Origin of the sequence: Limnohabitans rimovensis (SeqCode) (assembly GCF_965234775.1) — a bacterium.
Classification (GTDB): domain Bacteria; phylum Pseudomonadota; class Gammaproteobacteria; order Burkholderiales; family Burkholderiaceae_C; genus Limnohabitans; species Limnohabitans rimovensis.
This window is the reverse complement of record NZ_OZ248569.1, coordinates 1-56238: the sequence shown is the minus strand read 5'-3', so window position 1 is coordinate 56238 and position 56238 is coordinate 1. Positions and strand designations below refer to the sequence as shown.

General features: G+C 58.3%; 53 protein-coding genes (1 of these 53 only partly in view). 34 read left to right on the top strand and 19 right to left on the bottom strand.

Annotated elements, in window-relative coordinates; translation table 11 throughout:
• On the bottom strand, nucleotides 1-340 hold the beginning of the coding sequence (locus AC8GFZ_RS14270) for a mechanosensitive ion channel family protein (RefSeq protein ID WP_506645688.1). 902 nt of this gene lie to the left of the window's left edge; 340 of the gene's 1242 nt are visible here — the first part of the coding sequence; the start codon lies at nucleotides 338-340; its stop codon lies beyond the left edge, outside the window.
• A gap of 186 nt (nucleotides 341-526) precedes the next feature.
• Here AC8GFZ_RS14270 and mltB point away from each other — a divergent pair, with 186 nt between their 5' ends.
• Nucleotides 527-1693, top strand: a complete 1167-nt coding sequence (gene mltB, locus AC8GFZ_RS14265; protein ID WP_506645579.1) for a lytic murein transglycosylase B — start codon at nucleotides 527-529, stop codon at nucleotides 1691-1693.
• Between the two features lie 3 nt (nucleotides 1694-1696).
• Here mltB and murB read toward each other — a convergent pair whose 3' ends face one another.
• Nucleotides 1697-2761 (bottom strand): UDP-N-acetylmuramate dehydrogenase, encoded by a 1065-nt coding sequence (gene murB / locus AC8GFZ_RS14260; protein ID WP_506645578.1) that lies wholly within the window; start codon nucleotides 2759-2761, stop codon nucleotides 1697-1699.
• A gap of 44 nt (nucleotides 2762-2805) precedes the next feature.
• On the opposite strand from murB, the gene AC8GFZ_RS14255 reads away from it, so the two are divergent.
• Nucleotides 2806-3291, top strand: a complete 486-nt coding sequence (locus AC8GFZ_RS14255) for a YajQ family cyclic di-GMP-binding protein (protein ID WP_506645577.1) — start codon at nucleotides 2806-2808, stop codon at nucleotides 3289-3291.
• Between the two features lie 47 nt (nucleotides 3292-3338).
• Here AC8GFZ_RS14255 and plsY read toward each other — a convergent pair whose 3' ends face one another.
• The 3 genes from plsY to AC8GFZ_RS14240 all read right to left on the bottom strand — a co-directional run bounded on the left by plsY (nucleotide 3339) and on the right by AC8GFZ_RS14240 (nucleotide 6963).
• Complete coding sequence (gene plsY, locus AC8GFZ_RS14250; protein WP_506645687.1) at nucleotides 3339-3914, bottom strand: glycerol-3-phosphate 1-O-acyltransferase PlsY; 576 nt, start codon at nucleotides 3912-3914, stop codon at nucleotides 3339-3341.
• A gap of 130 nt (nucleotides 3915-4044) precedes the next feature.
• The gene (locus AC8GFZ_RS14245) at nucleotides 4045-5118 is read right to left on the bottom strand and encodes an aldo/keto reductase (RefSeq protein ID WP_506645576.1); all 1074 of its coding nucleotides are present in this window, start codon (nucleotides 5116-5118) and stop codon (nucleotides 4045-4047) included.
• Between the two features lie 48 nt (nucleotides 5119-5166).
• On the bottom strand, nucleotides 5167-6963 hold the full coding sequence (locus tag AC8GFZ_RS14240; RefSeq protein ID WP_506645575.1) for an acetate--CoA ligase: 1797 nt from the start codon (nucleotides 6961-6963) through the stop codon (nucleotides 5167-5169).
• A gap of 25 nt (nucleotides 6964-6988) precedes the next feature.
• Between AC8GFZ_RS14240 and AC8GFZ_RS14235 the strand changes: the two genes are divergently transcribed.
• The 4 genes from AC8GFZ_RS14235 (at nucleotide 6989) to AC8GFZ_RS14220 (ending at nucleotide 9997) form a co-directional block, all read left to right on the top strand.
• Nucleotides 6989-7897 carry an alpha/beta fold hydrolase gene (locus AC8GFZ_RS14235; RefSeq protein ID WP_506645686.1) on the top strand — a complete coding sequence of 303 codons (909 nt, stop codon included), beginning with the start codon at nucleotides 6989-6991 and terminating at the stop codon, nucleotides 7895-7897.
• Entirely contained in the window at nucleotides 7894-9135 is a 1242-nt protein-coding gene (locus AC8GFZ_RS14230) for a BaiN/RdsA family NAD(P)/FAD-dependent oxidoreductase (protein WP_506645574.1), read from the top strand. The genes AC8GFZ_RS14235 and AC8GFZ_RS14230 overlap by 4 nt, the downstream gene beginning before the upstream one ends.
• A 129-nt stretch (nucleotides 9136-9264) precedes the next feature.
• Nucleotides 9265-9477 (top strand): 30S ribosomal protein S21, encoded by a 213-nt coding sequence (gene rpsU, locus AC8GFZ_RS14225; RefSeq protein WP_506645573.1) that lies wholly within the window; start codon nucleotides 9265-9267, stop codon nucleotides 9475-9477.
• A gap of 73 nt (nucleotides 9478-9550) precedes the next feature.
• Nucleotides 9551-9997, top strand: coding sequence for a GatB/YqeY domain-containing protein (locus tag AC8GFZ_RS14220; RefSeq protein ID WP_506645572.1), 447 nt, complete (start codon nucleotides 9551-9553; stop codon nucleotides 9995-9997).
• A 149-nt stretch (nucleotides 9998-10146) separates the two neighbouring features.
• On the opposite strand, the gene AC8GFZ_RS14215 is transcribed toward AC8GFZ_RS14220, so the two are convergent.
• From AC8GFZ_RS14215 to AC8GFZ_RS14205, 3 genes are read right to left on the bottom strand one after another with little or no spacing between them, the layout of a single operon-like run.
• A complete protein-coding gene (locus tag AC8GFZ_RS14215; RefSeq protein ID WP_506645685.1) occupies nucleotides 10147-11922 on the bottom strand; it encodes a TRAP transporter large permease in 1776 nt (591 codons plus the stop codon).
• Entirely contained in the window at nucleotides 11922-12935 is a 1014-nt protein-coding gene (locus AC8GFZ_RS14210; RefSeq protein ID WP_506645571.1) for a TRAP transporter substrate-binding protein, read from the bottom strand. The genes AC8GFZ_RS14215 and AC8GFZ_RS14210 overlap by 1 nt, the downstream gene beginning before the upstream one ends.
• Before the next feature lie 9 nt (nucleotides 12936-12944).
• Entirely contained in the window at nucleotides 12945-13835 is an 891-nt protein-coding gene (locus AC8GFZ_RS14205; protein ID WP_506645570.1) for a TRAP transporter TatT component family protein, read from the bottom strand.
• 114 nt (nucleotides 13836-13949) lie between these two features.
• Here AC8GFZ_RS14205 and ppk2 point away from each other — a divergent pair, with 114 nt between their 5' ends.
• A complete protein-coding gene (gene ppk2 / locus AC8GFZ_RS14200) occupies nucleotides 13950-14861 on the top strand; it encodes a polyphosphate kinase 2 (protein ID WP_506645569.1) in 912 nt (303 codons plus the stop codon).
• On the opposite strand, the gene AC8GFZ_RS14195 is transcribed toward ppk2, so the two are convergent.
• Nucleotides 14810-15697 carry an NUDIX hydrolase gene (locus tag AC8GFZ_RS14195; protein WP_506645568.1) on the bottom strand — a complete coding sequence of 296 codons (888 nt, stop codon included), beginning with the start codon at nucleotides 15695-15697 and terminating at the stop codon, nucleotides 14810-14812. The two genes, ppk2 and AC8GFZ_RS14195, sit on opposite strands and share 52 nt — an antisense overlap.
• Nucleotides 15698-15968: 271 nt before the next feature.
• Here AC8GFZ_RS14195 and AC8GFZ_RS14190 point away from each other — a divergent pair, with 271 nt between their 5' ends.
• The gene (locus AC8GFZ_RS14190; protein WP_506645567.1) at nucleotides 15969-16712 is read left to right on the top strand and encodes a TerC family protein; all 744 of its coding nucleotides are present in this window, start codon (nucleotides 15969-15971) and stop codon (nucleotides 16710-16712) included.
• Nucleotides 16713-16740: 28 nt separating this feature from the next.
• Here the strand turns inward: AC8GFZ_RS14190 and AC8GFZ_RS14185 are convergent, their stop codons facing one another.
• Nucleotides 16741-17631 (bottom strand): DMT family transporter, encoded by an 891-nt coding sequence (locus AC8GFZ_RS14185; RefSeq protein ID WP_506645566.1) that lies wholly within the window; start codon nucleotides 17629-17631, stop codon nucleotides 16741-16743.
• Between the two features lie 5 nt (nucleotides 17632-17636).
• Nucleotides 17637-19043: a metalloprotease PmbA gene (gene pmbA, locus AC8GFZ_RS14180; RefSeq protein ID WP_506645565.1), complete on the bottom strand. Its 1407-nt coding sequence runs from the start codon at nucleotides 19041-19043 to the stop codon at nucleotides 17637-17639.
• A 65-nt stretch (nucleotides 19044-19108) separates the two neighbouring features.
• Here pmbA and yjgA point away from each other — a divergent pair, with 65 nt between their 5' ends.
• Nucleotides 19109-19741 carry a ribosome biogenesis factor YjgA gene (gene yjgA, locus AC8GFZ_RS14175; protein ID WP_506645564.1) on the top strand — a complete coding sequence of 211 codons (633 nt, stop codon included), beginning with the start codon at nucleotides 19109-19111 and terminating at the stop codon, nucleotides 19739-19741.
• Complete coding sequence (gene mog, locus AC8GFZ_RS14170; protein WP_506645563.1) at nucleotides 19734-20351, top strand: molybdopterin adenylyltransferase; 618 nt, start codon at nucleotides 19734-19736, stop codon at nucleotides 20349-20351. The genes yjgA and mog overlap by 8 nt, the downstream gene beginning before the upstream one ends.
• 68 nt (nucleotides 20352-20419) lie before the next feature.
• Here mog and AC8GFZ_RS14165 read toward each other — a convergent pair whose 3' ends face one another.
• From AC8GFZ_RS14165 to AC8GFZ_RS14155, 3 genes are read right to left on the bottom strand one after another with little or no spacing between them, the layout of a single operon-like run.
• The gene (locus tag AC8GFZ_RS14165) at nucleotides 20420-20758 is read right to left on the bottom strand and encodes a hypothetical protein (protein ID WP_506645562.1); all 339 of its coding nucleotides are present in this window, start codon (nucleotides 20756-20758) and stop codon (nucleotides 20420-20422) included.
• Complete coding sequence (gene cysE, locus AC8GFZ_RS14160) at nucleotides 20755-21528, bottom strand: serine O-acetyltransferase (RefSeq protein WP_506645561.1); 774 nt, start codon at nucleotides 21526-21528, stop codon at nucleotides 20755-20757. Before cysE ends, AC8GFZ_RS14165 begins: the two co-directional genes overlap by 4 nt.
• Nucleotides 21529-21540: 12 nt before the next feature.
• Nucleotides 21541-22293, bottom strand: a complete 753-nt coding sequence (locus tag AC8GFZ_RS14155) for an RNA methyltransferase (RefSeq protein ID WP_506645560.1) — start codon at nucleotides 22291-22293, stop codon at nucleotides 21541-21543.
• Between the two features lie 158 nt (nucleotides 22294-22451).
• Here AC8GFZ_RS14155 and AC8GFZ_RS14150 point away from each other — a divergent pair, with 158 nt between their 5' ends.
• The 3 genes from AC8GFZ_RS14150 to AC8GFZ_RS14140 are packed head-to-tail and all read left to right on the top strand — an operon-like array spanning nucleotide 22452 to nucleotide 26824.
• On the top strand, nucleotides 22452-23348 hold the full coding sequence (locus tag AC8GFZ_RS14150) for an inositol monophosphatase family protein (RefSeq protein WP_506645559.1): 897 nt from the start codon (nucleotides 22452-22454) through the stop codon (nucleotides 23346-23348).
• 19 nt (nucleotides 23349-23367) lie between these two features.
• Nucleotides 23368-25962: a DNA mismatch repair protein MutS gene (mutS, locus tag AC8GFZ_RS14145; RefSeq protein ID WP_506645558.1), complete on the top strand. Its 2595-nt coding sequence runs from the start codon at nucleotides 23368-23370 to the stop codon at nucleotides 25960-25962.
• A 10-nt stretch (nucleotides 25963-25972) separates the two neighbouring features.
• Nucleotides 25973-26824: an alpha/beta fold hydrolase gene (locus tag AC8GFZ_RS14140; protein ID WP_506645557.1), complete on the top strand. Its 852-nt coding sequence runs from the start codon at nucleotides 25973-25975 to the stop codon at nucleotides 26822-26824.
• Here AC8GFZ_RS14140 and AC8GFZ_RS14135 read toward each other — a convergent pair.
• A complete protein-coding gene (locus tag AC8GFZ_RS14135; RefSeq protein ID WP_506645556.1) occupies nucleotides 26787-27638 on the bottom strand; it encodes an undecaprenyl-diphosphate phosphatase in 852 nt (283 codons plus the stop codon). The genes AC8GFZ_RS14140 and AC8GFZ_RS14135 overlap by 38 nt on opposite strands.
• Nucleotides 27639-27832: 194 nt before the next feature.
• Here AC8GFZ_RS14135 and AC8GFZ_RS14130 point away from each other — a divergent pair, with 194 nt between their 5' ends.
• A complete protein-coding gene (locus tag AC8GFZ_RS14130) occupies nucleotides 27833-29353 on the top strand; it encodes a S8 family serine peptidase (RefSeq protein ID WP_506645555.1) in 1521 nt (506 codons plus the stop codon).
• A gap of 84 nt (nucleotides 29354-29437) precedes the next feature.
• Here the strand turns inward: AC8GFZ_RS14130 and AC8GFZ_RS14125 are convergent, their stop codons facing one another.
• Nucleotides 29438-29842 carry a type II toxin-antitoxin system VapC family toxin gene (locus AC8GFZ_RS14125; RefSeq protein ID WP_506645554.1) on the bottom strand — a complete coding sequence of 135 codons (405 nt, stop codon included), beginning with the start codon at nucleotides 29840-29842 and terminating at the stop codon, nucleotides 29438-29440.
• On the bottom strand, nucleotides 29839-30090 hold the full coding sequence (locus tag AC8GFZ_RS14120) for an antitoxin (RefSeq protein ID WP_506645553.1): 252 nt from the start codon (nucleotides 30088-30090) through the stop codon (nucleotides 29839-29841). Before AC8GFZ_RS14120 ends, AC8GFZ_RS14125 begins: the two co-directional genes overlap by 4 nt.
• Before the next feature lie 89 nt (nucleotides 30091-30179).
• Here AC8GFZ_RS14120 and AC8GFZ_RS14115 point away from each other — a divergent pair, with 89 nt between their 5' ends.
• The 16 genes from AC8GFZ_RS14115 (at nucleotide 30180) to AC8GFZ_RS14040 (ending at nucleotide 49471) form a co-directional block, all read left to right on the top strand.
• Nucleotides 30180-32015 carry a glutamine--tRNA ligase/YqeY domain fusion protein gene (locus AC8GFZ_RS14115; protein WP_506645552.1) on the top strand — a complete coding sequence of 612 codons (1836 nt, stop codon included), beginning with the start codon at nucleotides 30180-30182 and terminating at the stop codon, nucleotides 32013-32015.
• 32 nt (nucleotides 32016-32047) lie between these two features.
• Nucleotides 32048-32329, top strand: coding sequence for a hypothetical protein (locus AC8GFZ_RS14110; RefSeq protein WP_506645551.1), 282 nt, complete (start codon nucleotides 32048-32050; stop codon nucleotides 32327-32329).
• Between the two features lie 327 nt (nucleotides 32330-32656).
• Nucleotides 32657-34147: a carotenoid oxygenase family protein gene (locus AC8GFZ_RS14105; protein ID WP_506645550.1), complete on the top strand. Its 1491-nt coding sequence runs from the start codon at nucleotides 32657-32659 to the stop codon at nucleotides 34145-34147.
• A 49-nt stretch (nucleotides 34148-34196) separates the two neighbouring features.
• Complete coding sequence (locus tag AC8GFZ_RS14100) at nucleotides 34197-35672, top strand: carotenoid oxygenase family protein (RefSeq protein WP_506645549.1); 1476 nt, start codon at nucleotides 34197-34199, stop codon at nucleotides 35670-35672.
• A gap of 111 nt (nucleotides 35673-35783) precedes the next feature.
• Nucleotides 35784-37484 carry a phenylacetic acid degradation protein PaaN gene (paaN, locus tag AC8GFZ_RS14095; protein WP_506645548.1) on the top strand — a complete coding sequence of 567 codons (1701 nt, stop codon included), beginning with the start codon at nucleotides 35784-35786 and terminating at the stop codon, nucleotides 37482-37484.
• Nucleotides 37481-38455 (top strand): NAD(P)H-dependent flavin oxidoreductase, encoded by a 975-nt coding sequence (locus AC8GFZ_RS14090; RefSeq protein ID WP_506645547.1) that lies wholly within the window; start codon nucleotides 37481-37483, stop codon nucleotides 38453-38455. Before paaN ends, AC8GFZ_RS14090 begins: the two co-directional genes overlap by 4 nt.
• Nucleotides 38452-39690, top strand: coding sequence for an acetyl-CoA acetyltransferase (locus AC8GFZ_RS14085; protein WP_506645546.1), 1239 nt, complete (start codon nucleotides 38452-38454; stop codon nucleotides 39688-39690). Before AC8GFZ_RS14090 ends, AC8GFZ_RS14085 begins: the two co-directional genes overlap by 4 nt.
• Nucleotides 39687-40661, top strand: coding sequence for a DUF1295 domain-containing protein (locus AC8GFZ_RS14080; RefSeq protein ID WP_506645545.1), 975 nt, complete (start codon nucleotides 39687-39689; stop codon nucleotides 40659-40661). Before AC8GFZ_RS14085 ends, AC8GFZ_RS14080 begins: the two co-directional genes overlap by 4 nt.
• The gene (locus AC8GFZ_RS14075) at nucleotides 40658-41857 is read left to right on the top strand and encodes an acetyl-CoA C-acyltransferase (RefSeq protein WP_506645544.1); all 1200 of its coding nucleotides are present in this window, start codon (nucleotides 40658-40660) and stop codon (nucleotides 41855-41857) included. The genes AC8GFZ_RS14080 and AC8GFZ_RS14075 overlap by 4 nt, the downstream gene beginning before the upstream one ends.
• A 34-nt stretch (nucleotides 41858-41891) precedes the next feature.
• Complete coding sequence (locus AC8GFZ_RS14070; RefSeq protein ID WP_506645543.1) at nucleotides 41892-42833, top strand: winged helix-turn-helix transcriptional regulator; 942 nt, start codon at nucleotides 41892-41894, stop codon at nucleotides 42831-42833.
• Nucleotides 42830-43714: a branched-chain amino acid ABC transporter permease gene (locus tag AC8GFZ_RS14065; RefSeq protein ID WP_506645542.1), complete on the top strand. Its 885-nt coding sequence runs from the start codon at nucleotides 42830-42832 to the stop codon at nucleotides 43712-43714. The genes AC8GFZ_RS14070 and AC8GFZ_RS14065 overlap by 4 nt, the downstream gene beginning before the upstream one ends.
• Nucleotides 43715-43734: 20 nt before the next feature.
• Complete coding sequence (locus tag AC8GFZ_RS14060; protein ID WP_506645541.1) at nucleotides 43735-44811, top strand: branched-chain amino acid ABC transporter permease; 1077 nt, start codon at nucleotides 43735-43737, stop codon at nucleotides 44809-44811.
• Nucleotides 44808-45587: an ABC transporter ATP-binding protein gene (locus AC8GFZ_RS14055; protein ID WP_506645540.1), complete on the top strand. Its 780-nt coding sequence runs from the start codon at nucleotides 44808-44810 to the stop codon at nucleotides 45585-45587. Before AC8GFZ_RS14060 ends, AC8GFZ_RS14055 begins: the two co-directional genes overlap by 4 nt.
• 2 nt (nucleotides 45588-45589) lie before the next feature.
• Nucleotides 45590-46366: an ABC transporter ATP-binding protein gene (locus tag AC8GFZ_RS14050; protein WP_506645539.1), complete on the top strand. Its 777-nt coding sequence runs from the start codon at nucleotides 45590-45592 to the stop codon at nucleotides 46364-46366.
• A 29-nt stretch (nucleotides 46367-46395) separates the two neighbouring features.
• Nucleotides 46396-48225, top strand: a complete 1830-nt coding sequence (locus AC8GFZ_RS14045) for an AMP-dependent synthetase/ligase (protein ID WP_506645538.1) — start codon at nucleotides 46396-46398, stop codon at nucleotides 48223-48225.
• A 73-nt stretch (nucleotides 48226-48298) separates the two neighbouring features.
• Entirely contained in the window at nucleotides 48299-49471 is a 1173-nt protein-coding gene (locus AC8GFZ_RS14040) for an ABC transporter substrate-binding protein (protein WP_506645537.1), read from the top strand.
• 103 nt (nucleotides 49472-49574) lie between these two features.
• On the opposite strand, the gene AC8GFZ_RS14035 is transcribed toward AC8GFZ_RS14040, so the two are convergent.
• Both AC8GFZ_RS14035 and AC8GFZ_RS14030 read right to left on the bottom strand, forming a co-directional pair.
• On the bottom strand, nucleotides 49575-50489 hold the full coding sequence (locus tag AC8GFZ_RS14035; protein ID WP_506645536.1) for a Bug family tripartite tricarboxylate transporter substrate binding protein: 915 nt from the start codon (nucleotides 50487-50489) through the stop codon (nucleotides 49575-49577).
• A 247-nt stretch (nucleotides 50490-50736) separates the two neighbouring features.
• Nucleotides 50737-50973 carry a hypothetical protein gene (locus AC8GFZ_RS14030; protein WP_506645535.1) on the bottom strand — a complete coding sequence of 79 codons (237 nt, stop codon included), beginning with the start codon at nucleotides 50971-50973 and terminating at the stop codon, nucleotides 50737-50739.
• Nucleotides 50974-51336: 363 nt separating this feature from the next.
• On the opposite strand from AC8GFZ_RS14030, the gene AC8GFZ_RS14025 reads away from it, so the two are divergent.
• The 4 genes from AC8GFZ_RS14025 to AC8GFZ_RS14010 all read left to right on the top strand — a co-directional run bounded on the left by AC8GFZ_RS14025 (nucleotide 51337) and on the right by AC8GFZ_RS14010 (nucleotide 55676).
• Nucleotides 51337-51990: an RraA family protein gene (locus AC8GFZ_RS14025; RefSeq protein ID WP_506645534.1), complete on the top strand. Its 654-nt coding sequence runs from the start codon at nucleotides 51337-51339 to the stop codon at nucleotides 51988-51990.
• A gap of 26 nt (nucleotides 51991-52016) precedes the next feature.
• Entirely contained in the window at nucleotides 52017-53201 is a 1185-nt protein-coding gene (locus tag AC8GFZ_RS14020; RefSeq protein WP_506645533.1) for an alpha-hydroxy acid oxidase, read from the top strand.
• Nucleotides 53202-53304: 103 nt separating this feature from the next.
• Entirely contained in the window at nucleotides 53305-54699 is a 1395-nt protein-coding gene (locus AC8GFZ_RS14015; protein ID WP_506645532.1) for an MmgE/PrpD family protein, read from the top strand.
• Nucleotides 54696-55676, top strand: coding sequence for a Bug family tripartite tricarboxylate transporter substrate binding protein (locus AC8GFZ_RS14010; RefSeq protein ID WP_506645531.1), 981 nt, complete (start codon nucleotides 54696-54698; stop codon nucleotides 55674-55676). Before AC8GFZ_RS14015 ends, AC8GFZ_RS14010 begins: the two co-directional genes overlap by 4 nt.
• Nucleotides 55677-56238 lie beyond the last annotated feature (562 nt).

Here is a 56238-nt window from a genome sequence, read left to right as displayed (position 1 = left end):
GCTCCATCCACTGCACACTGCGCGATTGCGGAAACAAGCCGGTGAGCAAGCGCACCAACATGCGAATCACCACCAAAGACAACAGCACCGGCAGCGCCAAGCTCAGCAGCGGCGTCGGGCCATGTGTGGCGGCCAGCGCGCGCAAGCCAAACACCAAGACCAGCGCCAAAAAGGGAAACACAAAACCCTTTGTCACCGAACGGCCGGTCCACCGTGTGTGGCCGCTCATCGCCTGGGACACGCGCCGTGTCAATGCCCAAGCCACGCCCAAGCACAGCAATAAACCGAGCAACTCCAACCACCACAGCGGGTGTTGAATGTCTTGCAACAACTGATCCATGTCACGCACGATTGACTCCTGGCAAACGATGCCACCAGCCCGCCCTGGGGCTGCGGGGCGCTCACACTGTGCCACACTTGTGTTGTTGCCCTCTCACCCTGCTTGCTCACCATGCCGTCTCGCTGCCATTTCACCCTGTCAATGTGTGCCTGCACCGATCGCCCTGTGCAACAGGCCAGGTCTGGGATGGAAAGCTTGCATCGCTGGGTCGCGATGGCGCAAAGCCACTTGACACCGGCGCGGTGGGCATGGCTTTCCGTGCTGCTGGTGTCTTTGTGCGCGGCCCCGTGGGCGGCGGCCCAAACAAAAAACAACCCGCCCAAGGCGTCCACTGCGGCGCAGCAGCAACGGGCTGCCAAACCGGGCAAATCCCAGCACCGCGCCAAAGCGGCCAAGGCCCCGGCCCATGGCGACACCCCCGAAGTACAGGCCTTGGCCGAGCGACTGGCCCAGGCCCACCAACTGCCACTGACTTGGGTGCGCCGCCAAATTGCCCACGCTGCGCGCCTGGACAGCTTGTCTGCACTGGTCTTGCCACCGGCCACCCCCAGCGCCAAAAACTGGCAAGCCTATCGAGCGCGCTTTGTGGAACCGCGCAGAATAGCCGCCGGGCTGGCGTTTTGGCAACAACACAAGCACGCACTGCAACGGGCCGAGCAAACCTACGGTGTGCCCGCCGAACTGGTGGTGGGCATCATTGGCGTGGAAACTTATTTTGGTCGGCACATGGGCAACTTTCGGCTCATCGATGCCTTGAGCACCTTGGCCCTGAACTTCCCCACCGAGCACCCCCGCCACGCAGAGCGAAGTGCATTTTTTCAAGCCGAGCTGGGCCACTTTTTGGCGCAGGCCCATCGGGCTGGACCTTCGGCTTTGAATGCCAAGGGCAGTTATGCAGGCGCAGCGGGGTGGCCCCAATTCATGCCCTCCAGCGTGGCCCAATGGGCGGTGGATTTTGATGGCGATGGTCGCATCGACTTGGCGCGCAGCCCGGTGGATGCGATTGGCTCGGTGGCCAACTACCTGAAATCATTTGGTTGGGTCAGCGGCATGCCCACCCACTACCCCGTCACCCCGCCTGCTGACCCGACCCAGCGCGAAACCCTGCTGCTGCCTGACATCTTGCCCAGTTTCAGCGCCGAACGCATGACCGAGCTGGGCGCCACGCTTCAAGGCCCTGGTATGCAGCACAGCGGCCCCTTGGCCTTGGTGGAATTGCACAACGGCGGGGAAGAACCGAGTTATGTTGCCGGGACCGAGAATTTTTATGTGGTCACCCGCTACAACTGGAGCAGCTATTACGCCCTGGCGGTGATTGATTTGGCCCAAGCCATCCGCGACGCCCGGCCTTGAAGCTCAAACCACCACCGGCTCGGGCTCGAGCATGATGCCAAAGCGTTCGTAAACACTGGTTTGGATGGCCTTGGCCAAGGTCATCACTTCACCACCGGTGCAAGGTGATTCGCGCCCGCCCCGGTTGACCAACACCAAGGCTTGTTTGTCGTACACACCCGCCTGCCCCACCGATTTGCCCTTCCAGCCGCAGGCGTCGATCAGCCAACCCGCAGCCAGCTTGATGCTGCCGTCGAGCATGGGGTAATGCACCACGCCCGGGTCGCGGCCAATGATGTCGGCGCATTGCTCGGGAGTGACACTGGGGTTTTTGAAAAAGCTGCCCGCATTGCCCAGCACGGCGGGGTCCGGCAACTTGGCGCGGCGAATCTCGCACACCCAGTCAAAAACCTCCATCGCTGTGGGCTGGGTTTGACCGGTGCTGGTCACTTTGCGCTGCAAATCGGCATAGCCCAACAGGGGACGCCATTTTTTCGCCAGCCGAAAACGCACGCGCAGGATGGCGGCCCGCCCCGCCAAGCCCATGTGGCGAGTGCCATGCTGCGATGGATCAGGTCCGTGTTTGAACACCGAATCCCGGTATGCAAAGGCGCATTGGGCCGCATCCAAGGTGAACACCTCTCCCCTGTCGAGGTCCACCGCGTCCAATGAATCAAACACGTCTTGCAGTTCCAGGCCGTATGCGCCGATGTTTTGCACCGGCGTGGCACCAACATTGCCGGGTATGAGGGCCAGGTTTTCCAGGCCCGGCCAACCCTGGGCCAAGGTCCAGGCCACAAAGTCGTGCCAGTTTTCGCCCGCCTCGGCCTCCACCCACCAGTGGCGGGCGTCCTCGCGCAACAAACGCCGACCCTGGTTTTCCATTTTGATGACCAAGGGTTTGACGTCACCGGTGATGACGATGTTGCTGCCCCCACCCAGCACAAACTTGGGTTGACCAAGCCAAACCGGGTCGCGCAGCAGGGCTGGCAAGGCCTCGGTCTGGGTCACCCGCACCAGTTGCAGCGCCTTGGCGGCGATGCCAAAGGTGTTGTAGGGTTGCAGGGGGACATTCGACTCGATCTTCATGGGAGAATTGTCGCACCCCATTTTTTCACCCGAGAAGTAACACCATGCCCTCTTTTGACACCGTTTGTGAAGCCGATTTGGTTGAGGTGAAAAATGCTGTCGACAACGCGGCCAAAGAAATCGGCACCCGTTTTGACTTCAAAGGCACCTCCGCATCGATTGAATTCAAGGACAAAGAGATCACCTTGATTGGGGACGCGGACTTTCAACTCGAGCAAATCGACGAAATCTTGCGCAACAAACTGGCCAAGCGCAATGTCGATGTGCGGTTTTTGGACAAAGGCACGGTGCAAAAAATCGGCGGCGACAAGGTCAAGCAAGTGGTCAAGGTGCGCAATGGCATCGAAGCCGAGGCCGCCAAAAAAATCCAGCGTTTGGTCAAAGACAGCAAAATCAAAGTGCAAGCCAGCATCCAAGGTGACGCCATCCGGGTCAATGGCACCAAGCGCGACGATTTGCAAGCGGTGATGGCCCTGATCCGCAAAGATGTGCCCGAGTTGCCGCTGAGCTTCAACAACTTTCGCGACTGAGCCCACGCCCACGCCCACGCCCAGGCCCAGGTCGGGCTGGGCTCGTCTCAGCCCTTGGCGCCGATGCGCGACTCTTTGCCCGCGATCAAACGGGCAATGTTGTCCTTGTGGCGATACAACAGCACCACACTCATGACGCCAATGGACAGGGCAATGATGGGCGCGCCTGACCACACCACTTTCGCGCCCAGCAGGTAAAAGGCCGGGGCAAACACCGCTGCGGCCACAGCGGCCAAGGATGAATAGCGCGAAAAATACGCCACGATCAACCACGTGGCCATGGTCGCCAGGCCCAGCCAAAAATCCACACCGAACAACACGCCCGCTGCGGTGGCCACCCCTTTACCGCCTTTGAAGCGAAAGAACACCGGCCACACATGGCCGGCAAAGGCGGCCAAGGCACAAGCTGCAATCAGGCCGTCGGTATCCATGCCGGGCAAGCGCTGAACCACAAACACGGGCACCCAGCCTTTGACGGCATCGAGCAACAGGGTCAACACGGCAGCCGCTTTGCTGCCCGAGCGCAGCACATTGGTGGCCCCCGGGTTTTGGCTGCCGTAGGTGCGCGGGTCTTGCAAGCCCATCATGCGGCTGACGATGACCGCAAACGACAGTGAACCCATCAAATAAGAGGCCACAACTGCAGCCCCTGCTTGGAGGAGAAAAAAATCCACATCAACCTTTCAAAAAACCCGGGGTGTTTGCAGCCCCCCAAATGGCCGGGTGGGTCGCTGGCCGGGGGGGCGCTTCATGTCATTGTGCGGGGTCGCGCAGGTCTTTGCGGATGGCATCGATGTCGGCCAACACGTCTGCCGACAACAACGTGCCCCAGGCGGCCAGGTTTTCTTCCAGATGCGCCACGGAGGTCACCCCGATGATGGTGCTGGCCACACGCCACTGGGTGTAGCAAAAAGCCAAAGCCATTTGGGTCGGGGTCATGCCATTTTTTTGCGCCAAGCTGTTGTAGCGGCGCGAAGCCGCCAGCGACTCGGGGCGACCCCAGCGCTGGGCTTTCATGGCGTCAAATTTTCCCAAACGGCCCACAGGCGGGTGGTCGCCATGGATGCCCATGGCGTCGTACTTGCCCGTCAGCGAGCCAAACGCCAATGGCGAGTAAGCCAGCAAAGACACGCCCAAGCGGTGCATGGTCTCGTCCAAAGCGTTTTCATAACTGCGGTTGGTCAAGCAATATGGGTTTTGCACTGACGCGATGCGCGGCAACCCGTGCTGCTCTGCAAGCCGCACAAACTCATGCACCCCATACGGCGTTTCATTGGACAAACCGATGTGGCGCACCTTGCCTTGCTGCACCAGTTTGGCCAAGGCCTGCAACTGCTCGTGGATGGGGGTTGCCGATTTTTCTTTGCTGGGGTCGTAGTACATGGCCCCAAAAGCCGGCACATGGCGCTCGGGCCAATGGATTTGGTACAGGTCAATGACATCGGTTTGCAAGCGCTTCAAGCTGGCGTCGCACGAGGCCAAGATGTCTTGGGCTGTCATGCCCTCACCCGCACGCACCCAAGGCATGCCCCGCGATGGGCCGGCCACTTTGGTGGCCAACACAATGCGCTGGCGCATGCCCGGGTGTTGGGCCAGCCAACGGCCAATGATGGTTTCCGTCGATCCATAGGTTTCGGCCCGGGTGGGCACCGAATACATCTCCGCCGTGTCGATGAAATTGACCCCCAAGGCCACGGATCGGTCCAAGATGGCGTGGGCAGTGGCTTCGTTGACCTGCTCGCCAAAAGTCATGGTGCCCAAGCAAATGGGGGTGACGTGTAAATCGCTTTGTCCCAAGCGAACAGGGTTGAGTGAAAGTGGGTTCATGGCGATGAGTTTACTGTCGGGCATGCGCCAAGGGCCGAACCCCAGCCATCAGGCCTGGCGCAGCCCAGCGCGCTGCTCTTCTTGTAAACGCAGCACCCGCCTTTGCACTTTGCCCGTGGTGGTCATGGGCAAAGCGTCGATGAACTCCACGTCTTTGGGGTATTCGTAGGGGGCCAACTGGCCACGCACATGGTGCTGGAGTTCTTGCACCAGGTCTTCAGACGGCGCGAAACCGGCAGACAACACCACATAGGCTTTGACCACATTGCCGCGTTGCGCATCGGGCTTGGGCACCACCGCGGCATTGGCCACGGCCGGGTGCTTGAGCAAGCAGTTTTCGATTTCGCTGGGGCCAATGCGGTAGCCTGCGGCCTTGAACACATCGTCCGAGCGGCCTTGGTACCACAGGTAACCATCGGCGTCGCGGGTGGCCAAATCCCCCGTTCGGCACCAGTCCCCGGTGTATTTATCGGCCGTGGCCTGGGGATTGCGCCAATAGCCCAAAAAGAAAATCGGGTCGTCATGCCCATGCACATCGCGGCGATGCAAGGCCACATCGCCCACCTCGCCCACGGAACACACTTGGCCCAGATCGTTGATCACATCCACCCGGTGCCCTGGATACGGCCGGCCCATGCTGCCGGCACGCGCTGGCCAGCCCACGCCTGCACCGCTGTGCCCATTCATGGCGCAATTGCCGACGATGTAATTGATTTCGGTCTGACCAAACATCTCATTGACGGTCACGCCCAGCTTGTCTTGGCAATAGGCAAACACCGTGTCGCCCACGGCCTCGCCAGCGCTCATGATGGCTTGCAGCCGCAAGCGGTAGTTCTGGCGCGGCTCGGGAAAGGCCTTCATCATCGCCTTGAGCGCCGTGGGGAACAAAAAACTGTGGGTCACCCCGTGCTGCTGCATGAGCGAAAAGGCCAACTCCGGGCTGAAGCGCCCGCGCCAAGCCACGATGGGGCGGCCAAAGTACAAGGTGGGCATCAGGGCGTCGAGCAAGCCACCCGTCCAGGCCCAATCTGCCGGCGACCAAAACACCGCCGCGCTGGAGCGCTCGGCCAGGCTTGCAGCCATGCCCGCAGCGCGGGGCTGGGTGGTTGCCGGCCAGGGGTGGGCGGGGTCTGGCGTTACCGCGCCAGGGCCAAAGCCGAACCAGTTTTGGCTGCACACAAAACCGGTCAGGTTGCCGATCATGGCCTGGTGGGGAATCAGTGCGCCCTTGGGCGCCCCGGTGGTGCCGCTGGTGTAGATCAAGATGGCGGGGTCCTGGGCCAGGGTGGGGCACATGGGGAAATTGGGGGCATCCATGCCTCGCAAATCGGTCAGCACCTGGTCGGCTGCAGCCACCCCCGCCCCCAAGCCCACCACATGGCGCAAAGCTGGGGCTTGGTCGCGCACCGCCATGACCCCGGGCAATGAAGCCGCATCCACAAACACGGCCACGGCTTCGCTGTCGTGCAAGCGGTACGCCAAGGCCTCGGGCCCGAACAATTGCGACAAGGGCATGGCCACCGCACCCATTTGCAGGACGGCGATGTGCACCGCTGCGGTTTCAAAACATTGGGGCAACACCAAAGCCACGCGGTCGCCGCGTTGCACCCCCCAGGCCGTCAATCGGTGGCTGAGCGCATTGGCCGCTTGTTGCAGTTGGGCATAGCTGTGGTGGATGGGCGCTTGCCCCTCGCGGTGCTCGACGATGGCGGCTTGGTCAGCCACTTCGGGCATCTGGGCCCAACGCCGGCAACAAACCTCGGCGATGTTGAAATGGCTGGGCACCTGCCACACCAACCCGGTGTGCATGCTGCGGTGGTGATCAACTTGGGAAGAGGCCTTCATGCGCAAGATCCTTATGATCCAAGGAATGTACCAAGCCCAGAAACCCTCCCGATCCTCGTTTATCCCCATCCGCGGTCTGCAATACCACTTGCGCGAATGGGGCCAGCGCCAAGCCGGCGAAACACCCCTGGTGCTTTTGCACGGCTGGATGGATGTGTCGGCATCATTTCAGTTTGTGGTCGACGCCTTGGCGAAAAATCGCTGGATCGTGGCGCCCGATTGGCGCGGTTATGGCCTGAGCGACCCGGGTGCCACCGACAATTTTTGGTTTCCGGACTACCTGGCCGACCTGGACGCTTTGCTCGACCACCTGTGCCCCGAACAAAGCATCGATCTGGTCGGCCACAGCATGGGCGGGCATGTGTCCATGCTGTACAGCGGCGTTCGGCCCGAGCGCATTCGCCGTTTGGTCAACCTGGAAGGGTTTGGCATGGCGGCCACCATTCCTGCCCAAGCGCCGGGGCGTTATGCCCAGTGGTTGGACCAACTGCGCCAGTTGCGGTCGGGCGAGATGGCCCTGCGCCCCTATGCGGATCAGAACGGCGTGGCCGAGCGTTTGATGAAAAACAACCCCCGTTTGTCTGCCGACAAAGCCCAATGGCTGGCCCCACATTGGGCCGAGCAGCAAGCCGATGGCCAGTGGATCATCCGCGGCCACCCAGCGCACAAAGTGGTCAACGCCCAGTTGTACCAAGTGGAAGAAACCAAAGCCGTTTACCAACGCATCAGCGCCCCCACCTTGGTGGTGCACGCCAGTGACGACAGTTTGCAAACCTGGTGGAAGGGCAAATACGGGCGAGAAGAGTTTCACCAACGGGCGAGCGTGGTTCCCAAGTTGCAGCATGCCACCCTGCCCGATACCGGTCACATGCTGCACCACGACCAGCCCCAGGCATTGGCAGACATGATCGAAGCCTTTTTGGCAAACCCATGAGCACCTGTGATGTGGCCATCGTGGGCGCTGGCGCGGCAGGCTTGTTTTGCGCTGGCATCGCCGCCCAGCAAGGTTTGTCGGTGGTGCTGATCGACCACCACCCCAAATTGGCCGAAAAAATCCGCATCTCTGGCGGCGGGCGCAGCAACTTCACCAACAAAGACATCGATGCCCAAGCCCCGCACAAACACTTTTTGGGCGAGAACCCCCTGTTCGCCCGCAGTGCCTTGTCGCGCTACACCGCGCAAGACTTCATCGCCCTGGTGCAAAGCCACGGCATGGCCTTCCATGAAAAGCACAAAGGCCAGTTGTTTTGCGACCGCTCATCGCAAGACCTGATCGACCTGCTTTGGCAAGAGTGCCAGCGCGGCGCCCAAGGCGGCAGCGTGGAGTTGTGGCAACCCTGTGGGGTGAAAGCCGTGCGCCACCACCCCGGCCAAAGCCACGCCTACGCCCTGGACACCGACCGCGGTGCCTTGCGTGCCCAGGCCCTGGTGGTGGCCACAGGTGGGCTGTCCATCCCCCAAATTGGTGCCTCAGACTTTGGTTACCGCTTGGCGAGTCAGTTCAACCTGCCCCTGGTGCCCACCCGGCCTGGACTGGTACCGCTGACCTTTGGCGGGGACGATGGCGCCATATGCGCCCAAATGGCGGGCGCATCCCTGCCCGTGCACATCTCGACCGGCACCGGCAAAGCCCAGACGGGTTTTGACGAAGACCTGCTGTTCACCCACCGCGGCCTGTCGGGCCCCGCGGTTTTGCAAATTTCAAGCTTTTGGCAATTGGGCGCGCCCATCGCCGTCAACCTTTTGCCGCAACTCAGCCTGCCCCAAGCCCTGGGCCAGGCCAAACAAATCTCGCGCAAGAGCATTGCCAACGAACTGGCCCAATGGCTGCCCACCCGGCTTGCCAATGCCTGGGTGGCGCGCGAACCCCACTGGCAGCGCCCCATCAACCAAGCCAGCGACCGCGCCTTAGATGGTTTGGCCCAAGCCCTGACGGACTGGGCCTTGCAACCCACTGGGACCGAAGGCTACAAAAAAGCCGAGGTCACGGTGGGCGGCGTGTCCACCCAAGCTTTGTCGCAAAAGACCATGGAATCGACCCAAAAAGGCCTGTATTTCATTGGCGAGGTGGTCGACATCACCGGTTGGCTGGGGGGCTACAACTTCCAATGGGCCTGGTCCAGCGCCCATGCCTGCGCCACAGCTTTGGGGGCGGCGCTCAAACCGCTATAATGCTTGACTTTGCTGGCAAACCCCCAACGGCCTGATCACCTGAAGTTGGGGAACAACCGCAGACACGGCTTTGAAGCCCGATCTTCTTCAAAACCCTCTGTTTGCACATCACGGAAACATTTCCTACACATGACCACGATCCGAGTTAAAGACAACGAACCTTTCGACGTCGCCCTGCGCCGCTTCAAGCGCACCATTGAAAAATTGGGCTTGCTCACCGACCTGCGTGCCCGCGAGTTTTACGAAAAACCCACGGCCGAGCGCAAGCGCAAAAAGGCTGCCGCTGTCAAACGCCACTATAAGCGCGTTCGCAGCATGCAGTTGCCCAAAAAGATGTTCTGAGCCTGCGGGCCCCAGTGCACACAGCCCGCCGGGTTCCGCCCGTGCGGGTTTTTTTCATTTTTCAGGAGTTTCCATGAGCCTCAAAGAACGCATCACAGACGACATGAAAACCGCCATGCGGGCCAAAGACAGCGAGCGCCTGGGAACCATCCGCCTCTTGCAGTCGGCCATGAAGCAAAAAGAGGTCGATGAACGCATTGAGTTGGACGACGCCGCCATCGTGGCCATCGTCGACAAAATGATCAAGCAGCGCAAAGACTCCATCGCCGCCTTTGAGCAAGCCGCCCGCCAAGACCTGGTGGACAAAGAAAAGGCCGAGTTGACCGTGCTCAGTGCCTATTTGCCCGAACGCCTGTCGGCCCAAGAACTGAGCGACGCCGTTCAAGCCATCGTGAAAGAGTTGGGCGCCAGTGGCCCCGGCGACATGGGCAAAGTGATGGGTGCAGTCAAAACCCGTTTGGCCGGCAAGGCCGACATGGGTGCCGTGTCGGCAGCCGTCAAAGCGGCCCTGGCCCCTTAAGCCGCTGCGGCGGCCTGAATAAAGTTGCGCCCTCTGGGGCCTTGCAATGCCCGATAAATCATCTTTTCAGCCACTTATGGTGAGCTGGGAGAGGTGATGAAGCGCATTGTTAAAGCCAATGGCTGAATGAATAGCCGTTCGCGGCAAATTCAGGGCATGCTCCCCAGGTAAGTTGGCAAGCCCAGGGCCACCAGGGGCAGCCATGAAATGACCATGGTTCCGATAAAAATCGCCAGCAATGCGGGCAACACGGACTTGGCCACCGTGCGAATCGGCTTTTTAAAGATGGCCGACGCAAAGAATATGTTCATGCCCGCAGGCGGGCATAAAAACCCCATCTCCATATTGGCCAAGAAAATGATGCCGAAGTGGACCGGGTCAATGCCATAGCTCATGGCCAGGGGCAATAACAAGGGCACCAACACCACGATGGCCGCATAAATTTCCATCAGGGCGCCCGCCACAAACAAAAACACATTCAATGCCAGCAAGAACAGGTATTTGTTTTGGGTCAGGCCTTGCACCGCATCGATCACCAAATCGGGAATGCCGGCATCCACCAGGTAATTGGTGAGCCCCAAAGCCATGCCCAAAATCAACATCACACCCCCAATGATTTGCGCGCATTGGGACAAGCACTCGCCCAACGAACGCCAGCTCAACTCCCGGTGCGCCCATCCCAAGGTCAAGATGGCATAGGCCGCCGTTAATGCCGCGCTTTCAGTGGGCGTTGCCAAGCCACTGACCAGTGATGCGATGGCCACCACGGGGGCCAGTATTTCCCATTTGGCATTCCAAATGGCACGGCGCACATCGACGGTTTGAGCCACTGGCGGCGGTCCATGGCGAGTTGCCCGCAAATAACCGCCAAACACCAACAGACAAATGATCATCACCAGGGCGGGCACCAAACCCGCCAGAAACATGGTGTTGATGGGCACTCGGGCAATGATGGCGTACATGATCAAGGGCACCGATGGGGCCAGCAAAACGCCCAAGGCGCTGGCACTCGTGACCAAGCTGATGCCGCGTTGCTCTGGGTAGCCGGCATTGCGCAGCAAGGGCAACAACAAGCCCCCCAAAGCCAAAATGGTCACACCACTGCCACCGGTAAAAGCCGTGAAAAATGAGCACAAGACCGTGGCTGCCAGCAATGTGCCGATCAGACCATTTCCGAAAATCGCCAGAAACAAAACCCCCAAACGCTGAACCGCCCCCGTTTTGGCAAACAACAAACCAGCCAGGGTGAACAAGGGCAAGGCCGGCAAGGACGGATTCACCGTCATTTGGTATTGCGACAGGGCAATGGAGGCCAAAGGCAAACCATCGCTCCAGAACAATGCCAAGGCCAGACCGCCCAACACGGCAAATATGGGCGCACCGCAAAGCAGTGCGGCGACCAATAAAACCAGGCCAGGCCACAGGGGGAGCACTTCGCCATCCCAGCCAGCGGCCAAAGCCAAGCCAGCCAGCGGCCAAAGGCACGACCGTGCCCGATCGACCCAAGCCGTGCCGGCACCCTGCCCAGAGAGTTTGATGCCCAAAATCGCAAAACCCAAGGGCATCACGAGTTGCAGCCACCACACAGGCAGGCCATAAGCCAAATCTTTGGGTGACTGCATTTCAGATTTGACAAACTGCCAACTGGCCCAGGTCAAACAACCACAAATCACGCCGGCGGCCACACGCGCAAACCCTTCACCGCGCTCGAACAAACGGCCCAAACTGGTCAAATGGCCATGGCGCTGAGCGGCCACCGCACCCCACATGGCCATCACCAAGCCCATGTGCTGCACAAACAAAGGGGCGTTTTCGAAGCCACGCCCTGTGATCGGTCGGCCCACCATTTCAACCAAAGGAATCAGCACCATCAAAGACAGCGCCACAGCAGCCAGCACTTCATCCACACGGCCCAAATACCGCATCACTTGCGCCCAGCTCGGTAGGCCTTGACGTGCTGAAACACCTCATCAAAGGTTTCAGCAGGCACCAAATTGCCGCGAATGCGCGGATACAACTTGTCAGCCAACTCTTGCCATTCGCGCAATTGATCTGGGTTGGGCTTGTTCACCACCAAGCCTCTTTTGCGCATGGCCTCGACCGCCTCTTCAACCTCTTGGCGGGCTTTGTTGCGGATCAGCACACCCGCTTTTTCGCCGGCACTGCGCAGGGCCTGCCGCCCGGCGGGTGACATGTCGTCCCAGGCCTTTTGGGTCACCACCAAAGCCCCCACTACCGGGGCCCAATTGATTTCCAACATGTGCGGGACTTTGCTGTAAATTTGGGTGGCCAGGGCAAAGTAAGGCGTGGAAGGCACCACATTGATCATGCCGGTTTGAATGGAGGGCAAGATGTCTGTGGTCTCGAGAGGCACGGGCGTGAAGCCCAGACTTTTCATGATTTCTTGTTGTTCGCTTTCACCCGCAAATGAAAAGAACTTCATTTTTTTGAAGTCGTCGGGCCGCATCAAGGCATCTTTGGAGAAAAACCGGACCCAGCCCGCATCCCCCCAGGCCAAGACCACGAAACCCTTGTCCAAAAACTTTTTCTCCATGGACGCGCGCATTTTTTCTCGCACGTGATCCACTTCGTCCCAGGTTTTGAACAGCAAGGGGATGGATTGCAAGGCATTGATGGAGGGCTCAATTTCGCTCAAACCGACGATGGACAACAAAGCCCCTTGCAGTTGACCAATGCGCATGCGCCGGGCCAGCTCTGCCTCGCCACCTTGGGACCCATCGGGGAAAACCACGTATTTGGCATTGCCCCCTTGGGCCTGCCGCCAAGCCTCACCAATTTCCAACAGTTGGCGGTGATACAGCGAATTTTTGGGCGCGAGCGTGCCAATGCGCAAGGGCTTATCGGAAGCCAGCGCTGATGCCCCCATCAATCCGCACAGCAACAAAGAACCTGCCAACCGGGCCATTCGATCAAACATAGGTCTCTTTCAAAAAAGATCGTCCATCGTGTCCAACAGCCAAGCGGCGCGTGCGCGCATGACTTCATTTTCCAAGTGGCGATGCGCAGCGCTGATCCGAATCGCTTCTTTCAGCCATTGCGCGAACAATTGGGGATCTTGCTTGGCCATGGCAATGCTTTCGGCTTTGGCCACCCAAGGTCCAGCACTTTGGCCCTTGCTTTGCGCGATGGCTTGGTCAAAGTACTTTTCAGCCAGGGTGAGCGACCCACCTGGGCTGGAAGCTTCAAAGGTTCCCATCAAGCTCGACAAGCTGCCACGGCCATGGTCAGGCTTGGTTTCCCATGCCAGCTTGGCCAACTTCATGGCCAAGGGCAGGTCGGCGACCGTATCCGGGTCGTCTTTGGACAAGGAAATCATTCCACCCCAAGCGGCAGCCGCCCAATAGGCCACGCCCACTTGCGCATCCGTGAGGCGCAAAGTTGCACCAGGTTCCGCTTGCGTCAAGGCTTGGGTGAAGCCAGGCGTTGATGTTTCAAGGGCCAACATGGCATGCTTGTGCGCCCTGGCATACAAGCGGGCGGCACGCTCCTTCATCTGTTGAGCGGCTTTGGCGTCCTTGGATTGGATTTTGTCGGCCTCGAAAGACACGAATGCATAGGCATATTGGGTGAAACCGGCTGCCACAGACTCCGCCAGCTTCAAGTTGCCTGGCGTTTCGCGCAACACAGATTCCGACAATTTCAGATAAAAAGCACTGGCGTCACGGGCCAAATAAATATCGTCTTCAGCGTCTTGCCCTTGCGCGACCAAAGCATCGGCCACGTTGCTCAAAATAAAAGGGCGCACAGCGCAACCCGACAGCGAACCAAGCAGCCATAAGACCGAACACAAAAATAAGGCTTGCCGGAAAATTTTCATCTCAAAGATGGGCTGTGCTCATGCCAAAACTCTACTTTTTATTTGTTAAAAATTCGTGACATCTGTCATGAATTCGCCATAAACAAAAACGATGATGGTGTAAAGGAGTTTGTGATGAACGATAGGCCCACACTGGATACAGAGCAGTTGCGTAAGATCCGAGAGGATCTTTTGGACTCCATCGACGAGGAGTTGGAGATGTCGATGGAGGACGGCGAAGACGAAAATTCACCACACGCCAGCCCCGAAGAAAAACAGGCTCGCGCCACTTACTTTCGCGAACTGCTGCGCTTGCAAGGTGAGTTGGTCAAGCTGCAAGACTGGGTGGTGGCCACCAAGCAAAAGGTGGTGATTTTGTTTGAGGGCCGAGATGCAGCGGGCAAAGGGGGCGTGATCAAGCGCATCACCCAACGGCTCAATCCCCGCGTGTGCCGGGTCACCGCACTCCCCGCCCCCAACGATCGCGAACGCACGCAGTGGTACTTTCAACGCTACGCAGCGCATTTGCCTGCGGCTGGCGAAATTGTGTTGTTCGACCGCAGTTGGTACAACCGCGCTGGGGTGGAGCGGGTGATGGGTTTTTGCTCAGACGAGGAGTACGAAGAATTCTTCCGCTCGGTGCCTGAATTTGAAAAAATGCTGGGGCGCAGTGGCATCAAGTTGCTGAAGTATTGGTTTTCCATCACCGACGACGAACAACACGCACGGTTTTTAGGGCGCATCCACGACCCATTGAAGCAATGGAAACTCAGCCCCATGGATTTGGAGAGCCGACGCCGCTGGGAGGATTACACCCGCGCCAAAGAAACCATGATCGAGCGCACCCACATTCCTGAAGCGCCTTGGTGGGTGGTGCAAGCCGTGGACAAAAAGCGGGCGCGGCTCAATTGCATTGACCATTTGCTGGGCCAGTTCGATTACCACGAAGTGGCGCACGCTGAAATCGCCTTGCCTGCACGGGTTCGAAACCCCGACTACATCCGTTCGCCCGTTCCATCAGACATGGTCGTTCCCGAAAAGTACTGAGGGCTCAAAACGCCCTGCGCCACCACACAAGCCGCATCTTTGGAGAAATCGGCCATCCGGATGCGCGCCATCACCTCTGCGGGCGAAAGGCATTCAAACCCGCTGACTTCGCCATCGGTGTTGTGGGGAACCACGCCGTCTGGCAGCAAGAGGCTGAACACCAGCAGCGTCTCGTCGTGCCAGTCCTCAGCCTCCGATCGGGCGGTGGTGATGCGCCCGGCGCGCTGAACCTGATGCGCCAAGCTCGGCACTATGCCCGCCTCCTCATACAGCTCGCGCACCGCACACGACAAAATACCCTCCCCCGCCGCCAGGCCACCTGCCGCCAAGTTGTCCAATCGGCCTGGGTCGGTGGCTTTGCTGAGCGCTCGACGCGCGCACCACATCCGACCATCCGGGGTGAAGCCATTGATGTGAACCGCATGGCTGCGCAGGCCAAAAAACCGAAAAGCCGATCGCTCGAGGCGAAACCACTCTGGAAGCGCTGGGTCGGGGTCGTGCGAAATGGCGCCCCAATGGCTGTAACACTCGCCGCGCCAACCTCGGATCAAACCTTGTTCGCGCAAGGTTTGAGCGGCCAGCGCCAAGGCCTGAGAACGCAGCGCAGGTGAGAGGTGTTGGGCATCCCAGCGCACCACACCTGGCGCGCTGCTGACACCAGGGAGTGCGCCTTGCAGGGCTGGCACATGCTGGGCCTGCAACCAACCAATCGGCTCTGTGCCCATGAAAAACCGGCATGCATCGACCGGGCTTGGCGCAACAGCGCCATCGAGCAAGGTTTGCAAACGCGCTAGATCAGCATTTGATAAGGATTGGCGAAATCGGGTTGATGTCATATGAACAGAAGTGAAGAGTCATTGGCTTGTGCCGAACGGGATGACAAGATCAAAGAAAAGGTCGGGGCTTTAATCGTCAAAGACACATTCCCTGTCAATTGATAAAGATCTCTCGCCGTCTATAAGCATAAATGAGTTGCATGCGAACCTGACCGCTGGTGTATAGCGTCTTGCAATACACCCATGAACCGTCGGTTACTGGCCCATCAGCGGTTTGAAAAGGCTACCATTCAGGCGCAATTTAGTTCACACCAACGAATAGCCCCACACCATGGATTTATTGACCTCACCCCAAGCCTGGATGGCCTTTGCCACCCTCACCGCCCTTGAGTTGGTGCTGGGCATTGACAACATCATTTTCATTTCCATCTTGGTCGACAAGTTGCCGCCCGAAAAGCGCGAGCTGGCGCGGCGCATTGGTTTGTTCATGGCCATGTTCATGCGGGTCGGCCTGCTGTTGGTTCTGTCGTGGATCGTGGGTCTGGTGGCGCCGTTGATGACCGTGGCGGGGCATGAAATTTCAGGGCGTGACTTGATTTTGATCTTGGGTGGCTTGTTCCTGATTTGGAAAAGCACCACGGAAATACACCACAGCCTGGAGGGCTTTGAGGGTGATCAGTCCGCGCGCGCTGGCCACACCTTTATGTCGGTGATTGTGCAAATCATGCTCATCGACTTGGTGTTTTCGCTGGACTCCATCATCACCGCCGTGGGCATGGTCGACCGCATCGAAATCATGATCGCTGCCGTGGTGGTCTCGGTGGTCTTGATGATGGTGTTTGCCAAAAGCATTGGAGACTTTGTATCGAACCATCCGTCCATCAAAATGCTGGCGCTGAGCTTTTTGGTGTTGGTGGGAATGGTTTTGATCGCCGAAGGCTTTGAACACCACATCCCCAAGGGCTATGTGTACTTTGCGATGGCTTTTTCGGTGTGCGTCGAAATGCTCAACATCCGCTTGAGAAAGCGCGCCAAACAAGTGGTGTCATTGCACAAACAAGACCCCATGGCTTGAGCAGCCAGGGCTTTTCAATTCTGCGCCATCAGCCCCGCAAAATCAAAGCCGACCCCAACACCGCCATCGCAGCGCCAAGCCATGCGCCCGCAGCCGGTCGGCGCCGATAGACGCCCCACAGCAGTGGCAACAGCAAAACGGGCGAGAGGGACGAGAACAAACCCACCATGTTCGCCGGCCCGGTTTTGAGCGCTTGCAAAATCAAGGTCATGCCCACGCCCATGGCAATGGTGGCGCTGGCCCAAATGTGGAAAGCGGTTTTGAGTGTCAAGCGTTGTTGCACTTGGGCCACCTGCGCGCCCGCCCACCACAAGGCCGCATGGGCCAAAAAGCTGGCGCTGGTGCGCACCGCTGACGCGGCAACAGCGTCCATGCCATCGCTCATCATGGGTTTGATCATCAAGGTGGCCACCGATTGGCACAGCGCCGCCAACAAACCCAGGGCCACGCCCACGGCCAAACGGCCTCGGGTGTTTTCCCAGGCATGGGTCTCGCTGCCCCGGCGCCCCCAGGCAATCGCCACCATCACCCCCGACACCAACAAGCTCGCGCCGACCAGCGTCCAACCCCACAAGGTTTCACCCAAAAACAACCATGCCAAAAGCACCGAGAACAAGGCGTGGGATGCAAACAAAACCCCGCTGCGGCGCGGTCCCAATCGGTTCATGCAAGCAAACAAAGCCGTGTCGCCAATGAAGATGCCAATCAAACCCGATAGCGCCAACCACGCCACGCTGGCCCCATCCAGGCTGCGCCACTGACCGGTGTAAAAGGCCACCGCCCACAGCAACACCAAGGCAAAAAACAAACGCCAACGGGTGAAGGCAAAGGCCCCGAGTTGGCTGGCAGCAGTGGCTGAAAACAAGCTGCCAAAAGCCCAGCACAAAGCGGCCAGGGCCGCGAGCAGTTCCGCTGGCAAGGGATTCAGCTGCCAGCCACCATCATGCGGTTGATGAGCACCGAGCCCACGGTCTTGGCGCCCATGTTGTAGGTGTCGGCACCCACCGCATCCATGCCCAGGAACATGTCTTTGAGATTGCCGGCAATGGTGATTTCTTGCACGGGGAAGGCAATTTCACCCTTCTCCACCCAAAAACCACTGGCACCCCGGGAGTAGTCACCGGTCACGCCATTCACCCCTTGACCCATCAGCTCAATCACGAACAAGCCCGTGCCCAGCTTTTTCAGCATGGCGGGCAAGTCGTCGCTGGAACGGGTCAGGCTGGAGGTCAAACTCAAGTTGTGCGATCCACCCGCATTGCCGGTGGTGGGCATGCCCAATTTGCGCGCCGAATAAGTGCTTAAAAAATAGCCTTGCACGCGGCCATCGTCAATCACCTTGCGCGCGCGGGTCTTGACGCCTTCTTCGTCAAAAGGCGAGCTGCCTTTGCCGCGCAACACCATCGGATCTTCGTGCATCTGAATGTGCTTAGGAAAAACAGCTTGTCCCATGCTGTCGAGCAAAAAACTGCTTTTGCGGTACAGCGAGCCGCCGCTGATGGCGTGCACCAACGAGCCCATCAAGCCAGCGGCCAAGGTGGACTCGAACAACACCGGGCATTCGATGGTGGCCAGCTTGCGCGAGCGCAAACGGCTGAGCGCCCGCTCGGCGGCGTAGCGGCCCACGGCTTCGGGCGCGGCCATGTCGCTGGCGCGGCGCATCGACGTGTACCAGGCATCGCGCTGCATATCGTCTTCTTGGTCGGGCGAGGCCGCAATCGGGGCCACCGACAGGCTGTGGCGTGAGCTGGCATAGCCACCGCGAAAGCCATGGGTATGGGCACTGAAAAAATGGCTGTGTTGGGCCGACACCGAAGCGCCTTCGCTGTTGACGATGCGCGCATCGGTGTCCAAAGCAGCGGCCTCGCACCGCAAGGCCAAATCGGCCGCACCCTCGCTGGTGATGTCCCAGGGGTGAAACAAATCCAAGTCAGCGTGCTGGTGGGCAATGTCTTTCGCGTCGGGCAAGCCCGCCATCGGGTCTTCGGCGGTGAAGCGGGCAATGTCATGCGCGGCTTGCACCGTGCGCTCAATGGCCGCCATTGAAAAGTCAGATGTGCTGGCGTTGCCCCGGCGATTGCCCACATACACGGTCACACCCAAAGATTTGTCGCGGTTGCGCTCGACCGTTTCCAACTCACCCTTGCGCACCGACACGCTCAAGCCACAGGCTTCCGAGGCTTCGGCACCGGCGTCGGTGGCGCCGAGTTTTTTGGCATGCGCCAAGGCATGGTCGACCAAGGCCTCAAATTGGTCTCGGCGGTGGCTGAAACCAGCGTATTCGGGGGAGGTGTTGGCAGCGGGGCCGCGGTGTTTGGGGGTATGGTGCATAGCGGCGGCTATGATACTTGCCCCGGGTGATGCAGCTTGCACCCCCGGATACAAACCCACACCACATGGCACGCAAACCCAAAAAAGGCTACTTCGTCAAAGGTCAATTCGTGGCCGAAGGCAGCGAGGAAGACCTCGCCCTGAAACGCGAAGCCAAAGGCAACGAGGGCACCAGCAAAACCGACCTCAAACGCGAAAGCGTCGAGCTGCAAAAGCTGGGGGAAGACCTGCTGGGCTTGCGCAGTGCCTTGATGCTGCGCTTGACCAGCCAAGGCCATGTGGACGAAAAACTGTCCGATGCCTTGGTCCATGCGCGGCAAATCACCAACTTTGAAGGCCGCCGGCGCCAAATGCAGTTCATTGGCAAACTGATGCGCAAGCTGCCCGAAGAGGCCTTGCAAGCGGTGCGCGATGCTTTGTTTGAGCAGCACAGCGGCAGTGCCAGCGAAACCCTGTCGCTGCATTTGACCGAGCAATGGCGCCTGCGCTTGATCGACAACGATGCGGCCCTGGAGGAGTGGGTCACGCAACACCCCGACACCGACATTCAGCAATTGAGAACCCTGGTGCGGCAAGCCCGCAAAGACCACTTGAGCGACGCCAAAAGCGTCTCGCAAGGCCTGGCACCGCGCCAAGGTCGGGCCTTTCGCGAACTGTTTCACCTCATCAAATCCCAGCTCACCGCCAGCCATGCCTGAAACCTCAAGCCCGTCGCCCGCCTTGGACCGTGTTCGGATTGGCATCCTCTCCATCAGCGACCGCGCCTCCAGCGGCGTCTACGAAGACAAAGGCCTGCCCGCCCTGCGCGATTGGCTGGGCCGTGCCGTTCAAAACCCCATCGATTGGGAGCCGCGCCTGATCGCCGATGAACAAGCGCTGATCAGCCAAACGCTGATTGAACTCGTCGACTTGGGTTGCGATCTGGTGCTGACCACCGGTGGCACAGGCCCGGCCAAACGGGACGTGACGCCCGAGGCCACCCTGGCCGTGGCGGACAAAGAAATGCCGGGGTTTGGAGAACAAATGCGCCAAATCAGCTTGCGCTTTGTGCCCACGGCCATTTTGTCGCGCCAAGTGGCTGTGATTCGCGGCCAAAGCCTGATCATCAACCTGCCCGGTCAGCCCAAATCGATTGCCGAAACCTTGGAAGGGCTCAAGGACGAGCAAGGCCAAGCCTTGGTGCATGGCATTTTTGCCGCCGTGCCCTACTGCGTGGACTTGATCGGTGGGCCGTATATCGAAACCGATGATGCGGTTTGCCAAGCCTTCAGGCCCAAATCGGCCCAGCGCCCAAAAACGGCTTCATAAATTTGCTCAGCGAAGAAAGCCTCTCGGCATGCGCAACTTGGTATGCAACAAGCCTGGTGTCGAGCGGCTTAAAACTCGAAATAAACCTCACCGAAGTGCAGCACCCAGGGCTCGCCGCCGTGCTCCTCGTGGGTGTTCCATGACAACAATTTCGTGTCTTGCACCAAGTGGTAGAGCAAAGCGTCTGAAAACGTTGAGAAATTGTCCAAATTAAGGGCGTTGCGGTCTTCGGCGTTCAAGTACCACTGGCCTTCTTCGGTGCTGGGTGGGGTGATGGTCAGTGGGGTTTTGAACAGCGGCATCATCAAGCCAAATTGCTCAATGGTGTACTCCAATTCACCGCTCCAGCACCCCCGCATCTCCCACAGGAGCGTCATGCTCACCGGGCGGATTTTGAGGGTTTTCATTCGATCAAGCGGTTGAGCTTTTCAGTCTCGCTGAGGGCGGCTGACGACGATGCTGGTGGCAGATGGTCGGGTTTGTGCCCCGCGCTCAATTGCTCGATGGCCTGGCTCAATTGCAAAATTTGTTGCTCTTGCCGGGCGCAGGTGTCGATCAAGCCCCGCAAGGCCACGCTGATGGGGTCGTCTGAGGCGGTGACGCCGTAAGCCGAAAAACCCATGCGCTGGGCCGCTGCCTCGCGCTGATTGTCAGCCTTGGCATCGGCCAAGATGATGCGCGCCGGGTTGCCCACCGCTGTGGCGCCTGCAGGCACCGGCTTGGTCACCACCGCATTGGACCCAATGCGCGCACCATCGCCCACGGTGAAACCGCCCAACACCTTGGCCCCCGCACCCACCACCACGTCGCAACCCAAGGTGGGGTGGCGCTTGGTGCCTTTGTACAAAGACGTGCCACCCAAGGTCACCCCTTGGTAAATGGTGCAACCATCGCCAATGACAGCGGTCTCGCCCACCACCACGCCCATGGCATGGTCAAAAAACACCCTTTGGCCAATGCGCGCTGCCGGGTGAATTTCAATCCCGGTGAGCCAGCGGGAGATGTGCGACACAAAGCGCCCCAGCCAGCGCAAACGCCAGCCCCAACAGCCATGGGCGAAGCGGTGCAAGATCAAGGCGTGCAGGCCGGGGTAGCAGGTCAACACCTCCCAGCGGCTGCGAGCGGCGGGGTCGCGATCCAGAATGCACTGGATGTCGGATTGGATTCGAGCAAACATGAGGCCGCGAGTTTATCGCTTGGCTTCGTTCTTCGTCTGCGCCGCTTGTGACATGCTTTTGGCAATACCGCGCAAGATGTGTATCTCTTCAGCCGTGGGAGCCGCCCGGTTGAAGAGTTGTTGCAAGCGGGGCATGAGTTTTTTCGGGGCCTGTGGGTCCAAAAATCCCACCGCCACCAAGGCCTCTTCCCAATGTTTGAGCATCCCGGCCACGCTGGCGGCGTCTGCTGGCTCGGCATTGCTGGGACCCGTGCTGACCGCCATGGGCCCAAACCCACCCAAGGCCATGCGCCACTCATAGGCCAGCAACTGAACGGCCGCGCCCAAATTGAGGGAGCCAAAGTCGGCGGTGGTGGGGATTTGCAAGCACACATGGGCCTTATAAACATCCTCATTGCGCATGCCAAAGCGCTCGGAGCCAAACAAAAAAGCCACGCCTGTGGGCGCGGGTGTTTGTGCAGCCACAGCAGCCAGGTGCTCACGCGGGTGCCGCGTGGGGGGGCCAAAGTCACGCGGCGTCATGGCCGTGGCGCAGACATGGCTGATGCCGTCCAAAGCCTCATCCAGCGTGGCCACGATGCGGGTGCGCGCTAGCACATCCAAGGCGCCACTGGCGCGCTGAATGGTTTCCTCGCGGCGCAGCACATTGGCCCAGCGCGGGGCGACCAGCACCATGTCGTCAAAGCCCATCACCCGCAGCGCACGGGCACAGGCACCGACATTGCCGGCGTGGCTGGTTTCAATCAAAACAAAACGGGTTTTCATGGCTTTCACACAGTGCCCCACCCATCTCGGCTGCGCCCCCGCCAAGCGGCGGGGCCCGGGGGCTAAAATGCGATTGTCGCCGCCTGCATCGTCAGGCGTTTTTCATGCTCTTCACGTGATTGGCCCGGTCTCACCGAGGTCGACACGACACACAATCCATGTCCTCCTCCCTGCACCCCATGCTCAACGTGGCCATCAAGGCCGCCCGCGCCGCTGGCGCCATCATCAACCGCGCTGCGCTGGACGTGGAGGCCGTGCGGGTGACCCAAAAAACCGCCAACGACTTTGTCACCGAGGTGGACCAGGCCAGCGAGCAGGCCATCATCGACACCCTCCTCATTGCCTACCCTGACCATGGCATCTTGGCCGAAGAGTCAGGCCAAACGAGGGGCAACCAGCGCAGCGACTTTCAGTGGATCATCGACCCGCTGGACGGCACCACCAACTTCATCCACGGATTTCCGGTGTACTGCGTGAGCATTGCGCTGGCGGTCAAAGGCCGCGTTGAGCAAGCCGTGGTCTACGACCCCACGCGCAACGATTTGTTCACCTCTACCCGGGGGCGGGGTGCTTTCATGAACGAGCGCCGCATCCGGGTGAGCAAACGGTTTCGCCTCAACGAATGCCTGGTTTCCACCGGTTTTCCGTTTCGCCCCGGCGACGACTTCACCCAGTACCTGCAAATGATGAACGAGGTGATGCAACGCACCGCCGGCATCCGACGCCCCGGTGCAGCAGCCCTGGACATGGCCTATGTGGCTGCGGGTTACTGCGACGGTTTTTTTGAAAAGGGCTTGCAGCCCTGGGACATGGCCGCTGGCTCGCTGCTGATCACCGAGGCCGGTGGCTTGGTGGGCAACCTCTCCGGCGAGTCCGACTTTTTGCACCAAAAAGAATGCTTAGCTGGCAACCCCAAGGTGTATGCCCAACTGGTACACCTCCTGGGCAAATACTCCAAATTTGCCGGTGTGGAAGACAAAATAGCCGCCGCCGAGGCCACGACCAGCACCCTGCAAGGGCCACACGCCGCGGTCGACAAACCGAGCCCCACCTGACACCCCACCGGTCACCGCCATGGAGACGGCCACCCACACCCCCATGATGCAGCAGTACTTGGCCATCAAGGCCGAGTACCCGCACACGCTGGTGTTCTACCGCATGGGCGATTTTTACGAGTTGTTTTTTGCCGACGCCGAAAAGGCCGTGCGCTTGCTCGACATCACCCTGACCCAGCGTGGTCAATCGGGCGGACAACCGGTGGTGATGGCCGGTGTGCCCTACCACTCGGCAGAAACCTATTTGGCGCGCTTGCTCAAGCTGGGCGAATCGGTCGCCATTTGCGAGCAAGTGGGCGAAGTGGGCGGCAAAGGCCCGGTCGAGCGCCAAGTGGTGCGCGTGGTCACCCCCGGCACCTTGACCGACAGCGCTTTGCTGGCCGACAAACAAGAAGCTGTTTTGTTGGCTGTGCACCAAGGCCCACGCGCGGGACAAGCCCAGGGTTGCGGCCTGGCCTGGTTGAGCGTGACCCAAGGGGTGCTGCACTTGGCCGAATGCGCCAGCACCGAGGTGGTGGCGTGGATTGAGCGCATCGCGCCCACCGAAGTGATCCACAGCAACGAGCTCACCCCGGCCTTTGAAGCCGCGCTAAAAACCATTGCCACGGTGCGCACCCCGCGCCAAGCGGCGCAATTTGACGCCCCCAACGGCCAGCGCAAATTACTGTCCCAGTTGGGCGTGGCCAGCTTGGCCACTTGGCAAGCGCAGGACATGGTGCAAGCCCATGCCGCCGCTGCCGCCCTGCTGGCCTATGCCGAACACACCCAAGGCCGCGCCCTGAGCCATGTGCGCGAGATGGAAGTGGCCCGCGACCACAGCTTGATCGAGCTGCCCGTCACCACCCGGCGCAACCTGGAACTGGTGCAAACCTTGCGCGGAGAAGATTCGCCCACCCTGTTTTCTTTGCTCGATACCTGCCAAACCAGCATGGGCAGCCGCCAACTCAAACGCTGGCTGCTCGAGCCGCCGCGTGAGCGCAGCGTGGCCCAACAACGCCTGGACGCTGTGGCTGCCCTGCAAGGCCCCAACGGGGTGGGGACCTGGAAGGCTTTGCGCGATGCTTTCAAAGGCGTCACCGACGTGGGCCGCGTGGGTGCGCGCATTGCCCTGCGCCAGGTGCGCCCGCGCGAGCTGGTCGCTTTGGGCCACAGCTTGCAGCAAGCCCAGCAGTGGCCCAGTCTGTTGCCCGCCACCGACATGTTGCAGCGCATTGGGGCCGAACTGCAAATGGACCCGGCCTGCGCCGCTTTGATCGCGGCCAGCTTGCTGCCCGACCCCGCGGCTTTGGTGCGCGACGGCGGTGTGATCGCCCATGGCCACGACGCCGAGTTGGACGAGCTGCGTGCCATCCAAACCAATTGCGATGGCTTCTTGCTCGATTTGGAAACCCGCGAACGCGCCCGCAGCGGCATTGCCAATTTGCGTGTGCAGTTCAACAAGGTGCATGGCTTTTTCATCGAAGTCACCCAGGGCCAATTGGACAAAGTGCCCAGCGACTACCGGCGCCGCCAAACCCTGAAAAACGCCGAGCGCTTCATCACCCCCGAGCTGAAAGCCTTTGAAGACAAAGCCCTGAGCGCCCAAGAGCGCGCCTTGGCGCGGGAAAAATGGCTGTACGAGCAACTGCTCGACGCCTTGCAGCCCTTTGTGCCGGCCTTGATGCGCTTGGCCCAAGCCAGCGCGCAGCTGGATGTGTTGTGCACCTTTGCCGAGCGCGCCTTGAGCCTGGATTGGCGCGCCCCACAGTTTGTCAAAACACCGTGCATCGAGATTGAAGGCGGTCGCCATCCCGTGGTGCAAGCGCGTTTGGCCCAGGCCAGCAGTGGCGGGTTCATTCCCAACGACACCCACCTGGGCCCGAACCAGCGCATGCAAGTCATCACCGGCCCCAACATGGGCGGCAAATCCACCTACATGCGCCAAGTGGCGATCATCGTGTTGCTGGCCAGCATGGGCTGCCCGGTGCCTGCCACTTCATGTCGGCTGGGGCCCATTGATGCCATCCACACCCGCATCGGTGCCGCAGACGATCTGGCCAATGCGCAGTCCACCTTCATGCTCGAGATGACCGAAGCCGCGCAAATCCTCCACGCCGCCACCCCCCACAGCCTGGTGCTGATGGACGAAATCGGGCGCGGCACCTCCACTTACGACGGCTTGTCACTGGCCGCGGCCATCGCCAGCCACTTGCACGACAAAGCACAGTGCTTCACCTTGTTCGCCACCCATTACTTTGAGCTCACCAGCTTCCCCACCGAGCACCGGGGGGCCACCAATGTGCACGTGAGCGCAGCGGCAGGCACCGGCAAGGGGGCGGGCATTGTGTTTTTGCACCACATCGAGCCTGGGCCGGCCAACCGCAGTTACGGCATCCAAGTGGCCCGTTTGGCCGGCATGCCCGCTGCTGTGCTCAACCAGGCCCAACACACCTTGAGCGCCTTGGAAGCCCATGGCGAGCAAGGACAGTTGCAAGTGGATTTGTTTGCCCAAGCCCAAACCCCTGAAGCCCCTGCGCCCAGCCCAGTGGAGGCGCACTTGGCACACATCGACCCAGATGCCATGAGCCCGCGCGAAGCGCTCGACGCTTTGTACGCTTTGAAACGCTTGCTGTGAATCAAGCCGCATGACACCGCACCTGGTTTTCAGCCACGGCAACAGCTTTCCTGCCAGCACCTACCGCCTGCTTCACGACGAATGGCGCGCCAGGGGCTGGCAGGTGCATGCCATCGAAAAGTTTGGCCACGACCCAGCCTACCCGGTCAGCGACAACTGGCCCCACCTGGTGCAACAACTGCAAGACTTCACCCAGTCCATCGCGGCGCAGCATGACACCCAGGTGTACTTGGTCGGTCACTCTTTGGGCGGGTTTTTAAGCGCCTTGGCCGGTGTCCGCATTCCCCATTTGGTGCGCGGTGTGTTGTTGCTCGACTCACCCTTGATTGGGGGATGGCGGGCCCAATTGCTTCGCTGGGCCAAGCGCAGTGGTCGCATCCATGCCTACTCGCCCGGTGCCATCAGCCAGCGCCGCCGGGTGCTGTGGGACAGCGAAGACGATGCCATGACCCATTTTTTGGACAAAGGAAAATTTGCCCGCTGGCACCCCGAGGTGCTGCGCGACTACGTGGCGCACGGCACCCATGCCATTGGCGAAGGTGGCCAGCGCGCACTCAGCTTCGACCGGGACATTGAAACGGCCATTTACAACCACCTGCCCCATGTCATGCCCCACCTGCTGGGGTCAGGCCCCTTGCCTTTCCCTGTGGGATTCATCGGCGGAGAGCAATCCAAAGAGGTGCGCAAAGTGGGCTTGGGGCTGACCCGCCGCATCACCCAAGGCCGCATTCAGATGGTCAAGGGGAGCCACTTGTTTCCCATGGAGTCCCCCCTGGAAACAGCGGCCATGGTGGACGAATGGCTGAAAGCAGACCTCGGACCGATCAGGCCTTCCACTCCACCCAGCCGCCCCAAGCGCTGAGCAGCACCAGGCAGCCAAAGCCAATGCGGTACCACGCAAAAGGCACAAAGCTGTGGCTGGCGATGTAGCGCAACAACCAGCGCACACAGGCCCAGGCACTTAAAAAAGAAAACAGCAGTCCGACACCAAACATGGGGGCATCGGCCCAGCTGAGCAAGGCCCGCTCTTTGTACAAGCTATAGGCGCCCGCCCCCACCAAGGTGGGTATGGCCAAATAAAACGAAAAGTCTGTCGCCGCTTTGCGCGACAAGCCCAGCAACATGCCACCAATGATGGTCGCCCCACTGCGGCTGGTGCCCGGCACCATGGCCAGGCATTGAACCAGCCCCACCTTCAACGCGTCCAAGGGTGACATGGACTCCACATTCAAGATGCGGGCACCGTCATCGGGGTGTGCACCCGGCTCACGGGCACGGCCCCAGCCCTCGGCCCACAAAATGACGAAACCGCCCAGGATAAAGGTAGTGGCCACCACTGTTGGCGTGAACAAATGCGCTTTGATGGCCTTGCCCAACAAGAGCCCCAGCACCACGGCCGGCACAAAGGCGATCAGCACATTCAAAGCAAAACGCCGCGCCAAACGCTGGCTGGGCAAAGCCACGATGGTGCTTTGGATTTTTTGCCAATAAACAATGATCACCGCCAGGATGGCCCCGGTTTGGATGGCGATGTCAAACACCTTGGCTTTTTCATCGTCAAAACCGAGCAAGGCACCCGCCAAGATGAGGTGACCCGTGGACGAAATGGGCAGAAATTCGGTCAAACCTTCCACCACGCCCATCACGGCGGCTTTGAGCAAGAGGGTCAGGTCCACGGTGTTCCTAGTTCGAAAAAAGGGGAATTATCGGCTCCTGGGCCTACATGGGCCACTGAGCCAGCACCAGGGAACCATTCGTTAAAAACCATCAAAAGAATATTTTGTGTTGCATATTGGAGAATTTAAAATCTTAAATTAATTAAAAGGAATTAATTTAATTAAAATACGCATTATTTTGCATGGGTTCTTGAATGAAACTGAACCGAAATTTGGTCTTTGCCCTGTTTCCAGTTGTTTGGGTTGGCTTGACTGCTTGCGGAGAGGGCGAAACTGAGGACAGTTCAGCCACCGACACTTCTAACAACATTGGCATCTATAACCAAACGCTGCCGCAAGCCCTGAGCGCACTGCCTGGCTCGCCAGTGGCTTCAGGCAGCACGGATGTGCGGAGTGACTACGGGATTGGCACCATTGACATCGACCTTTACACATCCAGTGCCGACAGTGCCAGCAGCACTCGCACCTCGGGGTCTGCCAACAACATTCAATTGCAACCCCTGTCCCATCTGGATGCACTCAGTGTCGGAACCGGAACTTTAGCTGTATCAGATGCCTTTTGGAAAAATGGCTGGAACGGCCAAGGCGTTGGTGTGACCGTCATTGACGACTTCAAAACCCAGTTGACCACCCAGTCGCCAAGCCTGGTGACTGGCCCCGTGACCATAACCCGCGTTAAAACCGACACAACCGGCACGGCCACTGCCAGCTACGAGCAATTTTTTCGGCACACGCCTAGGCCATACCCATACAGGAATACCCTGGGGGTGACGCTCATGACCCACGGCGACATCGTGGCGGGCATTGCGGCAGGGGATGAAAAAACCACCGCCTCTTTTTCAGACCCCACCAATGGCTACCAAATCAGTGCCTTCAATTACAGCAACACCAGCCCACCCAAGTGCACAAAAGTACCCCTGGTGACCACGCTCACCTGCGACAACCAGCTGTTCACCGATGCGTCTGGGGTGAGCACTGGTGTTTCTTACCGGCTGGCACCCGGCATTGCCAGGGGAGCGTCCCTGACCACACACACCGTCACGTTGGGTGCCGGCACCGACAGCAAACAACAATGGGCCGACATTTCAGGCGCCATGACCAACGCCAAAACATCCAAGGTCATCAACCTGAGTTTGGGCGCGTTGATCACGAACAATGATTTGAGCGTGGATGAAATGCTGGCGGTGCTTGACGCTTCGCCCTATACAAGTGAACCCGACGCAGTGTTCACTGTGGCAGCTGGCAACGACTCTGGCCCATGCAACAAAAGCGAAAGCAAGCAAATTTTCAATGGTTGCAACACTGTGGCCGTGGCCTTGTCATACCAAGCCCCGACCAAAAACTCAACCTTGGTGGTGGGGGCTTTGGACAGAGATGGCAAAGCCATTGCCAAATACAGCAACCGTGCGGGATTGTTGGCTCAACGCTATTTGTTGGCCCCTGGCAATTCCGGTTACACAGACGCCAGCAACACGGGCATTGCAGGCACCTCGTTTGCTGCACCCCGCGTGGCTGGTGCTGCGGCCATTTTGCGCGGCATGTACCCCCTGCTTTCAGCCACAAGCATCGCCAATGCGCTTTTGCTCAGCGCCAACAAAGACATCGACAACGATGGCACACCCGATTTCAGCGGTGTGAGTCTGGTCTACGGCCACGGCAAGCTCGATTTGCAGCGGGCCATCAGCTACCTAAAAGGCGATTTGAAATTGCCCTGATATTTAGAAAACAACGTTTAGCCAAATCGCCGTTGTGGGACCTTTACTGGCACCTGCCTCTTCATCTATAAAAAAGCCTAAGGTTCACCAAATTTCCAATTTCAAAATTGACTTCGGTACATTCATAAACGCCTTGTCTCGGCTCACCAATGTGGCTTTCAAAGCGACGGCATGAGCGGCAATCATCATGTCAAAGTCGCTTAAGTTGATGCCTTGTGTTTCCAAGCTGCTGCACAGTTCGCCATAGCAAGTCGCGACGGCCGCATCCCATGGCAAGACGTCCATGTGCAACATCACTTGTGAAAGTGCGTTTCTCAACTTGGTCGGTGAACCTCTGCGCTGAATGCCATATTCAATTTCAGCCAAGGTCACGCTGGAAATAGCCGTCTGTCCAATGGGCAATTTGCTCAACTTGGCCAATAACTTGGCGTCACGCCCTTGCATGATGTGGCTGATGACATTGGTGTCTAACAAATAACGCTGTGTCATTTTTCGACAGATTCAAAGGGATCGCGCCTTGCACTGGTTTGGCGGCGCTCGATCAACAGGTCTTCGCTGGCGTTTACAGCCACGGCTTCGAGCAAACCTTGCCAGCTGCTGGGTTTGCGCGAGAGCACCACGTCCCCCGTGGCAGGGTCATGACGGATGAACACTTCGGGCACATCGAATCTGAATTCCAAGGGTAAGCGCACCGCTTGGCTGCGACCCGTGGTGAAAATTTTGGCAATGGCTGTCATGCAAAACCTCGACATGAATGATATATGGCATGATACATACCATCGTTTCCCCAGTCAACCACGACCTCACCCCCCCCTAAAATCCCCGCATGACCAAACCCGCCTCCCCTGCCACACCCGAAGAACACAAAGTCAGCAACTTTCTGCGCCAGATCATCGAAAACGATTTGGACAAAGGCACTTACGCCAAGCGCCGCTGGGCGGGCAGCCCTGGGGACGCGGCGCACCATGCCGCAGGCGCACCCGATATCGCCAAGATCCGCACCCGCTTTCCGCCTGAGCCCAATGGCTATTTGCATGTGGGCCACGCCAAAAGCATTTGCATCAACTTTGGCCTGGCGCAAGAGTACGAAGGCGTCTGCCACTTGCGCTTTGACGACACCAACCCCGAAAAAGAAGACACCGAATACGTCAACGCCATCATCGACGCGGTGAAGTGGCTGGGCTTTAGCTGGAGACAAGCGGGCAACGACGCGCCCTACCAAGCCAGCGACTATTTCGACTTCATGTACCGCGCAGCCGAGCATTTGATCGAAGCCGGTCACGCCTATGTGGACGAGCAAACGCCCGAGGAAATGCGCAACAACCGTGGTGACTTTGGCAAGCCCGGCATTAACAGCCCATTTCGCAGCCGCTCTCCCTCTGAGAACCTGTCCCGCTTTCGTGAAATGCGTGACGGCAAGCTGGATGACGGCGCTGCGGTGCTGCGTGCCAAGATCGACATGGCCTCGCCCAACATAAATATGCGCGACCCGGCCATCTACCGCATCCGCCGCGCCACCCACCACCACACCGGCGACAAGTGGTGCATCTACCCGATGTACACCTTTGCACATCCCATCGAAGACGCGCTGGAGCAAATCACCCACAGCATTTGCACGCTAGAGTTTGAGGACCAGCGCCCGTTTTACGACTGGCTGATGGAGCGCCTCTGCGAAGGTGGCTTGCTGGCTGCACCCTCACCCAAACAGTATGAATTTGCCCGCCTCAACCTCACCTACGTCATCACCAGCAAACGCAAGCTGGCGCAATTGGTGAACGAGAGCAAGGTGAGCGGCTGGGACGATCCGCGCATGCCCACCATCGTGGGGCTGCGCCGCCGCGGCTACACCCCCGAGAGCCTTCGCCTGTTTGCCGATCGCATCGGCGTGACCAAATCGGACAGCTGGATCGACTACAGCACCTTAGAGGGCTGCTTGCGCGAAGACTTGGAACTCAAAGCCCACCGCGCCATGGCGGTGCTCGACCCCATCAAACTGGTGCTGACCAATTGGGATGAAGCATTTGGCGCTGGCCATTTGGAGCCCTGCACCCTGCCCGCTTTGCCCCATCCGCCCGAAGGCCAGCCCGAGCCTGCTGCGCGGCAGTTCACCATCGGCAAAGAAGTGTGGATAGAGCGGGACGACTTCGCCGAAGTGCCGCCCAAGGGCTACAAGCGATTGAGCCCTCCGCAAAGCAATACCGATGGCGCGACCAGCGCAGGAGCGGTGGTGCGCCTCAAAGGTGGCTATGTGGTGGAGTGCACCGGTTTTGCCAAGGATGCGCAAGGTGTGGTGACCGAAGTTCACGCCAAGGTATTTCCTGAAACCAAAAGCGGCACGGCGGGGTCTGACAGCGTCAAAGCCAAGGGCGTGATCACCTGGGTGGGCGTGGCCGATGGCGTCAAAGCCGAAGTGCGCTTGTACGACCGCTTGTTCAGCGACCCGCAACCCGATGCAGGCGGCAAAGATTTCTTGGAAGCCCTCAACCCCCACAGCCTCAAAGTGGTTCAAGCCATCGTAGAGCCTTCCTTGCGCAAGGCCTTGCCCGATGACAAATTTCAGTTTGAACGCTTGGGTTACTTTGTGGCGGACCGGGTGGACCATTCGGCACAGCACCTGGTGTTCAATCAAGCGGTGGGATTGAAGGACAACTGGGGCAAGTGAGCCACATCACCACTCTTACTTTTTGAACATCCATGGAAACCCAACTGACCACCGCCCTGGACCAACTGCACCACGCGTTGGAACAACTGCGCGATGGGTCTTTGCAGACCCGAGACTTTTGTCACATGGCCAGGGCGCAAAAAGTATTGCTGGGCGCTTTGCCTGAGCGCTACCAAACCGTTTGGCTGGGCCTGATTGACAGGATGGAGTCCAGCGCTTTGTTCACCGAAGAGAGCTGCTCTTTCAGCCAAACCGAGTTGATCGACAGCTTGTCCATCTGGCTGGACAAGGCGCAGCGATTGCTGGAGACGTGAGTCCTTAGGGCATCATTGCGCGCTCAGGTGAAAGGGCGCGGCCACTTTGATGGGAATTGGCATCTCAATTTGAACCAATTCATTGGCCTACTTTGCTTAATTTTTGAGCAAGGTTGGCTCACTTCGCTAACGAAATCTCCTCTTGCGCAACCCAGGCGCATCCGGAACAGGGCCAAGGCCTGCCATTGAAAACAATCAGGATTGAGTGTGGGAAGTGCACCGAAAAGAATTCACTTCCATGGCTACTCATCCGCTCAAACCCCATTGCTTTCCTTGCTGAACTGACCTAATCTGGTTATCGGAGACAGCAATCAACTTGAGGACGAGATGAGCATCGACATTGTGAACACCCTCGCCAGCAACTTGGAACCGGGCGATCACCCCTATCTTCAAGGCGCCTGGACACCCTTGCTCGAAGAAGTCAACGCGACCGACCTGAAGGTTCTAGAAGGTTCCATTCCGCTGGACATCGATGGCGTCTATTTGCGCAACACCGAAAACCCGGTCTTGCAAGCCAAGGGCAAGTACCACCCCTTTGATGGAGACGGCATGCTGCACATGGCCGCTTTTAAAAATGGTCAGGTCAGCTACCGCAACCGCTTTATCAAGACCAAGGGCCTGCAAGCTGAACTCGAAGCCGGGCGCGCCCTGTGGGCGGGCCTGATGGAAGACCCCGCCCTGTCCGAACGCGCAGGCTGGGGCGCTCACGGCAGCCTCAAAGACTCCTCCAGCACCGATGTGGTCGTGCATGCCGGACGCGCCTTGACCACGTTTTACCAATGCGGTGAGGGTTATCGCCTGGACCCGCTGAGTCTGGAGCAGGAAGGCATTCCGCCCTGGTCGCCGCTGGACGGCATTTCGGCGCATTGCAAGGTGGACGAAAGCAATGGCGAATTGCTGTTTTTCAACTACTCCAAGCATGCGCCCTACATGCACTATGGCGTGGTCGACAAGCACGACAAGCTGGTGCATTACGTGCCCATTCCTTTGCCGGGTCCGCGCTTGCCGCACGACATGGCTTATACCGAAAACTACGCCATCCTCAACGACTTTCCCCTGTACTGGGACCCCGAGTTGCTGGCCCAAGGCAAGCATGTGGTGCGGTTTTTCAAAGACACGCCCTCTCGCATCGCCATCATTCCAAGGCGCGGTCAGACCAAAGACATCATCTGGTTTGAAGCCGCACCCACCTTTGTGCTGCACTGGCTAAATGCTTACGAAGAAGGCGACGAGATCGTGCTCGACGGCTATTTCCAGGACAACCCCATGCCGCGCAACTACGAAGGCGCTCCCGCGGGTTACGAGCGCATGATGTCGTATCTGGATCAGAAAAAAATGGGCTGCCACCTGCACCGCTGGCGCTTCAACCTGAAAACCGGCAAGACCACGGAAAAGCGTCTGGACGAGCGCATTTTGGAGTTCGGCATGTTCAACCAGCGCTACGCCACAAAACCTTACCGCTATGCCTACAGTGCCGTTCAAGTGCCCGGTTGGTTTTTGTTCCATGGTTATGTCAAACACGATTTGCAAACCGGCGACTCCTGGGCAATCCGCTTGCCCGAAGGCCAATACGCCAGTGAAGCACCCTTTGCCCCACGTGTGAATGCCAAGGACGAAGACGACGGCTACTTGGTGAGCTTCATCACCAACGAAAAAACCCAGCGTTCAGAAATCATCTTGATCGACGCCAAGAAGTTTGAGGCCGGCCCGGTTTGCCGCATTGAGTTGCCGCACAAACTGTGCAGCGGCACCCATGCCTGCTGGGCCAGCGGCGCTGATTTGGAGCGCGGCGGCTTGCTTTCCGGACAAGCACACTGATCCCTCGCCACCACCTTTCCCCGAAAAGCTCACTGATTTGGAGAACAACATGGGACTTGAAACCTTCGTTGAAACACCCCCCTACCTGATTGACAACCCGAATTTACAGGGGGGTTTTGCGCCGGTGGACAAGGAGTTGGAGGTCCAAGAATTTGAAGTCATCGGCGAAATCCCAAAAGACTTCAGCGGCATGTACGTGCGCAATGGACCTGTGCCACAGCACACCCCAAAAGGCAAATACCACTGGTATGACGGCGACGGCATGTTGCATGCGGTTCATTTTCAAAAAGGTCAGGTCTCTTACCGCAATCGCTGGGTCAACACCGACGGTCTGCAGGCCGACCAAGCGGCTGGTGAAAGCCTGGCACCTGGACTCAAACAACGCCTGCCCGAAGGCGCATTGCCTGACGATGCGCTCAAAAACACCTCCAACACCGATGTGAAATTTCACAACGGCAAATTGCTGTCCATGTGGTACCGCGGTGGCGCGGTCTACCAGGTCGATCCCTTGACGCTGCAAACTATTGGCAAGCTCGAGTCCGATCCACGCCTAAAGGGCCTGCAAATTTCGGCCCACTCACGCGTGGACGAGCGCACAGGCGAATACCTGTTTTTTGCCTATGGCAACCAACACCCTTACATGCACTATGGTGTGCTCAGCGCCACCGGCGAATTGAAAACCCTGGTTCCGGTTGAATTGCCGGGCCCCCGTTTGCCGCACGACATGGCCATCACGGCCAACTACAGCGTATTGCATGACTTCCCGCTGATCAACAACCCGGAGGCCTTGAAGGCCGGTCGTTACAGCCTGGAGTTTCACCCCGAGTGGAAATCGCGTTTTGCCGTCATTCCCAGACATGGCAGCGCGCAAGACATCCGCTGGTTTGAAGCCGACCCGCGCTACATGCTGCATGTGGCCAATGCCTGGGAGGAGATCAATGAAAAGGGTGAAACCGAAATCGTCATGCTGGGCACGCCTTACGCCATGCCCAAACAGTTTGACGGCAGCCTGGATGTCAAGCGCTTGCTGTTCACGATTGGCACCCAAGGGACCGAATACGAGTTCTACCAATGGCGCTTTAACCTGAGCACCGGCCAGACCCGCGAAAGCGTGGTGGACGACATCCTGAACACCGAGTTCCCGATGATCAACGCCTGGTACCAAGGCCACAAAAACCGCTATACCTACCATGTGCTGATGGGCCGTGCGCGCACCGTAGAGCAACCCCACTTTGCAGGATTGGCCAAGTACGACCTGGAAACCGGTAGCGCTGTGACTTACCACCCCGGCGAAGGTTACTGGTTCAGTGAGGCCCCATTTGCTCCCCGTGACAACCCGCAGTGCGAAGACGATGGTTACCTGATCGGCTTTGTCTGGAACGGCCTGAAAGACCGCTCAGAAGTCTGGATCATCGATGCACAACACGTCAGCAGTGGGCCAGTGGCGCGGGTCATCTTGCCGCAGCGTGTGCCGCATGGTTTTCACAGCACATGGGTGCGTGAGTCTCTCTTACCCACCCCCTGATGGCATGGCACCGCCAAAGAACACGGATGTCCGAACTCCCAATGCACAGGACTTGTTGGATGTCTGGAACCTGGTGCACTGGGCGTTTTGAAGACTGATTTGGAGACATGGATGACCCTCTTCGAAAAGCACCAGACCCGCTTTGAGCTTGCCCAGCAAGCCTGTGCCACGCGCCATTGCTGGAGCCCTTACCCGGACATGCCCGACAAATACCCCGAGGCAGCGCAGGCCAAAAGCGCAGGATTCGCGGCTTTTGAACAGCACCTGAAGAACGGGCGATTTGAGCTGGACCAACCCGGCATCACAAACTGGATCGGCGAAGAAATATCGCCCTATACCCAACAATCCTTGGGTGTGGTCTACCCGCAATCGGACATCAACACCTTGTTCGACGCCGCCGAAAATTCGATGGGCAGTTGGGCACAGTCCCCTTATATGCAGCGCATTGGCGTGTTGATGGAAGTGCTCGAAGTCTTGTACCGTGACCACCTGTTTGAAGTCTTGCACGCGGTCATGCACACCGCAGGGCAAAGCTACAACATGGCCTATGCCGGTTCGGGCGTGAACGCACTTGACCGCAGCATCGAAGCCCTGGTGTATGCCGAACAAGCCATGCGCTCGGTGGCACCTTCGGCCCACTGGTCCAGGCGCTTTGGCAGCTCTGAAATCCACTTGCAAAAAACCTACCGTCTGGTGCCCCGTGGGACGGCCGTGTGTTTTTCCTGCGCCAGTTTTCCCACCTGGAACGCGTGGCCGTCCATGATGGCGAGCCTGGCCACCGGCAACCCGGTGATCCTCAAACCCCACCCGGCCACCGTGTTGCCCATGGCCATCACGGTCAAGGCCTTTCGCCAGGTGCTGCAGGCCGCAGGCTTTGACCCCAACCTCGTGACCTTGGCCATCGACACCACCAGCGAGCCGATTGGCAAAGTGCTGATCAAACACCCCAAAACGGCCATCGTGGACTTCACCGGCAGTGTGCGTTTTGGCCAATGGGTGGAGCAAAACGCTCACCCCGCGTTGGCCTTCACCGAGACAGCAGGTTGCAACACCGTGGTGCTGGAATCGACGCAAGACCTCGACGCGGCTTTGCGCAATTTGGCCACCACCATGTGCCTGTTCAGCGCACAAATGTGCACCAGCCCGCAAAACATCTATATCCCCCAGTCGGGCGTGAACACGCCGCATGGCACGGTACCCTTCCATGAGGTCGCCCAACGCCTGGCCTCAGCCGTGCAAGCCTTGGCATCGGACCCGAAAAAAGCGTCCATGATTTTGGCCACCATCCAGTCGCCGCAAACCTTGGCTTTGCTGCAAGACCTGCAAGTCCAAGGCCAGCTGCGCGGCCAAGTGCTGCTGTCACCCCAGCCCTATGCGCACCCGGAATTTCCGGGCGCCCGAACCAGCACGCCACTCATGCTGCAAGTCAGCACGCGCGAGCGTGATCTGTATGCCCAAGAGCGTTTTGGCCCCATCAGTTTTGTCATCGCGTGTGAAGATGCACAGGATGCTCTGAAGCAAGCCACGCAAGACGCCCGAAGCCAAGGCGGTTTGACCGCATTTTTGTATTCCACGCGAGAAGACTTTATTGAACAGGCCGAACAAGCCTATGCCCGTGCAGGCGCCCAGCTGACCATCAACCTGGTGGGGGCGATGCCTTTGAACTTTGCAGCGGCCTACAGCGACTATCACGTCACGGGCCTGAACCCGGCGGGCAATGCGACGTTGACCAACCTGGCTTTTGTGGCCGGTCGGTTTGGCATTGTGCAGTCGCGTCGCCCGGTTGCGCAGGAAAGTGGTGAGACCGCATGAACCACCCACGCTTGCCCCTTCGACTGCCGGTATTTGCTGCGCCGATGTTTTTGATCTCGGGCCCCGAGATGGTCATGGCCGCTTGCAAGGCGGGCATTGTGGGGGCCTTTCCAACCCCCAATGCGCGCCCCATCGATAAACTCGACGAGTGGATGAAAGCCATCACCGAAGGCTTGGCGGCCGCCCGTGATGTGCAAGGAGCAGACACCGTGGGCCCCTGGTGTGCCAACCTCGTGACTCACTCGTCCAACACGCGTTTGGCGCAAGACCTGGCGTTGATCGCTCACTACAAACCGCCGGTGGTGGTCACGGCTTTGGGCAGCCCCAAACCCGCCATCGAGGTGGTGCATGGCTATGGCGGCCGGGTGTTCGCCGACGTCATCAACCTGACGCTGGCGCAAAAAGCGGTCAAGGCCGGGGCCGATGGCCTGGCGTGCGTCTCGGCAGGTGCAGGGGGCCACACCGGCTTTTTGTCACCGTTTGCTTTTGTCAGCGCCATCCGCGAATTTTTTGATGGCGAAGTGGTTCTGGGCGGCGGCATCAGCGATGGCTGGGGGATTGCTGGGGCCATCGCAGCAGGCGCAGATTATGTTTACATGGGCACGCGATTCATTCCTGCCACCGAAAGCATGGCGCCCGAGGCCTACAAACAAATGATCGTTGACAGCACGGTGGACGACCTGATCGTCAGCGCAGGGGTGACTGGCACATCGGCCAGTTGGCTCAAACCATCACTGCGACTGAACGGCCTGGACCCGGACAACATGCCCGATGCCCCGTCCCGCCAATACGACAGCAGCACTTCCTTTGCTGGCAAGAAATGGATGGACGTTTGGGCAGCAGGGCAAGGCCTGGGCACCATCCACCAAACCGCCCCCATGGCCAGCATCGTGGAGCAACTGGCCCTCGAATACACCACCGCCATGCAGCGCTTGCAAGCCCTGCCCTATCCCCACAGGAGTTTCCAATGAGCGCACCCGTTTACATTTTGGGCGGTTACCAGTCCGACTTTGCCAAGTCCTGGTCCCGCCAGGGTCAGGACATCTCTGACATGGTGCAAGAAGCCACGCAAGGCGTGCTGGACAACGCCAGACTGGACACCTCGGCCATCGAGAGCATCCATGTGGGCAATGCCTTTGGGGAACTGCAACGCCAGCAAGCCCACCTGGGCTCCATGGTGGCGCAAATGACCCCCGAACTCTGGGGTGTGCCGGCCATGCGCCATGAAGGTGCCTGCGCTTCATCGTCTCTGGGCGTGTTGGCGGGCATGGCTGAGATCGAAGCGGGCCGTTACGACTGTGTGCTGGTGATGGGCGTCGAGGAATTCAAGAACACCTCGGGCAATGTGGCCTCGGTCAACCAAAACGCTGCAGCCTGGCAAGGGCATGAAGACATAGATTGCACCTACATGTGGCCCGCCGCGTTTGGTTTGCTGGCACAAGAGTACGAACGCCGCTACGGGCTTGACCGCAAGCACCTGAACCGCATTGCCGAAATCAACTACGGCAATGCCAAACGCAACCCCCTGGCGCAAACCCGCGCTTGGCAATTCGATGCCCTGAGCTTCACCGATGACGACGAAGCCAACCCGATCATCGAGCCCGGCACACGCCGCCAGGACTGCGGCCAGATCACCGATGGGGCCTGCGCTGTGGTGTTGGCCTCTGCCTGTTTTACACAGGCCTATGCCCGCCAGCATGGCAAGTCGCTGGAGCGCATGGCGCGCATTGCAGGTTGGGGCCACCGCAACGCGGGTCTGCGACTGCGCGACAAAATTGAACGCAGCCAGGGCCAGCCCTATGTGTTCCCCCATGTGCGACAAACCATCGAAGACGCTTGGCGCCGTGCCGGTGTATCGGGCATTGACGCGATGAGCGGCATCGAAACCCACGACTGCTTCACCACCACCGAATACATGGCCATCGACCACCTGGGCCTGACCGCGCCAGGGCAAAGCTGGCAAGCGGTCGAAGATGGCTCAATCGCCCAGGGTGGTCGCTGCCCGGTCAACATGAGTGGCGGCCTGATCGGCTGCGGGCACCCGGTGGGCGCTACCGGCACACGCATGCTCTGGGACGCTGCTCGCCAAGTCACCGGACAAGCCCAGGCCTGTCAGATTGAAGGTGCCAAGCGGCTCCAAACCCTGAACATTGGCGGCTCCTGCGCCACGGTGGTGAGCTTTGTCGTCGAAGCAGGACAAGCATGATCGAAACCTTGTGGCAAGAGCACGCCATGGCGGTGCTGCTCCTCTGGGCTGCCATGGTCGCTGTGTGGTTGTGGGGCCTGCCGCGGGAAAACACCCGCTGGCTTGACCGGGCTTACCCCATATTGCCTTTGGCTGTCGCAGCGCTGGCTCTCAGCAGTGCAGGGGCCACGAATTTTCTGTTTACTTTTTTACAATTGGGTATCTGGCTTTGGGTCTGTCTCACCGTGGTCTGGGGCATCAGCTTGCTCAAGCGAGACGCCAGCATCATGGACATTGCCTACGGTGTGTTGTTGCTGGGCACCAGCTGGTGGCTCTATTTGCACCTCGGCGCACAAGCCCACGCTTCCAATGTCCTTTTGTTGACCATGACCAGCATCGGATTTGGGCGTTACACGCTGTACATCCTTTGGCGAAATTTACCGCACGGTGAAGACCCTCGCTATGCACGCTGGCGCCAGCGCTCTGGTGCACGTTGGTGGTGGTGGAGCTATTTTCAGGTTTTTTTGCTGCAAGGCGTGGTGATCTGGATTTGGACGGTTCCCTTGGTTTTTGGCATGCGCGCGCCCGGGGACATCGGCTTTTGGCACATCGCCGGCGCGCTGGTCTGGTGTGTGGGCTTCGTCTTTGAAGCCGGCAGTGATTGGCAACTGACACGCTTCAAACGCCAACGCACCGACCGCTCGCAACTGCTCGACACCGGCCTGTGGGCCTTGACACGCCACCCCAACTACTTCGGACAGACCTGCATGTGGTGGGGCTACGGGGTGTTTGCACTGGCACACCCCTGGGGATGGTTTTCGGTGCTGCCACTGGTGTATGTCACCTGGTTCATGAACAAGGGCTCTGCAACCGCGCTGATGGAGCGCCACATGGTCAAAACAAAACCTGGCTATGCCAACTATTGCGCCACAGTGCCTGCCTTTTTCCCGCGTCTGCCGAACCGCGCCCCTCAGACCAAGGACACCCCATGAGCCATCCCCTGATCATCGAGGCCTTGCGCAGCCCACGTGGCCGTGGCAATGACAAAGGGGCCCTGCGGCAGATCAAACCAGTCGACTTGCTGGCCCAGCAATTAACCGCCTTGGCCAAGCGCACCGGCCTGAATACTGCGCAGGTCAGCGACACCCTCATCGGCTGTGTGACCCAAACCGCAGACCAAGGTGCCAACATCGCCAAGTTGTCCCTGTTGCGTGCCGGCTGGCAAGACAGCGTGCCAGGCCTGAGCATCAACCGCTACTGCGCCTCAGGTCTGAGTGCTGTTCATCTGGCATCACAGCAGGCCATGGACAACGACAGCTTGGCCGTGGGCGGTGGTGTCGAAATGATGTCGCATGTGCCCATGGCCTCAGACCAAGGGCCGCTCACCCATGACTTTGACTTCCAGCAGCAAACCATGCTGGTGCCCATTGGCATCAGCGCCGACACCATTGCCACGCAAGAAGGTTTCGGCCGTGAACAATGCGATGCCTATGCCGTGGCCTCTCAGCAACGCGCAGTCGCCGCTTTGGCACAAGGGCGTTTTCGCTCGGTCGTGCCCGTTGTGGATGCTCAAGGCGTTTCCTTGCTGGCGCAAGACGAAACCCCCAGAGCGCAGACCACACTGGAGAGTCTGGCCGGGCTCAAACCCGCCTTTGCAGCCATGGCCGAAAAGTACGGGATTGACCGCCTGATGTGTCAGCGCTATGGCCTGGACCGGATTGATCATGTGCACCACGCAGGCAACTCGCCAGCCACGGCAGATGGTGCCTCCGTGGTGTTGCTGGCCAGTCCTGGTGCGGCGGCCAGGCTGGGACTCCAACCCAGGGCGCGCATCTTGGCCACAGCCTCCGTGGGTGTGGACCACACGCTGGCGTTGACCGGAGCGGTACAAGCGACACAAAAGGCTTTGTCAAAAGCAGGTCTGAAAATCCAGGACATTGATCTGTTTGAAGTGAATGAATCCTTCGCCTCACTGATGCTGCACTACATGAAGCACCTGGATGTTCCCCACAGCAAGCTCAATGTGAATGGCGGTGCCATAGCGCTGGGCCATGCGATGGGCTCCACGGGCAGTGCCCTCGTGGGCATGGCACTGGACGAACTGGAAGCCCGGCAAGCGCGCCGTGCCGTGATCAGCCTGTGCGGGGCCGCCGGCTTGGCTGTGGCCATGGTGGTGGAACGCGTCTGACACCTGATCAGCCAGCACTTCGCGCATCACACGCATGATCCACACCCCCGACCTCGAACTCACACAAGCTGCGCTGGCCAGCAGCACACTGAGCCACGGCCTGAAAGTCTTTGGAGACCGCTGGACAGTCCAAGTCATGTTGTCGGCTTTTTTGGGGATTCGACGGTTCGACGAGCTGCAAAACTTTTCCAACATTCCCCGCCCCACTTTGTCTGATCGCTTGCGCTCATTGGTGCAAATCGGGGTTATCAAGCCACGCCTGTACCAGGACAACCCACCGCGCCATGAATACCACCTGACCCGCAAAGGCCTGGGTTTGTACGACGCCACCCTGATGATTTGGGCCTGGGAGAAGAAATGGGGGAATCGCGCGCAAGACCTGCCGAAAAAACTTTTCCATCAACCATGCGAACACCACTTCAATCCAGCGCTGTGCTGCAAAGCCTGCGGTCAAACGATCAGCATGAAGGATCTGGACTACAGCCTTGTGCCCAACACCCGCTTGCGACATCAACCGCTGGAGGGGCTTCGCACCCCACGGATGTCCGTGCGGGAGGCCCGCGACATGAGCCTGGGTTTGCGCGTTGACCGCTGGAGTTTGTTGATCCTCACGGCGGTGGTGCTCGGCTGCCACTACTTTGACCAAATCACCCATGTGCTTGGCATCGGGCCCAAAGTCCTGTCGCGCCGACTCTCGGACATGGTCGAGTGTCACTTGCTCAGCTGCGAAACCGATGGACAGGATGCACGCCGCAGGCTGTACCGGCTGACCCCCAGCAGCCGAGATTTGTTTGGCTACATCGTCTGCCTCTCCAACTGGGCCAGTGAATCGCATTTGCACGAACACAGTTCGATTCGCCCACGCCATCGCGCCTGTCAACACCGCTTCTTCCCCATGGTGGCGTGCGATCACTGCCACCAGAACCTGAACCCCTGGGAAGTCTCATTCCCAACTTCCGATGGGAAAGCGCCATGAATGATTTTTGGCTAACCATTGCCCAACTGACCATCAACGGCATCGCCGTGGGGGCCATTTATGCGCTGGTGGCGCTGGGCATTGTGCTGATTTACAAAGCCACCGAAGTGCTTAACTTTGCCCACGGTGACTTGCTGGTGGTCTCGGCCTTCAGTGCCTGGGGCCTGATCACGGTGTGGGGCTTGCCGTTTTGGCTGGCCTTGATGATCACCGTGCTGGGCGTGGCCCTGTTTGCTTTTGCACTGGATGCCTTGGTCATTCGCCGCATTGCAGGCCAACCGCAATTTGCCGGTGTGATGCTGACCATTGCACTGGCCTTCATGATCCGGGGTGCGGTGAGCATGCTGTTTGGGCCTGAGTCACGCAACTACCCCACACCCTGGAGCCAGCAAAGCACGCAATTGGCAGGCCTGTCGATAGCCAACTTGCAATTGGTGATCCTGGGCGTGTCCATGATGGTGACCTTGGTCCTGTTCTTCTTTTTCCGCTTCACCCGGCTGGGTGTGGCCATGCAAGCGGCTTCACAAAACCAACTGGCCGCATACTTGAACGGCGTGCGCGTCAAGCGCGTGAACTCCATGGTCTGGGCGCTGGGGGGAGTCACGGCGGCATTTGCAGGCGTGCTGTTGGCGCCCATCACCTTGGTGGACATCAGTTTGTGGTTTGTCACCCTCAAAGCCTTGTCAGCCCTGGTGCTGGGCGGCTTTGGCAGCATTCCTGGGGCGATTGTGGGCGGTCTTCTGATTGGCCTGATTGAACAGTACGCCGGTGTCTACATGCCCGATGGCACCAAAGACATCGTGGCCTATCTGGTGCTCATTGCCGTTCTCATTGTGCGCCCCCATGGCTTGTTGGGAGAAGCCCATGGCCGACGCGTCTGAAACGAGAAAGAACCCCATCGATGCGTTTTGATTACCACACCCAATACCGCGAAGGCTTCGCCCTTTGGCGCAGCCCATTTGACCGCAACCTTTATGCCTTGCTGCTGCTGGGCTTGTGCACCCTGCCCTGGTTCATGACGCCCTTCATGCTCGGCGAGACGGCCTATGTGTTCATCTTGTGCGTGGCCAGCCTGGGCTTGATGTCGCTGACTGGACTGACCGGACAGGTGTCATTGGGACATGCCGCCTTCATCGCGATCGGGGCCTATGGCCACGCCTGGTTTTTGTCCAAAGGCGTTCCCTTGCCGCTTTCGATGGTGATGGCCGCAATGCTCAGCGCTGCGGCCGGTTTGCTGGTGGGCATTCCCGCCATCCGTGTCTCCGGTCTCTACCTGGCCATGGTGACGTTGGCCTTTGCCATCATCGTGGAGCAGATCATCGGCCATTGGAGCTCGGTGACAGGCGGTTTTACCGGCCTGGCTGTGAATGACCCAGTTTTTCTAGGCCTGTCGCTGAGCGGCCCCAAGGCTTTTTATTTTTTCTGTTTGTTCACGCTGGTGTTGGTGCTGGTGGCCTTGCTCAACATCTTGCGCTCGGGCATGGGCCGCGCCTTGATCGGCGTGCGTGAATCAGAAGCTGCCGCATACGCCTTGGGCATCCCGGTCGAGCGCATGAAGGCCGGCGCTTTTGCCTTGTCAGCGGGCATCACCGGCCTGGCTGGCAGTATGCTGGCCCATCACCTGAAATACCTCACGCCCGATGGCTTCACCTTGCTGCTGTCATTGGAGCTTGTGTTGATGGTCGTGATCGGGGGCCTTGGCAGTCTGCGCGGCGCAGTGCTGGGGGCCGTTCTCATCAGTTCACTGCCCACCGCCATCTCCCGCATCAAACCGTTTTTGCCCGATAGCGTGGCCAAACAGTTCGGGCTGGAAACCTTCATCTTTGGCTTGGTGCTGGCCCTTTTTGTGCTGTTTGAACCCATGGGGCTGAATGGCCGCTGGCTCAAGATCCGCAGCTTTCTGGAATCTTTTCCGATCTACCGAAAAGACACCTTCAAGCGCAACAAGCGCTACATGAAATCGGAGCGTTACCGTTGAAAACACCCAACGCCACCCCTCCAATGCTGACAGTGGACCAACTATCGCTCACTTTTGGCGGCGTGCAAGCCATTGCCGATCTGAGCCTGGAAGTCAGGCCCGGCGAAGTGCTGGCCGTGATCGGCCCCAACGGTGCGGGCAAAACATCGCTGCTCAATGCGGTCACTCGCGTGTTCGACCCCAGCGGCGGGCAAATCCACTTCAAGGGCCAGGACCTGACCCAAATGCAGCGCCACCAAATCGCCACCCTGGGCATTGCACGCACCTTCCAGAACATTGAGCTGTTTGAAGCTGCCACAGTGCTGGACAACCTGTTGCTCGGGCGCCATCGCTTCTTTCAGGGCCATTGGTGGCAACAAGTTTTGCGCACACCGGCCCTGACCCGACTCGAAGAGGCGGCCCATGCAGAAGTGGAAAAAATCATCGACTTTCTGGACCTCACGCCCTGGCGTCATGCATCCATCGCAGGCCTGCCTTACGGCGTGCGCAAAGTGGTGGAGCTCGGTCGTGCGCTGTGCGCCCAGCCTGAGCTCTTGTTTCTGGATGAGCCAGCCTCGGGACTGAACCCCGAAGAGACGCGTGAGTTGGCCTTCTGGATCGACGACATCCGCAGCGATCTGGGCATCACCGTGGTCATGGTGGAACACGACATGTCCCTGGTCAGTGCAGTGGCCGATCGGGTCATTTGCATGGCACAAGGTCGGGTATTGGCGCAAGGCAGTCCGACCGAAGTTCAAAGTCATCCAGCCGTCATTGCCGCTTATTTGGGAGCTTGAACATGGGTGCCTTGCTGGAAGTACGGAATCTGGAAACTTGGTATGGCCCGATTGCCGCCATGCAAGGGGTGAACCTGAAGGTGGAAAAAGGACAGATGGTCACAGTGCTGGGGGCCAATGGCGCGGGTAAAACCACCTTGCTCAACACCCTGGCCGGGGTGATCGACCCGTTCAAAGGCCAAGTCCTGCTGAGCAACCAGGTCATCCACGGCCTGGATGCCGATGAGGTGTGCCGACGGGGTTTGGTGCTGGTGCCCGAGGGTCGCCAAATCTACCCCTTCCTGAGTGTGCGGGAAAACCTGAACATGGGAGCCTACACACGGCGTGATGCCGAGGGCATTCGACAAGACATGGAGCGGGTTTTTCAATGGTTTCCGCGTTTACTGGAACGGGCGCAACAACACGCTGGCTTGTTGTCCGGAGGCGAGCAGCAGATGCTGGCCATCGGCCGCGCCTACATGGCGCAACCGCAACTGCTGATGCTCGATGAACCCTCGCTGGGTCTTTCCCCCCTGCTGACCAAAGAAATCTTCAACATCATCAGCCGCATCCGCCAAGAAACGGGCACAGCGGTGCTGGTGGTGGAACAAAACGCCGCCATTGCACTGGCGCATGCGGACTATGGCTACATCATGGAGCTGGGCCGCATCGTGGCAGCCGACAGCTGCGCCGTGTTAAGTCAAAAAGCCGATGTGCGCGAAGCCTATTTGGGCGGGCACAGCACCCAAGGTATCAGCGGCACTTCGCAACGTTGGAAACGCCGCAAAACCTGGCGCTGAAACCACACACCACGAACACCCCAGACACCATGAACGCTGCCGCCGCCATCTCCTATCTGGGCGAAGACACGCCCGCCAAAGTCTTTCGCCAGCGCTGTCGCACCTGGGCCGATCAACCGGCCTTGCGCCACAAGCAAAGGGGCCTGTGGCAAAGCACCACATGGGCCCAATACTTTGCCCGCACGCGGGCTACCGGCTTGGCCATGCAAGCGCTGGGGCTTGAACGGGGTCAAGTGGTTTGTGTTCTGGCTGAAAACCGACCCGAATGGCTCTACGTCGACATGGGCGCCCAATGCATGGGCCTGGTCGGCAACGGCGTCTACCCCACCTCGTCGGCGGGTCAGCTGCAACACATCCTGATGGACTCGGGCAGCCGCTTGCTGTTTGTTGAAAATCAGGAGCAGCTCGACAAGGCTCTGGAAATTCGCACCCAATGCCCACAGTTGCAGCGCATTGTGGTGATGGACCGTGAAGGCTTGCGCGGCTTTTCCGATTCAGATGTGGAATTTTTTGATGAATTCCTGGCACGCGGCCATGCTTTGGCCGAAACCCGCCAAGCCCTTTTTGACGCCTCGATCGACAACACCCAAGCCGAAGACCTGGCTTTTTTGGTCTACACCTCGGGCACCACCGGGGCACCCAAGGGGGCCATGACCCTCAACCGCAACCTGGTCTTTCAACTGAGCCTGGCCACCGAATACCTGGACATCCAGCCGGGTGACAAATCCGTGTCCTTTCTGCCGCTTTGCCACATCGCCGAGCGCATGTCTTCTGTCTACAACCCTTTGGCCTTGGGGCTGGTGGTCCACTTTCCAGAAAACTCTGGCACGGTGTTCAACGACATGCGTGAGGTGGCCCCGCATTTGGTGTTTGCACCGCCCCGATTCTGGGAAAAAATGTATTCCCAAATCGACTTGTTCATGCGCGACGCCATCGCCCCGGCCCGCTGGACTTACCACACCACGCGCGCCATGGGCGCAGCCAGGGTCGAGGCCCAGCTGCAGGGACAAGCCACCAGCCCACCCAGCCTTTTGCTCAAAATCATGCAGTGGCTGGCCATGCGCAATGTCCGCATTTTTTTGGGTTTGCAAAACGTCAAAAGCGCACTCACCGGTGCCGCGCCTGTCCCCCCAGATTTGATCCGCTGGTATTTGGGCTGCGGTATCGAACTGCGCGAAGCCTTTGGCATGACGGAAACCACCGGCTTTTGCACCGCTACGCCCAAAGGTGCGATTCGCCTGGGCTGGGCGGGCATCAAAGCCCCGGGCACCGAGCTTCGCATTGGCAAAGACAACGAGGTTTTGGTGCGTGGCCCCAATGTGTTTGGCGGTTACTGGAACATGCCCGATAAAACCCGCGAAACTCTGGACGATGAGGGCTGGCTGCACACTGGCGACTGCGGCGAAATAAATGCCGAGGGTTACCTGGCCATTCGCGACCGCATCAAGGACATTTTGATCACCTCAGGTGGCAAGAACATCACCCCCAGCCACATTGAAAGCCTGCTCAAGTTCAGCCCCTACATCACCGATGCCGTGGTCATTGGCGATGGCCGCAAATACCTCACTTGCTTGGTCATGATCGACCAAGAACATGTGGCTCGTCATGCCCAAGAACACCAAGTGCCCTACACCGACTTTGGCAGCCTCACGCGAGCCCCCGAAGTGGTCGCCCTGATCCACAGCGAAATCGAACGCATCAACCCGCAACTGGCACGGGTCGAGCAAATCAAGTCTTTCAAAATCATCTCGGAACTGCTCACCGCCGAAGACGAAGAGCTCACCCCGACCATGAAACTCAAACGCAAAGTCATCGCCACCAAATATGCGGCGTTGATTGACAGCATGTACCCAAACTGAAGTGGCCGCTCAGGGTAAGCACGCATGCGTAAACCAGGCCTAGAGACTATCTTTTAAACATCAGGAGACCACCATGAAATTCAACCGAAGACTTCTCATCCTCGCCACCACCGGCATGCTGGCCAGTGGGGTACAAGCTCAAACCACCCAAGGGGTGAGCGACAACGAAATCGTGATTGGCACCCACATCGACTTGTCAGGCCCAGCCGCCCCCGGCATGCCCATGCTGCGAAACGGCATGCAGCTGCGCATTGACGAACTCAACGCCGCCGGTGGGGTCCACGGGCGCAAGATCAAACTCATTGTGGAAGACAACGGCAGCCAGCCTCAACTGGCCGTTCGGGCCGTGCAAAAGCTGATCAAAAGCGACAGCGTCTTTGCCATCGTCAACCCCTTTGGCTCCGGGCCCAATGCAGCCACAGTCAAACTGGCCAATGATGCAGGCGTCATGGTCTTCGCCCCATGGGGTGCATCGGGCATCATTCAAAAGGTCAGTGGCAACAGCCCGCTGCTGTTCACCACCGTCATGAACTACGACACCACCACCGCCTCGGCGCTGAGCTGGGCCGTGAACAACTGGAAAACCCAAAAAGTCGGCGTCATTTACCAAGAAGGCCCATTTGGTGATCTGGTGCGTGGCGGAGTCACCCAAGCACTCAAAGCCGGTGGATTCACCATCGCGGCAGAAGCGGCCTACAAAGTGGGTGACATCGATTTTTCATCCCAAGTGGCCAAGATGAAGGCGGCCAATGTCGACCTGATCGTGGCTGGCACCGTGGTGCGTGAAACCCTGGGCGTCATGAGCGAAGTGAAAAAGCTCAACTGGTCGCAAGTCAAGGTATTGACCACCATTCCAGGTCGCTCCAGCATCGTCGCCAGATTGGGCAAAGACAGTGTGGAAGGTCTTTATGGCATCGGTGGCTGGAAACTCCACGAGGCCGACAGCAGTGATGCGGTGGCCAAGAAATTCATGGCCGACTTCAAAATCAAGTTCAACATGGACGCCGATGAGAACGCAGCCAATGCTTACTCATACACATCCTGGTTCATTGCGGGCCTGCAAGCTGCCGGGCGCAATCTGACCTCGGCTGGTTTGGCCAAGGCCATGCCCGCTGTGGCCCATCAGGACTTCACCACCTTCACGCGCCAAAGCTTCACCAACAACCACGTCGGCCCGGAGATGGTCTCCATTGACCAGATCAAAGGCGGCAAGTGGGTTCAGGTTGCTGCACCCGGCAGCAAATAGCCCTTTCCACAGGGGGCGCTCTGAGGCGACCCCCTGGCTTATAAAACCACAGTCTTTACCCCCATAGGCGTGGCATAGAAATCGATTGGATTTCGCCAAAGCTTTATTGGATCGTGATGTTGGCACTCTTAATGGTGTTGGCCCAGCCGGCAGTCTCTGCACGAACCAAGTCTTGCAGGGCAGCAGGGGGAAGGAATCGTATTTCCAGCCCCGCCGCCTTTGCCTTAGAGATCACATCCGGAGTCTCGACCGACGCTTTCACGGCCGCAGCCAGTCGATTGACGACGTCGACCGGGGTTGCAGCTGGGGCAAATATGGCGACCCACCCCTCGAGTTCAAACCCAGGCAGACCAGCCTCAGCGGTGGTCGGAACCTGCGGTAGACCGGGATGGCGAGACTTTCCAGTCACTGCAATGCCCTTGAGCTTACCGGCTTGGATGTGCTGCATCACCGAAGGCGGTGTGGTGATGAACAGCTGCACCTGACCAGAGAGCATGTCCTGAATGGCCGGACCAGAGCCTCTGTACGGCACATGCACGATGCTGGTCGCGGTCTGGGCCTTGAAGATCTCGGTGCCCACATGGGCCAACGAGCCCGAGCCCTGTGAAGCATAGGACACCTTGTCAGGGTTGACCTTGAGGTAGGCAATCAACTCCCCCAATGTATTGGCGGGTATCGAAGGATGCACCGCAATCACGTTGGTGGCGACGGCGGCCATGGCGATGGGCACAAAGTCGCTCTGCGCCCAGCCCGGCTTGGGAAACAGCGAGGGATTACCCAGATGGAAAGCGGAGTAGGACGTCAGCAAGGTATAGCCATCACCCGTCGCCCGTGCAGCGTGGCTGTAGCCGATATTGCCACTGGCACCACCACGGTTATCAATGACAACGGGTTGGCCCAACTGACGCGACATGGCCTCACCCAAAAGCCGACCGGTCGCATCCACCACGCCGCCAGGTGGCGCAGGCACCACCAAGGTAATGGGCTTATTGGGGAACGTTTGCGCAGAAGTTGACATGTTGAATGCCAACAACATCAACGCGGCCAGGCAATGACCTATAGCTCGAGGGTTCATACAAAAGCCCTTATGACGAATGGTCGTGAAAATCTCAACGGAGTGCGAATCAGAGATGCTTTACCCAGAGATCGCTGTGAAATGTAGCGCTGGTGCCCAGCAATGGATGACGATAGGCGTCTTCTCGGCCCTATGGTCAGATTTCAACATGAGCGAAAGAAGATAAGTCACTTCTCAAAGCTGCCGGCCTTCAGATGCCCAGAATTTTTTTGGCTTCGGCCAGTGCTTTCATCGACTCGGTGTGTTTGCCTTCTTTGTGCAACTTTTCGCCCTCTTCTCTCAAAGCTTTGACTTTGGACATTTCTACAGCAGGCAATGCAGTCGTCGGAACTTTTGCGTCGATGGCACGCATTTCACCAGGACAGCCATGCGCCATAGAAAAACTCGCAAAACACATGACCATTGAACCCAAAAAAAGTTGTTTCATAAATGTTTCCAAAAGTTGAAAGAACAGTTTATTTCAACTGGCCTGAACGCATACCCATGCACCGGTTTTTGCCCACAACATAGGCTGGGGAATTTACTTTTCAGGTAACCCTTTTTATCGGCTCATACAGCGTGTGGTTTCAACAAGCCATCACTTATCTAGGCACAGGGACTTGGCAGCGGTGATTTAGTGCCGTCTTTCAAAGCTATCAGCCACAGACAAACCGGCTCTGATTTAAATGGCTTGGAGAAAATCATCCAATGCTTTTTGCACAACCAACAGCCCAAATCAGTTTGACAAAAATCGAATTCTGCAATCAAATGATCCGCCATTGGTCGTTGAAAAGCCGCAGAAAGTGTTCATATGATTAAAGAAATACCCAATCTCCAAACACAAGCCATACACCGACCAGATCCACAGTTGGTGGAGAAATTGCGAGGTACCCCGACTGGATTTTTAGTAGACGCCATGGGTGGCTCGGGGGCATTGGATTACCGCATTCATCCAACCATTGCCGAACAGTATGCGTTCTGCGGCGTTGCATTGACATGTCATGCGGGCCCAGCAGACAACCTGGCCTTGGTGTGTGCCTTGGAGCATGTTGAGCCTGGAGATGTGTTGGTTGTCGGCACTGATGGTTTTACAGGGTGTGCCGTCACAGGGGATTTGGTGCTCGGCATGGCCAAAAATTCAGGTGCCGTCGGCTTTGTCACAGATGGATGCGTGCGTGATATGGTTGGCTTAAAGTCTGTCGGACTGCCAGCTTGGTCAATGGGCGTGACACCGAACTCTCCCCACCGCAATGGACCTGGCACGATCGGTATGCCTGTGAACATTGCTGGTCATGTTGTGCGCAGTGGTGACATTGTTGTCGCAGATCTAGATGGCGTGGTCATCATTCCTACAGAAGCGCTGGCATCTGTGCTTGCCAAGCTACCCGGAATTCGTGCTGCCGAGATGGCAGCCGATGAATCTGTACGCCAGGGTGCGCGCTTGCCTGACTTTTTGAAAACCTAAAGCGCTACTCATTATTCATTTATCCAATGAACCACCACTTGAAACGTGACGGATACAGCGTTTCGGCTCTGCGCCGCATGGCGCAAAAACGCTTACCTCGACCCATTTTCGACTTCATTGATGGTGGCGCTGAAGACGAAGACACATTGCGCCAAAATGAGTCCGCTTTTCAAGCATGGGATGTGCTTCCCCAACCATTGAATGGCGCAGCTGAGCGGGATATCTCTGCATCTTTATTTGGTCATACATTGCAAAGTCCCTTGCTGCTTGGCCCCACCGGGCTTGCTGGCTTATTTTGGCCTCAAGGAGAAATTGAGAGTGCAAAGGCAGCAGCAGCGAAGGGCACTGTTTATTGCCTGAGTCATGGCTCTGTGTGCACGATGGAGCAATTGGCCCAGTCACACCATGGTTTGAAATGGATGCAGGTTTTTATCTATAAAGACAGAGGTTTCACCCGCGAACTGGCCACTCGCGCACAAAACAGTGGCTACGATGCCTTGGTATTGACCATTGACAATCAAATGATCGGTAAACGTGAACGCGACTTGGTCAACGGGTTCACCATTCCGCCTCGATTTGATTTCGCCCAGATGCTGGCGTTTGCCCAAAAGCCTGCATGGTGGTGGTCCATGCGCCATGATTTATCCAAAGTCACCTTTGGAAATTATGTTCAATCGAATGCGCCTGAATCTGTTGCCGCACTGGCGGCCCGCATGGGTGCTTTGTTAGACCCCGGTATGTCCTGGCATGATGTGGTCATGTTGCGCGACCACTGGAAAGGCCGACTGATTTTGAAAGGCGTTCTTCATCCCCATGAAGCAGTTGAGGCTGTCAAGCACGGAGTCGATGCCATCATGGTCTCCAACCATGGAGGTAGACAACTCAACGGCGCCATGGCCAGTGTGCGCGCCCTGCCCGCCATTGTTCAAGCCGTCAACGGTTCCGTTCCGGTGTTACTGGATGGCGGCATACGTCGGGGTAGCGATGTATTCAAAGCAATTGCTTTGGGTGCCACGGCGGTGTTGGTGGGACGCCCCCATTTGTGGGGCCTATCGGTCGCTGGGCAAGAAGGTGTGGAGTGGGTTGTGGATTTATTGACCAACGAGCTTGATCGCGTTATGGGCTTAGCTGGTGCGAAAAATCTCAAAGCAATTCGAGACGGCGACTTTCTAAGACCAGGACATTTGTTCGAGCCGGATTCGAGCCAATAAAAAAGCTGCCTTGACCTGCCCCATTCGGCATACCAACCATGAGTTGGAAGTCCGGTATATCAATCCGATCAACGCCATGGCTTGTTGTGATCCAATCTAAGCGATGCAGACCTTTTCCGCTCAAGACAATACCTTGCAGACTTTGGCAAGTTTTGTCGTCGCCCAAAAGCAGGTTGACTTATCGGAAGCCGAGTTCGTCGATGGCCGACGCCGGCTGGTGGACACTTTGGGCTGTGGATTGGCCGCCTTTCATCAACCGCCCTGTGTACAAGCTCGGCACTTGGCATTGCAAGAGGGTGCTGGTGGTGTCGCCAGTTTATTGGGCACCCGTCTGCGCACGACCGCCGCGCTTGCTGCCTTCGCCAATGGCTGGATGGTGCGCTATTTGGATGGCGCAGACACGTATCCCGGTGGTGGTGGACATCCCAGTGACTGTTGGGCCGGATTATTGGCAGTGGCAGAGGTCAGAAGTCTGGATGTCAACACATTGTTGATGGCTGCAAGAGTGGCCTATAGCGTCTTTCACAATCTGTTCGTATCGGCTCAGTTGCGCGATCAAGGCATCGACAACAGTTTTTACGTCACGCTGGGAACTGCGGCCGGTTGTGCTTTTCTAATGGACCTGGACCAAGCACAAACAGCCCACGCCCTGTCATTGGCTGTCGTACCGAATGTTTCTTTGGGGGTGGCCAGAACCGGGGCGCTGTCTATGTGGAAAGCAGGCGCTTCGGCCAATGCCAGTCGCAACGGCGTGTTTGCCGCGCAACTTGCAGCGGCAGGCCTTCAAGGTCCGGCAATGCCCATTGAAGGGATTCGTGGCCTATGGGATTTGACAAGGTCTTTCACGCTGGAGCCCTTCGATCAGAAAGGTTCGATGCCGCGCATGCAGTTGGCGCACATGAAACAATTTTTGTGTGATTATCATTCTCAAACTCCTATTCTTGCTGCGATGCAATTGCACCAGGAACTCCATGGCGAGTCCATCGAATCCGTCGTCGTGCACACCTATGGGTTTGCACACAGTGAAGTTGCAAGTGATCCTGAAAAATGGACCCCTCAGAACAGGGAAACGGCCGACCACAGCATGCCTTGGATTGTGGCGGGCGTGTTGCTGCATGGCCATTTCGGCGAACACCTTTTCAGCCCCGAACAATTGCAAGATGCTCAGCACCTTTCATTGACCCAAAAAATCAAGGTGCTGGAAGACCCGGAATTGAGCCTGCGCTTTCCCAACGAAATCCCCTGCCGCATATCGGTCGAGACCACCGCCGGACGTCGATTGCAAGTGCAAGTGGATTTGCCCGTGGGACATCCTCGACACCCCATGACAGATGAATCGCTCAAAAATAAGTTTTTAACATTGACTACCCCAGTCCTGGCTGAACATGCGCAAAGTGCTTTCGAAGCCATTTGGCAAATAATGCCCAGTCAATCCGTTCGGTCATTGTTGCAAAGCGTGGCCTTCCCAAATTCTTCAACCATGGCGAGGTCAGCATGAGCACTTTTCAAATACGATTCTTTCAGCAATGGATTGTTCTGCCTTTAGCCATGTGGCTGGCCAGTTCAACCGCCTGGGCTCAGACCTATCCCGAGAAAACAATTACCTTGGTGGTTCCCTTTGCAGCAGGCAGTGGCACCGATGCAGTGGCGCGGCAAGTCGCGCAAAAATTATCGGAACGTCTCAAACAAGCCGTGGTGGTCGATAACCGGGCAGGCGCGAATGCCCAAATTGGCGTGGAGTACGCGGCCAAAGCAGCACCCGACGGTTACACCCTGTTGCTGACCACTGCCACCTCGCATTCGGCCAACCCCTTCCTGTACAAAAGTTTGCGCTACGATCCACTCAAAGATTTCACACCCATTGCACGCGTGGGCATCATGCCGTTTGTGATGGTGGTCAAACCCAGTCTGCCCGTTCGCAACATGGCTGAATTTGTGGCTTATGCGAAGCAAAATCCTGGCAAAGTGTCCTTTGCATCTCCCAACGGTACATCGCTGCTGGCATCGGAGGCTTTGGCAAAGATGGCCCAGTTGGATTTGATCAACGTAGCCTACAAGTCAGCGCCGCAAGCAATGACCGATTTGTTGGCCGGTCACCTCGACTTTTATGTCGTCGATTTCACTTTGGCCTTGCCCCAAATTCGTGCTGGCAAAGTCCGTCCGCTGGGGCTGGCAAACAACAGAAATTCACAGTTATTACCCGATGTGCCACCCTTGGCACAAGCCATCCCTGGTTTTGACTTGCACGCCTGGAATGGCATTTTTGGTCCCGCCGGCATGCCCAAAGCGGTAGCAGATCGCCTGTCACAAGAAATTCAAGCGGTGTTGGCCGATCCCGACACGCAAAGCAAACTCAACGGTATTGGCTTTGACATTCTGCCGACCCGCTCACCCGATGAATTCAAAAGCTACGTCAGTGACCAACTGGCCGACTGGGGCCGAATGATCAAAATCGCACGGATTCAACCTGAGTAAGTCACTTGGCTATTTTTGATGAAATGACAAATTATTGAGGGCAGACCCTTAGCCCTACTTCGCGATTATCAAGCCCACTGTTGAATGTGGTTTCAATTTCTATGAGGTTAAATGGGTTGAGTAAAAGCTGAGATAACGGGCTTTCAATATTGAGTGCCCGCGTGTTATGCATACGCCTCAAATCCAATTTGGTCAGAAGATTGAAGCTTCCAGGACTCACAAGCATTAGAAGCCTTGACCTCAGGAAAGTGTTGCATCTGCTGTAACTTTCGCATGAACAAAGTACTGTTGAAATATCTGATGCCACATCTCAGCCCAGTTGAAGATGTTTCAGAGGGCAAGATATAACTGCAACTGCTGCACATGGGATTTGAGACTGGCTTGGTGGGGAATTGATCCATTTCTAAGAAAGGCAAATACCTTCAAATTGGTTTTGTAAATTTTTGGTGCACGAAATCGACTTTTTTGAATTGCAGAATAGATACAGCAATTTTCATGACAACATTTCCAAGCTTGCACGGCACCTTATTGGTGCTCGAAACGCTGGTTCTACACCATAAAT

Bases quoted from the DNA above. Each gene is read 5' to 3' on its own strand.
- AC8GFZ_RS14045 (WP_506645538.1), top strand. From the start codon at position 46,396: ATGAACGCTGCCGCCGCCATCTCCTATCTGGGCGAAGACACGCCCGCC.
- AC8GFZ_RS14235 (WP_506645686.1), top strand. From the start codon at position 6,989: ATGTACCAAGCCCAGAAACCCTCCCGATCCTCGTTTATCCCCATCCGC.
- AC8GFZ_RS14155 (WP_506645560.1), bottom strand. From the start codon at position 22,293: ATGAAAACCCGTTTTGTTTTGATTGAAACCAGCCACGCCGGCAATGTC.
- AC8GFZ_RS14100 (WP_506645549.1), top strand. From the start codon at position 34,197: ATGGGACTTGAAACCTTCGTTGAAACACCCCCCTACCTGATTGACAAC.
- AC8GFZ_RS14140 (WP_506645557.1), top strand. From the start codon at position 25,973: ATGACACCGCACCTGGTTTTCAGCCACGGCAACAGCTTTCCTGCCAGC.
- AC8GFZ_RS14120 (WP_506645553.1), bottom strand. From the start codon at position 30,090: ATGACAGCCATTGCCAAAATTTTCACCACGGGTCGCAGCCAAGCGGTG.
- yjgA (WP_506645564.1), top strand. From the start codon at position 19,109: ATGGCACGCAAACCCAAAAAAGGCTACTTCGTCAAAGGTCAATTCGTG.
- AC8GFZ_RS14165 (WP_506645562.1), bottom strand. From the start codon at position 20,758: ATGAAAACCCTCAAAATCCGCCCGGTGAGCATGACGCTCCTGTGGGAG.
- AC8GFZ_RS14015 (WP_506645532.1), top strand. From the start codon at position 53,305: ATGCAGACCTTTTCCGCTCAAGACAATACCTTGCAGACTTTGGCAAGT.
- AC8GFZ_RS14090 (WP_506645547.1), top strand. From the start codon at position 37,481: ATGAACCACCCACGCTTGCCCCTTCGACTGCCGGTATTTGCTGCGCCG.
- AC8GFZ_RS14030 (WP_506645535.1), bottom strand. From the start codon at position 50,973: ATGAAACAACTTTTTTTGGGTTCAATGGTCATGTGTTTTGCGAGTTTT.
- AC8GFZ_RS14035 (WP_506645536.1), bottom strand. From the start codon at position 50,489: ATGTCAACTTCTGCGCAAACGTTCCCCAATAAGCCCATTACCTTGGTG.
- AC8GFZ_RS14050 (WP_506645539.1), top strand. From the start codon at position 45,590: ATGGGTGCCTTGCTGGAAGTACGGAATCTGGAAACTTGGTATGGCCCG.
- plsY (WP_506645687.1), bottom strand. From the start codon at position 3,914: ATGGGTTCACTGTCGTTTGCGGTCATCGTCAGCCGCATGATGGGCTTG.
- AC8GFZ_RS14195 (WP_506645568.1), bottom strand. From the start codon at position 15,697: ATGACATCAACCCGATTTCGCCAATCCTTATCAAATGCTGATCTAGCG.
- AC8GFZ_RS14220 (WP_506645572.1), top strand. From the start codon at position 9,551: ATGAGCCTCAAAGAACGCATCACAGACGACATGAAAACCGCCATGCGG.
- AC8GFZ_RS14215 (WP_506645685.1), bottom strand. From the start codon at position 11,922: ATGCGGTATTTGGGCCGTGTGGATGAAGTGCTGGCTGCTGTGGCGCTG.
- AC8GFZ_RS14085 (WP_506645546.1), top strand. From the start codon at position 38,452: ATGAGCGCACCCGTTTACATTTTGGGCGGTTACCAGTCCGACTTTGCC.
- AC8GFZ_RS14255 (WP_506645577.1), top strand. From the start codon at position 2,806: ATGCCCTCTTTTGACACCGTTTGTGAAGCCGATTTGGTTGAGGTGAAA.
- murB (WP_506645578.1), bottom strand. From the start codon at position 2,761: ATGAAGATCGAGTCGAATGTCCCCCTGCAACCCTACAACACCTTTGGC.
- AC8GFZ_RS14110 (WP_506645551.1), top strand. From the start codon at position 32,048: ATGGAAACCCAACTGACCACCGCCCTGGACCAACTGCACCACGCGTTG.
- rpsU (WP_506645573.1), top strand. From the start codon at position 9,265: ATGACCACGATCCGAGTTAAAGACAACGAACCTTTCGACGTCGCCCTG.
- AC8GFZ_RS14040 (WP_506645537.1), top strand. From the start codon at position 48,299: ATGAAATTCAACCGAAGACTTCTCATCCTCGCCACCACCGGCATGCTG.
- AC8GFZ_RS14105 (WP_506645550.1), top strand. From the start codon at position 32,657: ATGAGCATCGACATTGTGAACACCCTCGCCAGCAACTTGGAACCGGGC.
- mutS (WP_506645558.1), top strand. From the start codon at position 23,368: ATGGAGACGGCCACCCACACCCCCATGATGCAGCAGTACTTGGCCATC.
- AC8GFZ_RS14010 (WP_506645531.1), top strand. From the start codon at position 54,696: ATGAGCACTTTTCAAATACGATTCTTTCAGCAATGGATTGTTCTGCCT.
- mog (WP_506645563.1), top strand. From the start codon at position 19,734: ATGCCTGAAACCTCAAGCCCGTCGCCCGCCTTGGACCGTGTTCGGATT.
- ppk2 (WP_506645569.1), top strand. From the start codon at position 13,950: ATGAACGATAGGCCCACACTGGATACAGAGCAGTTGCGTAAGATCCGA.
- AC8GFZ_RS14115 (WP_506645552.1), top strand. From the start codon at position 30,180: ATGACCAAACCCGCCTCCCCTGCCACACCCGAAGAACACAAAGTCAGC.
- AC8GFZ_RS14230 (WP_506645574.1), top strand. From the start codon at position 7,894: ATGAGCACCTGTGATGTGGCCATCGTGGGCGCTGGCGCGGCAGGCTTG.
- AC8GFZ_RS14065 (WP_506645542.1), top strand. From the start codon at position 42,830: ATGAATGATTTTTGGCTAACCATTGCCCAACTGACCATCAACGGCATC.
- pmbA (WP_506645565.1), bottom strand. From the start codon at position 19,043: ATGCACCATACCCCCAAACACCGCGGCCCCGCTGCCAACACCTCCCCC.
- AC8GFZ_RS14080 (WP_506645545.1), top strand. From the start codon at position 39,687: ATGATCGAAACCTTGTGGCAAGAGCACGCCATGGCGGTGCTGCTCCTC.
- AC8GFZ_RS14020 (WP_506645533.1), top strand. From the start codon at position 52,017: ATGAACCACCACTTGAAACGTGACGGATACAGCGTTTCGGCTCTGCGC.
- AC8GFZ_RS14210 (WP_506645571.1), bottom strand. From the start codon at position 12,935: ATGTTTGATCGAATGGCCCGGTTGGCAGGTTCTTTGTTGCTGTGCGGA.
- AC8GFZ_RS14070 (WP_506645543.1), top strand. From the start codon at position 41,892: ATGATCCACACCCCCGACCTCGAACTCACACAAGCTGCGCTGGCCAGC.
- AC8GFZ_RS14130 (WP_506645555.1), top strand. From the start codon at position 27,833: ATGAAACTGAACCGAAATTTGGTCTTTGCCCTGTTTCCAGTTGTTTGG.
- mltB (WP_506645579.1), top strand. From the start codon at position 527: ATGGAAAGCTTGCATCGCTGGGTCGCGATGGCGCAAAGCCACTTGACA.
- AC8GFZ_RS14060 (WP_506645541.1), top strand. From the start codon at position 43,735: ATGCGTTTTGATTACCACACCCAATACCGCGAAGGCTTCGCCCTTTGG.
- AC8GFZ_RS14190 (WP_506645567.1), top strand. From the start codon at position 15,969: ATGGATTTATTGACCTCACCCCAAGCCTGGATGGCCTTTGCCACCCTC.
- AC8GFZ_RS14205 (WP_506645570.1), bottom strand. From the start codon at position 13,835: ATGAAAATTTTCCGGCAAGCCTTATTTTTGTGTTCGGTCTTATGGCTG.
- AC8GFZ_RS14125 (WP_506645554.1), bottom strand. From the start codon at position 29,842: ATGACACAGCGTTATTTGTTAGACACCAATGTCATCAGCCACATCATG.
- AC8GFZ_RS14025 (WP_506645534.1), top strand. From the start codon at position 51,337: ATGATTAAAGAAATACCCAATCTCCAAACACAAGCCATACACCGACCA.
- cysE (WP_506645561.1), bottom strand. From the start codon at position 21,528: ATGTTTGCTCGAATCCAATCCGACATCCAGTGCATTCTGGATCGCGAC.
- AC8GFZ_RS14245 (WP_506645576.1), bottom strand. From the start codon at position 5,118: ATGAACCCACTTTCACTCAACCCTGTTCGCTTGGGACAAAGCGATTTA.
- paaN (WP_506645548.1), top strand. From the start codon at position 35,784: ATGACCCTCTTCGAAAAGCACCAGACCCGCTTTGAGCTTGCCCAGCAA.
- AC8GFZ_RS14150 (WP_506645559.1), top strand. From the start codon at position 22,452: ATGTCCTCCTCCCTGCACCCCATGCTCAACGTGGCCATCAAGGCCGCC.
- AC8GFZ_RS14240 (WP_506645575.1), bottom strand. From the start codon at position 6,963: ATGAAGGCCTCTTCCCAAGTTGATCACCACCGCAGCATGCACACCGGG.
- AC8GFZ_RS14075 (WP_506645544.1), top strand. From the start codon at position 40,658: ATGAGCCATCCCCTGATCATCGAGGCCTTGCGCAGCCCACGTGGCCGT.